We start from the raw sequence: 56,046 nt of genomic DNA, 5'->3' as shown, positions 1-56,046 counted from the left end.
TCGTCTCGAGGTCGAATCCGCGCAACTTGGCCGTCACCGCGGCGGCGCCGAAGGTCGACAGCAGCCCGTGCGGATGGAATCCGCGTTCCAGCAACTCCGGCGCAGCCAGATTCCCGATCCGGGTGTAGACCTCGTAGCCGGCGACGATGCCGGTGATCACCTCGCGCATGCTCGCGCCGAGTTCCTCGCCGACGGCGAGGGCCGCGGAAACCACACAGCTGCCGGGGTGGGACGAGCTCGCGCGGTGTGCGTCGTCGTACTCGAAACCGTGGCCGTAGGTCGCGTTGACGAAGGCGGCGTCCGCGGCGCTCATCGTGTCACCGCTCGCCGCGACATGCGCGGTGCCCGGGACGTGGGCGGCTCGGGTCACCTCGAGAATCGCCTTGCTCCACGGCAGCGCGGCGCTGCCGACCTGGAGGGCGAGCTGGTCCTGCATCAACCGGCGGGCACCGGCGAGCGCGTCCGCCGGGATCGTGTCGTAGGTGAGTTCGGTGACGAGCCGCGCCGCCGCCGTTTCGAGGTTGCCCATGGTGATCGCCTTTCAGTTGGGGAGGCCGTAGGACTTCAGCTCGACGTACGCGTCGAATCCTTCGAGGCCCGCTTCGCGACCGATGCCGCTGTTCTTGAAGCCGCCGATCGGCGCGGTGAAGCCCACCGGGTTGCCGTTGACTTCGACGGTGCCGGTGCGGATCCGCCGGGCCACCGACAGCGCGTGCTCAGGGTCGGCGGCGAAGACCGACCCGTTGAGCCCGTACTCGGAGTTGTTGGCGATGGCGACGGCCTCGGCCTCGGTGTCGAAGGTGTGCACCGTGAGCACCGGGCCGAAGATCTCCTCCTGGGCGATCTTCGCGTCCGGATCGACGTCGGCGAAGACCGTGGGGGAGACGTACCAGCCAGGGCCTTCGGGGCAGTGGCCGCTGACGAGGACGGGCGCTCCCGATGCCTTGCCGTCGGCGATGTAGCTCTCGACGCGGGTGCGCTGAGCCGCGCTCACCATCGGGCCCACTTCGGTGGCCGGGTCGAGCGGGTCACCCACCGGCATCGAGGTGATCAGCTCGACGAGCCGGTCGTGCAACTCGTCCCGCCGGGAACGGGACACCACGATGCGTGTCTTGTTGCTGCACACCTGCCCGCTGTTGCGCAGCGAGACCGCGCGGATCGCCGCGACCGCGGCATCGAGGTCCGCGTCGTCGAGCAGGACCGCGGCCGATTTCCCGCCCAGTTCGAGCGTCACGCGGCGCAGGTCCTGACCGCACAGGGCGGCGATGCGCCGTCCCGCGCCGGTGGACCCGGTGAAGGAGACCTTGTCGACGCCGCGGTGCCGCACGAGGTACTCACTGACCTCTCGCTGGGCGGGGACGATGTTGACCACGCCCTCGGGCAAGCCCGCCTTCTCCAGCAGGGAGCCGAGCAGGTAGGCGTCGAGAGGCGTTTCCGGCGAGGGTTTGACGACCATGGTGCAGCCGGCGAGCAGTGCCGGAGCGAGCTTGATCATCGTGATCAGCAGCGGCGCGTTCCACGGAACGATCCCGGCGACGACGCCGACCGGCTCCCGGGTGACGAGGGCGTGGCCGGTGGCCGATCGCCGGGTGCCGTTCCACGGGTAGGCAGGCGCGAGATCGAGGAAGGTGTCCAGCAGCAACCGGGGGCCGATCGCCTGCATCTTGGTCGACAACGTGATCGGGCAGCCCATTTCGGCACTGACGAGGCGTGCCGCGTCGGCCTCGTGCGCGGCGAGTTCCGCGCTCAGCTTGCTGAGCGTGGCGATGCGCTCCTCCAGCGGGAGACGCGGCCACGGTCCCGTGTCGAACGCCTGTCGTGCCGCGGCCACCGCCGCGTCGACATCCGCCTCGACCCCTTCCGGTACGCGCGCCAGAATCTGTTCGGTGGCGGGGGAGACCACCTCGAAAACCCGGTCGGAGGCCGGCTCCACCCACTGCCCGCCGATGAACAACTTGTCATACGGGCCCTGCCAAAGATCGATCGGCGCACTCATCGCGGTCGGCTCCTTTGTCGTCGCTCCAGCGGCCTTGACCGACGCTACCGTAGATTATATAAAATATGTAGTGTTTGCGCGGGGTCTTTGGAAGGCAGGCAGCATGCAGCACAAGCCGCTCGACGGCATCCGGATCCTCGAGATCGGCGGCTACATCGCGCTCCCCTTCGGAACGTCGATGCTGTGCGCGCTCGGTGCCGAGGTGGTCAAGGTCGAACGGCCGGTGGTGGGCGAGGACTTCCGCCGTCACCAGAACGACCGCAGCCCGTACTTCCGGCAGTACAACACCGGGAAGCGCAGCCTGGCGGTCGATCTCAAATCACCGGACGGGGTCGCCGTGGTGAAGGCCCTCGTGCCGCGCTTCGACGTGGTGCTCGAAAACCTCCGGCCTGGCAAGGTCGCGGCGATGGGCCTGGGACCCGAGGACTGCCGGGCGCTGCGCCCCGACGTCGTCTACGGCTCGGTCACCGGCTTCGGCTCCACCGGCCCACTGGCGAACCGGCCCGCCTACGACACGATAGGCCACGCTTTCGGTGGCCTGTACTCGTTGTTCAGCGACGGCGACCATCCTCAGCTCGCCGGCGGATTGAGCGCCGACCTCGTCACCGGGCTGAGCACCGCGACGGGTGTGCTGGCCGCTCTGGTGGGCAGGTTGAAGACCGGGCAGCCGCAGCGGATGGAGACCTCCATCATGGAGGCGGTGAGCGTCCTCATCACAGACGGCGTCACGCAGGCCTTCGAACTCGGCCACGACCCCAGCCGGACCAGTCGTCACCCACAGGCACAGAACTTCTGCGTGCCGACCTCCACCGGCGAGTATCTGGCTGTGCACCTGTCGTCGTCACAGAAGTTCTGGACGTCGTTGTGCCGCGCGATGGATCGCCTGGATCTCACCGAGGATCCCCGGTTCGCGGAGTACCGTCCCCGCGAGGCGAACTACTTCGACCTGGTCCCGATCATCGAGGCCGAGTTCGCCGCCAAGCCGAAGAAGCACTGGGACCAGGTGCTCACCGATCACGACGTCCCCTTCGCCCCGGTGCTGTCGATGAACGGCTACCTCGACCACGAGCAGGTACGGCACCTGGATCTGGTGGAACGCCAAGACGACGGCCTCGCGCTGCTCCGTCCACCGTGGACCTTCGACGGCGAACGCCCCGACCGCGCGGGCAGGCCGCCCAAGGTCGGTGCCGACACTCGCGAGGTGGCCGGTGAAGTGCTGGCCGCGGAAAGGATCGACGAACTGATCACGGCCGGAGTGCTGTACGCCGACGAGTCCTGAGTGTCCTACCCGAGAAGACCTAAGGAGTGAACCATGTCCTGAATCGTGGGCAGGTCGATCATCGTGACCGGCGGAGCCAGTGGGATCGGCGAGGCCGCCGTACGCCTCTTCGCCGAGAACGGTGCCAAGGTCACCATCGCCGACCGCACGACGGATGCGGGGGAGACACTGGCGAAAGAGCTGAAGGGTCTGGGGCACGAGGTTCAGTTCGTCGCGACGGATGTCACCGACGAGAACCAGGTCAAGGCGATGGTCGACGCGGCCGTGTCGGCATACGGCCGGCTTGACGGCGCGTTCAACAACGCGGGTGTCCCGAACACGGGCAAGCTGCTCGCCGACATCGACCGCGCCGAGTTCGACCGGGTCTTCGCCGTCAACGTCACCGGACCGTTCCTCTGCATGAAGCACGAGATCCCGGCGATGCTCGAAACGGGCGGCGGATCCACCGTCAACACCGCCTCCGTCGGGTCGTTCATCTACATCCCGAAGGCCGCGGAGTACGCCGCGTCGAAGCACGCGCTGATGGGCCTCACCAAAGCAGCCGCGGCCGAGTACGGCGAGCGGGGCATCCGCGTCAACGCCATCGGTCCGTCGACCACCAAGACCCCGATGTACCTGGAGTACATCAAGCTCAATCCGGACTACGTGAAAACGGTGGAGGCAACGCACGCACTGCGCCGGAGCAGCGAACCTGTCGAGCAGGCCCAGGCCGCGATGTGGCTGCTTTCGGATGCCGCTTCTTACGTGACCGGGGTGACTCTCGCAGTCGATGGCGGGTACACGCTCTACTGATCATAGGCAAGGCGCCGCAAACTTGTTCGACGACGTCGATGGGGAACAGTGGTGCGCGTACCGACGTCGTGGCGGGATGCCCGGAGTCTGTTGCTAGTCAGTTGACTGGTCTGCTGCTCGGCGACCCGCCCGTGCCAGGTTGCCGAGAGGCCGTCGGGCACGGGCGGGACGCGAGGTTCAGGTCAGTTTCCGACGACGCGATCCACCGCGCTGCCGTCGATGGACACGGTGTCCCGGGCCGGTCGGTTGGTCTTGTAGTTGCCGAGAGCCGGAACGACCGCGATCTGCTGGCCGCCGGTGAGCGGAACGGGGCAGATGCACGTGGCGAAGTTGTGGTTGTTGGCCGCCTGGATGCCGCCCTCGGTGAACTGCTGGGTGTTGTTGTCCTGGGCCAGCGCGGGCGTGGCGGAGATGAGGGCGGCGCCGGCGGCGACGAAGACTGAGGTTGCGATACGTGATGGTTTGAACACGCATGGCAACATAACAGTGCGGTCGGTTGTGTTGTCGCTGAGAAACGTGGTCGCATCCGACCGACAAAACCAACGGCGCCACCCGTGGCCACGGGCCTGACAATGGCGAGGGATTCCCGAACGAGATCGGTGCTGGGTGAAGACGCTACTGCCAGTGTCCGCGCCGGGCAGTAGCCCTGGCGTCCGTGCCTTGTCAGAGACGAGGAACACCGCGGTGCTGCGCATGTCCTCTGACGTCGTCGCGTCGCCGAGCATGCTCGCATTCGCGAGACTCGGGACGATGTCCTTGATTACCAAGTTGCTGTCAGGGCGGTACGCCCACTCTGGTGGCACCGAACATGTAGACGATCGGGTCGCTTAGCTTTGCACCGTCCGTGATGGCGAGAAAGGCGAAGGTTAACACTATGTAGACGATGGGCGACCATCCGTCATCGCTGGAGGCACTTTCATGTCCCAGAGGAACATCGCTGTACCCGACCAGGCAGCGGACCTGGACCCCGGGAAAATGGAGGCCTGCACCGTGCTGGAGGTCATCAACCGGGTCAGCGGCAAATGGGCGATCGGTATCCTGCTGGAGGCGACCCGCGGCCCGGTGCGGTTCACCGAGCTGGAGCGGTCGGTCGAGGGGATCAGCCGCCGGATGCTGACACTGACCCTGCGGAACCTCGAACGCGACGGACTGCTCAAACGCACGGTGTATCCGACGGTGCCACCGAAGGTCGAGTACGAGGCCACCCCGATGGCCAAGGAGCTCTACGGGAGCCTGACCGGGCTGGTGGGCTGGGCCGAGCGGTACCGCGAGGCGATCACCGAGGCCCGCAAGACCTACGACGGCCACACGGCCTGCTGACCCTGGCTCAGACGGCGAGCAGGGCGGGGACCAGGCGTTCCAGTTCGGCGAGCGCGGCGGCGACCGCGGCGCCGGTCCGGCCGCCGTGCCGGGTGACGGTGAGGATCTTGCGCCGCGGCTCGCCTGCGCAGGGAAGGCGGACCACGGCGTTGCCCGGGGGCAGCGGGGCCAGCCGGGGCACGAGCGCGACGCCGAGCCCGTGCGCGACCAGCGCGATGGTGGCGTTCCAGTTCATCGAGTCGTGCGCGACGTCCGGGGTGAAACCGGCGGCGCCGCAGGCGGCCAGTACCTGCGTGCGGCAGGTGCACGTCGCGCTGGGCACGATCCACGGGTCGTCGGCGGTTTCGGCGAGGTTCACCCGGTCGCGGCCGGCGAGCCGGTGCCCGGCGGCGACCACCAGGTCGAACGGGTCGTCCAGCAGCGGCCGCTGATCGAACCGGGACCGGTCCCGCGGTGGCTCGTCCGGTTTGGCCTCCACCACGGCCAGTTCGACGTCGCCGTCGAAAAGCAGGTCGAAGCAGTCCGCCGCCTCGGCCTCGCGGACCCGGGGGACGAGCCGTGGATGACGCGCGACGAGCGCGGCGGTGGCCGGGGCGAGCAGCGCGGTGACCGCGACCGGGAAACCGGCCATGCGCAGGAGCCCGGCCGGCTGGCCGCTGTCCTCGCGCAGGTCGAGCTCCGCCAGTTCCCAGCGGGCCTGGATCTCGTCGGCGTGCGCCAGGAGCCGTTGTGCGGCCGGGGTGAGCCGGACCCGGCGGCCCTGCGGTTCGAGCAGTGTCACGCCGAGTTCCCGGCCGAGCTGCCGGATCTGCTGGGACGCGGCCGACGGGGTGAAGTGCAGGGCCCGCGCCGCGGCGGTCACCGTGCCGTAGTGGTCCACGGCGCGCAGCACGTGGAGGCGGCGCAGATCGATCATGTAGTCGATTCTTCACAGTGAAGTCGGAAAAGACAACCTGGACCTGTTCGGATTCGCGCGTCAACCTGGGAACGACCACCGGGGAAGGAGACGGCGATGTGCCCCTACTGCGGATGGCCCGACGCCCGGCCCTTCCGGGTGCTGTCCCGGCACCACACCACCGACGGGCTGACGGTGTGGATCCGTTGTGCCTGCGGCTCGACGCAGGTGTGGGTGGTCGATCCCGCCGGCGCGCGCCTGCTGGTGCGCGGCCGGCCACCACGAACCCAGGAGGTGTCCCGATGACCGCGGTGTGGTTGTCGCTGCTCGCCGAAACCGTTGTCGTGACGGGGATCGCCGCCGCGCTGGCCAGGATGGCCAGGCGCTGGCGGGGTGCCCGCCGCGAGCCGCGCGGCCCGGGAAGCTGCGAAGGCGGCTGACCCCCGGGGCGCGGAAATCCTTGGCGCGCGGACAAAAGTGTGCCGTGGTGCGAGCGCAGGGGGACGCTCACACCACGGCACACCTCGCGGCCGCGCGCGGGTGACGCTAGGTCAGCGCGGCGCTCTTCTCCTGCCCGCGGTCGTCCCCGGGGGATGGGGCGGGGTCGTGCTCGTCGAGCAGGGTGGCCTCGTCGAACGGTGCCTGGCCGGAGAACACCTGCCGGGCCTGGTCGCGGTCGAACTCCTTGGTCAGCGATCCGATGAGGACGGTCGCGACGGCGTTGCCCGCGAAGTTGGTCAGCGCGCGGGCCTCGGACATGAAGCGGTCGATGCCGAGGATGAACCCGACGCCGTCGACCAGTTCCGGCCGGTGCGACTGGAGCCCGCCCGCGAGGGTGGCGATGCCCGCGCCGCTGACCCCGGCCGCGCCCTTCGACGCGATGATCATGAACAGCAGCAACGTGATCTGCTCGCCCAGCGCCAGCGGCTTGTCCTGCGCGGTGGCGATGAACAACGTCGCCATGGTCAGGTAGATCGCGGTGCCGTCGAGGTTGAACGAGTACCCGGTGGGCACCGTGATGCCGACGACCGGCTTGCTGACCCCGAGGTGCTCCATCTTCGCGATCAGCCGCGGCAGCGCCGACTCCGAGGACGAGGTCGACAGGATCAGCAGGAACTCCCGCGCCAGATATCGCAGCAGTGAGAAGACGTTGACCCGCGCGCCGATCCACAGCACGGCGCCGAGCACGCCGAAGACGAACACCAGGCAGGTCAGGTAGAAGCCGAGCATGATCACCAGCAGGCTGCGCAGCGCGCTCCAGCCGGTTTCCCCGACCACCGCCGCGATCGCGCCGAACGCGCCGATCGGCGCCGCCCACATGATCATCGACAGGATCCGGAACACCAGCCGCTGGATGTGCTCGATACCGCGCCGGATCGGCTCGCCCTTGCGGCCCAGCTTCTGCACCGCGAACCCGGTCAGCAGCGCGACCAGCAGTGTCTGCAGCACCTGGCCCGAGGTGAACGCCGCGCCGAAGCTGGTGGGGATGATGCCGAGGACGAAGTCGACGCCGCCCTCCCCGCCGGTGGCCTGCTTGTGCACGCTCTGCACCGCGGCGGGCGTCAGGTGCAGCCCGGTGCCCGGGTGCAGCATGTTGCCCACGATCAGGCCGATGGCCAGCGCGAACGTCGACATGACCACGAAGTAGACGAGGGCCATCAGGCCGACCTTGCCGACCTTCGCCGCCTTGGCGACCGAGCCGATGCCGAGCACGATGGTGCAGAAGATGATCGGCGAGATCATCATCTTGATCAGGTTGACGAACCCGGTGCCCAGCGGCTTCAGCTCCTTGGCGAAGCCGGGGAAGAGGAAGCCGACGGCGATGCCGAGCAGCACCGCGACGATGACCGCCAGGTACAGATAGTGCGTCTTGTCCCTGCCGCGTGGCTTCGCGTCGGGGGTCGGTGGTGTCGGCACCGTTGCCTCCAGCTCATGGTGTTCGAGTCGTCGGTCACTATGCGTTGATCGTATGAGCTGGGTCACGGTTGTGTTCATTGAGTTCGTACGACGATCGGGTGACGGGCTCGGGGAGTCGGTAACGCATCGGCTGGACCGCGGGTGCCCGTGGGGACGGTGTGTGCTGGTATGTGCGCGTGCCCTCGACGTCGCGGACCCGGCCGAACCGGTGGAGCATGGCCCGGCAGCTGCTCGTGCTGCAACTGGCCGTGCTGCTGGTACTGGGTGCCACCGGCATCACCTTCGCCGTCCTCGACGCGCAGCGCGCCACCCGCGAGCGGGCGCGGGACCAGACCAGCTCCGTGGCGTTCACGCTGGCGGACTCCACGAGCGTCGTCTCCGCACTGTCCACTCCGGACCCCAGCGCGGTGCTGGAACCGCTGTCGCTGCGGGTGCAGGAGGACACCAGGGTCGACTTCATCACGATCATGAACCCCGACGGCATCCGCTACACCCACCCGAATCCCGAGCTCATCGGCGGGCACTTCATCGGCTCCATCGACCAGGCCCGCCGCGGCGGTGTCGTGCAGGAGATCTACGCCGGTTCGCTCGGCCCGTCGATGCGCACGGTGGTGCCGGTGTTCGACCATGGCCACCGGGTCGTCGCGCTGGTCGCGGTGGGGATCACCATCTCGGCGATCTCGGCGGAGCTGCGCGAACGCCTGGTCCCGCTGTTCGCGGTGGCCGGTGCCGTGCTGGCGGTCGGCGCGCTCGGCGGCTGGCTCATCAGCTCCCGGCTGCGGCGCCAGACCCGGGGGATCGCGCCGGACGCGCTGAGTAACCTGTTCGAGTACCACGAGGCCGTGCTCCACGCCGTTCGTGAGGGGGTGCTGCTCATCGGCCGCGACGGGCGGGTGCGCCTGTGCAACGACGGCGCGCGCACCCTGCTGGGCCTGTCCGCCGATCCGGCCGGCCGCGGGCTCGCCGAGCTGGGCCTGTCCCCGAGCCTGGTGGCGGCGCTCACCTCGGTGGCGGCGCTCAGCGACGAACTGCACGTCACCGACACGCGGGTGCTGGTGGTCAGCACGACGCCGGTGCGGGCGAGCGGCCGGGCGCAGGGCACGGTCGTGCTGCTGCGCGACCACACCGAGCTGCAGGCGCTCACCGGCGAGCTCACCGCGGTCCGGGAACTCGCCGAGGCACTGCGCTCGCAGGCACACGAGGCGGCGAACCGGCTGCACACGGTGGTGTCGCTGGTCGAGATCGGGAAGCCCGGACAGGCGGTGGAGTTCGCGACCGCGGAGCTGGCGCTGGCGCAGGAACTCACCGACCGCGTGATGGGCGCGGTCGCCGAACCGGTGCTCGCCGCGCTGTTGCTGGGCAAGGCGGCCGAGGCGAGCGAGCGCGGTGTCGAGTTCACCATCACCCCGGACACCGTCATCGACGACGCCGACACCCAGATCGCCCCTCGCGACCTGGTCACCATCTTCGGCAACCTGATCGACAACGGGATCGAGGCGGCCGCCGCGCACGCCGAGGGGGCGCGGCCCGCGGTCGTCGTCACCGCCCGGTCCGAGCCGGACGGGATGCTGCTGCGCGTGGTCGACAACGGCCCCGGCGTGCCCGAGGACGCCGCGGAGGAGATGTTCCGGCGCGGCTGGTCGACGAAGGCGGGGGAGGGGCGCGGGCTCGGGCTGGCGCTGGTGGGACAGGCGGTCCGCCGCTACGGCGGGACGGTCGGGGTCAGCGGGGAGGGCGGTGCGGCGTTCACCGTGCGGCTGCCCCGGCAGAAGGGCGGGGAATGATCCGGGTACTCGTGGTCGAGGACGAACCGGTCGCGGCCGAGGCGCACCGCCTCTACGTCGAGCGGCTCGCCGGGTTCACCGTCGCGGGTGTCGTGCACTCCGGCGGCGACGCGCTGCGCTTCTGCGAGCGCGAACCGGTGGACCTGGTGCTGCTGGACTTCTACCTGCCCGACACGCACGGTCTCGCGGTCTGCCGCTCGCTGCGCGCGGCCGGGCTGCCGATCGACGTCATCGCGGTCACCTCCGCCCGTGACCTCGCGCTGGTCAAGGCGGCGGTGTCCGTCGGCGTGGTGCAGTACCTGCTCAAACCGTTCACTTTCGCCTCACTGCGGGAAAAACTCGAACGGTACGCCGAGTTCCACGACGCCTCGGGCGAGGTGACCGGACAGGCCGAGATCGACCGCGCGCTGTCCTCGCTGCGCGCGAGCGAACACCCCGCGCTGCCGAAGGGGATGAGCGCGCAGACGCTGGACGCGATCACCACCGCGCTCGGCGAGGCGCCCGACGGGCTGTCCGCCGGTGCCGCCGCGAGTGCCATCGGCGCTTCCCGCGTCACCGCGCGGCGTTACCTGGAATACCTGGCGGACAACGGACTCGCCTCGCGCGAACCCCGGTACGGGCAGGTCGGCAGGCCCGAGGTCTGGTACCACCGCAGGTAGGGGGTGGCCGCCGGCACCCCCAGGCCGGCGGCCACGCGCCGCTGTCAGCGTTTCGGCAGCGGCGGGTTGAGGTTCACCGTGAACTGGAGCCACTGCACCGCGACGCCGTTGGCGGGCGAGGGCACGATCTTCCATTCCTGGCAGGGATTCCGGTCGATCCGGTCCCAGATCGTCAGTACCGTGCCCTGGCGGGTGGTGCAGCCCTGGTCCAGCACCTTGCCGGGGTTGCGCACCGCGAACTTGTAGACACCGCTGCCGACCCGCTGCGGCTCGACCGTCCACTTCTGACAGTCACCGTTGACCTTGTCGTACATGGTCACCGGATTCCCGTTGTCGACATCGCAGAAGGTGTTGTCCAGCACCTGGCCGGAATGCTTGGCCTGGAACTGGTAGTAGCCGTCACCGGTGCCCCACGGGAAGAAGCGCTGGCAGTCCGCGCCGTTGGCGGGCCACTGCTGCACCCGCGTCCCGTTGCCCACGCCGCACGCCGCGACGTCGGTCATCTGCCCGCTGTAGGCCGACTGGAGGTTGACCCAGGCGTCGTCCGCGAGCTCACCGGTGTCCGAGCGGAAGGTGGTGGCCCGGAAACGATAGGTGTGCCCGTTCTGCAACGGCTTGTCCGCGGGCACCGTCCACTGTGCCACGGACCCCGACGGCACGTTCCACACCCAGTTGTCCTGGACGATGGTGTCGCCGTCGTAGAGGTAGAAGACCGCGGTGAGCGATCCGCCGCCCGGCGCGGTCGGCCGGAACGTCAGCGTCGGCGTCAGCGAGCGCGTGTAGGTCACGCCGTCGGTGTCGACGCGGTCGGAGATGTTGTGTCCCGCCGCCGGGTCCGGAATCGAGGACTCGGCGGGCGCGGCGTGGGCGGGCACCGCCCACGCCGCCGTCGCGGCGAAGATCGCGGACGCCGCGAACACCAGTCTCGTTCTTCGGCTCCACCGCGAGCCGTTTCTCTTGTCGGGTATGGAAATTGTGGGCAGCATTCAAGAACCCCCGAATACCGTTGTCGTGGAATGCGCGGCCGGGCAACGGGGTTCCGGCCGGTCACCCCACGCCCGTGCCACTCGAACACCGGAGTGACGCACGCCACTACCGCGAAGGTTGCCGCTCGAACGGGCGAACTTTCGGCACCTCGCATTCGTATAACGCCCTATACGGCTCGGCGTGAACGCCAACCCGTTCAGGTGAGGTGATCGAACTCCCCGCTCGCCCACCGGATGTGGCGCTCCGCGGCGCGGTGCACGATCTCCTTGGCGTCACGGTCGATGCCGTCGCCGCCGAGGGTGTAGAGCCGGTCGTACTCCCAGCCGTCGAGCCGGTCGACGATCCGGCGCACCACCGCGGGGGACAGCGGCACGAGCTTGGGGAAGTTCCGGGTGAACGAGACCCAGGCCGGATGCGCGGGGACGCCGCTGATCGAGTCCCCGACCAGCAGCGTCCCGTCGCTCGTGTGCGCGATCGAGCTGCCCTTCATGTGCCCGCCGACCTGGATCAGTTCGAGGCCGGGCAGGGGTTCCGCGTGTTCCTTCCAGTACTCGATCACCGGATCGGGCCGCGGTACCCACTCGGCGTCGTCGGCGTTCACCAGCACCGGCACGCGACCGAACTCGTGGCTCCAGGTGACCTGCGCGGCGAACATGTGCGGATGACTGGTCGCGATCACCGCCACCCCGCCGAGTTCGCGTACCAGGCCGGCGATCTCCTCGTCGAGATAGGCGGGCGGGTCCCAGAGCAGGTTGCCGTGCGGGGTCCGCGCGAGGAACGACCACTGCCCGATGGCGAACCGCGGCGTCCGCCGGAAGCTGTGCAGGCCGCGGCCGTGGTCGCGGTACGCGATTTCGTGCGGCTGTGCGGCCAGTTCCTCGTGTGTCACCCACCGTTGCCCGTGCGGGCCGAGGTCGCCGCGTTCCTCGATACTCACTTCGCCACGGTCGAAAACGCAGCCGTCACGCGGTGGTGGTTCGGCGGATTCCGGGTGTTCCAGGCCGCAGCCGTCACAGATCCAGGTAGTCATCCGACCATGATCAAACCTCCAGGGCGCTGGAGGTCAACCGTGTTCTCGGACCTGCCCGGCCTCGCCTTCCCCAGCGCGGTTGTGCCCGCGCTCGGCGCCCTGCGCCGCGGCCATCCTGCGCTTGACCGGGGGCAGGTGGTTGACCAGGCGCATCCCGGTGCGCATCCCCGCCAGCGCGAGCCTGCCGATACCCGGTTTGTACACCGCGGATTCGCCGTCGAAGCGTTCGAGCGACTTCCGGACCGCGTCCCACGCGTAGCCGTGCATCCGCTCTTCGTATCCCCTGATCGCGTCGAGCGCCGGTGTTCCGGAATCCCTTGCCGCGACAAGGTTTTCGCCGAGAACGCGGGCGTCGCGAAGGGCGGTGTTCGCGCCGACGCCCAGGCCGGGCGTCATGGTGTGGATCGCGTCGCCGATCAGCGTGACGTTGGTGGTTTCCCACGGCGCGACCGTTTCGGTGGTGCGGATGTTGAGCGGGAAGCAGGTCGTGGTGTCGACGAGTTCGAAGAGCCGGTGGAGGTCTCGATGCCAGCTCGCGGTGCGTTCCCGGAGGATCCGGTGCAGCGCGGGCCCGTCCAGGCTCATGAAGTTCTCCGGCAGGTAGCGCCGGTGTGAGCCGAAGCCGAGCATGATGTAGTCGCGGGTGTTGTCGAACTGCAGCCCCGGCCACCGGGTGAGCAGTTCCGCGTCGTTGCCGCCGATGCCGTGCTTGACCTGGCCTCGCTCGTTCCAGTTGAACTCCATCACGTGGATGATCGCGCTGTCGCCGCGTGGGCCGAAAACCATGGAGACACCGCGGTGGATCTTGGGGGTGAGCAGCTTCGCGGTCTGCTCGGTCAGCGGCAGCTTGCCCGTGATGCCGAAGAGGCCGGTCTCGCGCAGCCTGGCGTGCGGCAGGTACTGGCGCCGCACCGGTGAGCCCGTGCCGTCCGCGCCGACGAGGACGTCTCCGGTGGCGGAGGTCCCGTCGGCGAACCAGGCGGTCACCGTGCCGTCGTCGTGGCGTTCGTAGCGGGTGAACTTCTTGTCGAAGTGCACGACGTCCTCGATACCGGTGAGCAGGAGCTGACGCAGCGTCATCCGGCTCACCGAGTGCTCGTCCTCGATCGTGCCCATCCCGGCGTTGTCGATGCTGAGCAGCTCACGTCGGTGTTCGGAAAGCATGTTGAGATAGCGCGGCCTGATCGCCGCGGTGGCGCGGAAGGTGTCGTGCAGATCCGGCGGCAGGCAGGCGCGCAGGGCGCGCGAGCCGTCCGGGGAGATGCCGACGCGGAAGCCGAAGAGGCCGTCCGTCCGGGTGCGGTCGCGTTCGTAGACCGCGACGGAGATTCCCGCCCGCTTGAGTTTCTGGGCGAGGCACAGTCCCCCGGTGCCTGCGCCGATGACGAGTACGTGCACAGCTGTTCCCCTTGTACGTGGTGGTGATGAAGCCGGGTGGAGACCCGTCGGGTGCCGGTGGGCGCCCTCGGCAATAGTTGCTTGGCTACTAGTGTCATGTCAACTAGTATAAGTTGTACGCATGCCGACCACGTTCCGTCGCTCGCCGCTCGCGCTCGCCGTCCTCGGGCTGCTCGAAGCCACTCCGCTGCACCCGTACGGCATGCAGCAGCTCATCAAGCAGTGGGGGAAGGACGAGGTCATCAACGTCGGCCAGCGAGCGAGCCTGTACAAGATGATCACCAGGCTCCACGAGGCGGGCCTGATCGCCGTCGAGGGCACCGGCCGTGATCAGCAGTACCCCGAGCGCACCACGTATCGGACGACCGACGCGGGCAGGGCGGCCCTCGAACAGTGGATGGGGGAGATCCTTTCCACGCCGCGCAACGAGTTCCCCGAATTCCCGGCGGCGTTGTCGTTCGCCCCTGGCTTCACCCCGGGGTTCGTCCGCGAGCAGCTCACCCGGCGCCGGGAACGGCTCGTCCAGCGGCTGGCGGAACTGGACGCCGCGCTCGGGTCCGAGGTCGCGGGCATGCCGATACCCCGCGTGTCGATGTTGGAGACGGAGTACGTCCGGGCGGTCACGGAAGCCGAGCTGCGCTGGGTGGACTCGGTGGTCGCCGAGCTCGAATCCGGCTCACTGTCCTGGCGCAGGAAGGATTTCGAAGAGTTCCAGGCCGCCGTCGAACGAGCCCGGCGGCCGGGCTGAGTTCGGCGGGCCGCGAACGTGGCCGCGCACCCGAAGTGGTCGCCCCTGTCCCGTCTTGTGTGCCCTGAACGACGCGTTCGCGACGATGAACGTCCGTTACGCGTCGTTCGCGGCACGGGCGGGCTCGGAGGTCCCGAACGGACCGTCCGGGACACGACGTGGCTGGTGTGCGGCAGCGGTGCCGGATGTGCTGAAGGACGCCTTCGGTGCGCTCAAAGCACTGAAGGCGTCCTTCACAGCGCCCAACGCACTGAAGGCGTCCTTCAGCACGCGGGCTTACCACGGGATCAGCGCGGGCGGCCCGGGACGCCGGGACGGGTCTGCCACGGGTGCGGCCCGTCGAGCGGCCGGTACTCGACGCCGAGCGCGTCCAGCCGCGGCAGGTGGTGATCCCGCAGCCGGGGCAGGAACTCCGCGAAGTCCCGGCCCGCCGGGCTCCAGGCGACCTCCGCGATCGCGCACAGCCGGGGGAACGCGGCGTAGTCCGCCCGGCGCACGGTGTCCAGGTGCTCGCTCCACAGCTGAGCCTGCACCCCGAGCAGCCGCGGCCCGTCCAGCGCGGGTTCGTAGCCGTACATGTGTTCCAGCGTCTGCACGAAACCGACCGGGATCGGCTCGTCGGGATGATCCGACTGCCGGTGGTCGAGGTAGACCCGGTCCTCCGGGCACAGCACGACGTCGTGGCCGGCCTCGGCCGCCTTGATGCCCGCGGCCTCCTCCCGCCACGCCCCGATCACCATCGGCGGCAGGTCGGCGGAGTCGAGGACCTCGTCCCAGCCGTACGCGCGCCGTCCCCGGGAGGTCAGGTACCGCGCGAGGTCCGCGACGAGCCGGTAATGCGCCGGGGTGATGCCGGGGACCTCGTCGCCGCCGAGGCAGATCGCCTCGGACGGGAAGATGTCGAGCACATGGTCGAAAACCCGGCGGAAGAAATCCAATGTGGACTCGACGGGGTTGAGCAGCGAGGTGCTGACACCCCAGGAAGTCCAGACCTCCCAGGGGGTTGCCGATTCGGGCCCGAGTTCCGGGTAGGCGGTGATCGCGGCCCGCGCGTGGCCAGGGATGTCGATCTCGGGCACGACGGTGACCGCGCGCGCCGCCGCGTAGGCGACGATCTCCCGCAGGTCGTCGGTGGTGTAGAACCCGCCGTGCGGACGGCCGTCGCGTTCCGGGCCGTCGTGCCTGCCGACCATCGACTCCCGCCGCCACGAGGCGACCTCGGTCAGCCGGGGGAACTCCGGCACCTCGATCCGCCAGCCCTGGTCGTCGGTCAGGTGGAAGTGCAGCACGTTGAGCTTGTGCGCGGTGAGCAGGTCGATGAACCGCAGCACCTCCGCCTTGGTGCGGAAGTTCCGCGCGACGTCGAACAGGCAGCCGCGCCAGCCGTAGCGAGGGTGGTCCTCGATCACCCCGCAGGGCACAGTGGATGGTCCACTGTGGATCGACGCGGCGCGGAACGCGTCCGGCCCGGCGAGCTGGCGCAGGGTCTGCCGCCCGTACACCTCGCCCGCCGCGTCGGCGGTGTACAGGGTCACGCCGCCGGGGTCGATCTCCAGGCGGTAGCCCTCCGCGGGCAGGTCCGCCCCGGTCCGCACGGTGACCTCGGCGGGCCACGCGCATTCGCCGGGCAGCGGGGTCACCGAGACCGGGCGGGGGAGCAGGGTTTCGAATCCGTGCATGTCAGCCTTTCAGCCCTTCACTGCACCGCTCAGTCCGGAGACCAGGCGTCGTTGGACGAAGATGAAGAAGACCAGTACCGGGATCGTCATGAGGGTCGAGGACGCCATCACCGCGCCCCAGTCGGTGTCCTCCGGTTTGAAGAACACCAGGATCGCCTGTGGCAGCGTCTGGTTCTCGGTTTTGGAGATGATGAACGTCTTCGCGAACAGGAAGTCGTTCCAGGCGTGGATGAACGCCAGGACGCTGACCGCCACCAGGCCGGGAGCCACCAGCGGGAACAGGATCTGCCAGGTGAACCGCATCCGCGACGCGCCGTCGAGCTTCGCGGCCTCCTCCAGTTCCACCGGCACCGCGGCGACGAATCCCCGCAGCATCCAGATCGCCAGCGGCAGGCTGAACGCCAGGTGCACGAGCACCAGCGAGCCCAGCTCGTTCAGCCCGAAGGCCGGGACGACTCCGCCGATCGAGCGCATCAGGAAGAACAGCGGGATCGTCAGCGCCTCCACCGGGACCATCTGCGCCACCAGGATCATGATCAGCAGCACGGTGCGTCCCTTGAAGCGGAACCGGGTCAGCGCGACCGCGGACAGGAACGACATCAGCAGCGACAGCACCACCACGACGACCGCGACGAGCAGGCTGTTGACGAAGAACCGGCCGAAGCCCGACACCGTGAACACCCGGGTGAAACTGTCCAAAGTGGGCGCGAACGTCCACGGTTTCGGGTGCGCGGACTGGATTTCGCCCGCCGGCTTGAATGCCGAGAGCACCATCCAGTACAGCGGGAACGCGATCATCCCGGCGATCACCACGGTGACGATCTCGGCGACCAGCCTGCCGGGACGCCGGACGCGGCGCGACGCCGCCGGACGTCGTGCTGTCGAAAGCGTCGTCGGACGCGGAGAGGTCACACCCATGCCGCGCTCCGGCGCTGCGACCGGACATAGAGCCCGGTGATCGACAGGAGCAACAGCGTCATCACGACTCCGATCGCCGACCCGAGCCCGTACTCCTGCCCGGCGAAGGCCTGCTGGTAGGCGTAGACGTTGAGCACCAGGTTGCGCCCGGCCACGCCACCGCCGTTGGTCATCACGTAGATCTGGGTGAAGATCTTGAAGTCCCAGATGATCGACTGGATGGTCGCGATCATCAGCAGCGGCCGCACCATCGGCAGGATCACCGACCGGGTCGCCCGCCAGGTGGACGCGCCGTCCAGCGACGCGGCCTCCAGCACCTCTTCGGGGATGCCCTTGATGCCCGCGTACATCGTCACCATGACGAACGGGAACGAGCACCAGATCACCTCGGCCGCGACCAGCCCGAACGCGTCGAGCGTGCCGAAGGTCCAGGAATGGTGGGCCATCGAGCCGAAACCGAGGCCCGAGAGCACCTCGTTGACGATGCCGAAGTCGGTGTCGAACAGGAACAGCCACACGTACGACCCGGCCATCGCCGGGGTCGCCCACGCGCCGAGCGCGGCGAGGAACAGCAGGATCCTGGGCAGCGCGCGGACGCGACTGGCGAGCACGGCGAGCCCGGTGCCGACGACGAGGCCGCCGACCACGCACACCGCGCCGAACCCGAGCGTCTTACCGAGCACGGTCCAGAACTGGAAGTTGGCCAGTAGCTCGGTGTAGTTGCCGAATCCGAGGAACACCAGCGGGGCGGTGCCCGCGGCCTGGGGCTGGCCGTAGTCGTAGAACGAGATCACGACCAGCTGGTAGATCGGGTACACGAGGACGGCGGCGAGGAGGATCCCCGCCGGGGCGAGGTAGAGCGCGGCGGCGCGGCCGTCCCGGCGCCGCCCGCGCCGGTGCACCGGCGCGGGCGGACGGGCCGGTGCGGCGACCGGCAGTTGCTGGGTGACCATCGGTTACCCGAAGGCCTTGTTCATCGCTTCGGCGGCCCCGGCCAGCGCGGCGGTGGGATCCTTCGCGCCGGTCGCGATCTGCTGGACCGCGGTCGGCAGGACGTTCTGGCTGTCGATCTTGGACCACGCCGGGGTGCTCGGCACGAACTTGGTGCCCGCGGCGATCGAGTCGACGAACGGCTTCAGGAAGGGGTCGTTCGCGGCGAGCTTCTCCTGCACGCTCTTCAGCGTCGGCAGGTTCCCCATCGCGGCGTACATCTTCTCCTGGTACTTGGCGCCGCCCAGCAGCTTCACGAAGTCGACCGCGAGCCCGTGCCGCTTGCTCGCCCCGAACACGCCGAGCAGGTTGCCACCGGCGAACGTCGGCGCGGTCGAACCCGCCTGGGTGCCGGGCAGCGGGATCACCGTGTACTTGCCCTTGACCGCGCCCTGGTCGACGGCCTTGCGGTTGAAGTCACCGCCGATGGTCATCCCGGCCTTGCCGCCCGAGAAGGCCTGCACGCTCTGCGTACCGGTCAGGTTCGCGCACTGGGCGGGCGGGCAGATGTCGTCCTTGAGCAGGTTCGCGTAGGCCGTGACCCCCGCCTTCGCCTTTTCGGAGTCCACAGTGGACGTCCACTTCGCACCGTCCTGCTTGGCCAGTTCGCCACCGGCGGCCCACAGGAACGGGAGCATCGCGTAGGTGTACTTGCCACCGACCGAGATCCCGTACAGGTCCGGCTTGGCGGCGTGGATCCGGCGGGCGGTCTCGGTCAGCTCGGCGATCGTCTTCGGCGGCTGGAGACCGAGTTCGGTGAACACGTCGGTGCGGTAGTACAGCGCGCGGATGCCGGTGAACCAGGGCAGTCCGTAGGTCTTCCCGCCCGACTTGGCGGTGTCCAGCACGGACGGGATGACGTCCTTGCCCTCCGGCCACGACGCGAGGTCGCCGCCGAGGTCCGACAACGCGCCCGTGGTCGCGTAGCTGGCCACGTCCGTGTTGCCGAACTCGGCGACGTCGGGCGCGTTCGACGGGTCGTTGAACGCGCCGGAGAACTTGTCCGCCCGCCCCTCCACCGGGACCCACTGCACGTCGACCTCGACGCCGGAGTGCGCGGCCTTGAACTCCGCGATCGCCTCCTTGACCGCGGCCTCCTTGGGCGCGCGGTTGGCCTCGTCGAAGAGCCAGACGCGCACCGTGCCGGTCTTCTCGTCCCCGCCGGAACCGGCGGGGCCGGACTGCGCGGGCGCGCAGCCGGCGAGCAGGCCGACGGCGGCCAGCCCGGTGAGGGTACGGCGGAATCTCATCAATCCTCCAGTAAATCAGCGGCGTTGCTGGAAAGCCGGATCAGACGAAGAAAACCGAGTTCACCGACGGAACGGCGAGTGAACCGGTGACCGCGCCCGGCAGACCGGTGGCCGGGTCGCGGGGCAACCAGGTGACGGTGCCGGAACGCTGGTTGGAGACGTAGAACCACTTCTCGCCCGCGTCGAGCGCGACGTGCCGCGGCCAGTTGCCCCCACTGGCCACAGTGGACACCAGCTTCAGTGCGGCGCCGTCGTCGGCGGTGGTGAAGGTGGCGAGCGTGTTCGGCCCGCGCACGGTGGCGTAGACGAACCTCCCGTCCCGCGAGGTGATGATCTCACCGGGGTACTGGTCGCCGGTGGTGCCCGGCGGCACCGCCGGGACCACCGACAACGCGGTCAGTTTGCCCGAGCCGGCGTCCCAGCTCGCGATCGTGACCTCGGCGCGCAGTTCGCCGACGATGTAGGCGTGCCGGCCGTTCGGGTGGAACACCAGGTGCCGGGGCCCGGCACCCGAGGGCAGCTTGAGCTGCTGGTTCAGTGTGAGCTTCCCGGTCGCGAGGTTCAGCTTGTAGACGTAGACCGAATCGGCGCCGAGGTCCACCGACAGCACCCAGCGCCCGGTCGGGTCGCTGACCACCTGGTGGGCGTGGGCCTGCCGCTCCGCGCCGACGTGCTGGGCCAGGTCGGTCGCGTCGCCGAGCCTGCCCCCGGCGAGGATCGGCAGGACCACGACGGTGCCGGTGCCGTAGTTCGCGGCCAGCACGTACTTCTGGCTCGGGTGCACGGAAAGGTGCGTGGGCGAGCCACCCTTCGACGACTTGCTGCCCAGCAACCGGGGCTTGGCCGGGTTGTCGACGTTCAGCGCCGCGATCTTCCCGTTGTCGCCCTCGTCGGTCACGTAGAGCGTGCGGCGGTCCCTGCTCAGGCCGAACCACGACGCGTTCGGGACACCGGGAACGGTCTTGACCGGCTGGAGCGTCGGCACGGTTCCCGTGCGGCCCGAGACGTCGAGCCCGTGCCCGGCTGGCGTTTCGTTGGTGTAGCTGCCGAGGTACGCCGTGATGTCGGCGACGCAGGCGTCGGTGGCGGTGGTCGCCGCGTTCGCGAGCTGCGCGCCGAGGACGGTGCCGAGTCCGGCGGCGCCGACGCCGCCGAGGAAGGTGCGTCGAGAAAGCCCAGCCATCGTGTCTCCCAGTGGTAGGTGAGGCGTGGTAGGTGCGTCCGGCCGTGAGTGGTTTAGACCACAGCCATCAGCAATGCTGCCACGCCGAAACCCGAAACGGAAAGAACTGTTTCCAGCGCGGTCCACGTCTTGAGGGTGTCCGCCACGGAAAGGCCGAAGTACCGCGAAACGATCCAGAAGCCACCGTCGTTGACGTGCGAGGCGATGATGGACCCGGCCGAGATCGCGACCACGAGCAGCGCGAGCTGTGCCTGCGAGTAGTGCAGCTCGGCCACAGTCGGCGCGATGATCCCGCTGGTCGTCACGATCGCGACGGTGGCGGAGCCCTGCGCGATCCGCAGACCGCAGCTGATCACGTAGGCGGACAGGATGACCGGCAGTCCGGCGTCGCCGAGCGACCCGGCCACCGCCTTGCCGATCCCGGTGGCCTGCAGGACCGCGCCGAAGAACGCGCCGGCGCCGATCACCAGGAGGATCATCGCGACCGGGCGCAGCGACGCTGAGGAGAGGTCGGCGAGGGCCTTCCCGGTCATGCCGCGACGTGTGCCGAGCAGCCACGAGGCCAGCAGCACGGCGATCGTCAGCGCGACGGCGGGGGTACCGGCGAAGTTGGCGATCCCGGCCGCGACGGAGCCCTTCGGCAGCCAGATGCTCCCGAACGTGCCCAGCAGGATCAGTACCATCGGCACCGCGATGATGAAGGCGACGAGCCCGAGCGACGGTGGCTTCTCGGTTTCCTCACCGTCACCGGCGAGGTTCGCGAACTCCTCGGCCAGCGGGACGTTCACCTTCTTGCCGACCCAGCTCGAGTACAGCACGCCGCCGATGAACCACGCCGGGATCCCGCAGACCGCGCCCATCAGGATGACCCAGCCGAGGTCGACGTGCAGCAGCCCGGCGGCCGCGACGGGGCCGGGGTGCGGTGGCAGGAACGCGTGCGTGATCGACAGGCCGGCCAGCAGCGGCATGCAGTACAGCACGATCGAACGGCCGCCCTGCTTCGCGGCGGCGTAGACCAGCGGGGCCAGCACGAAGATGCCGATGTCGAAGAAGACCGGGATACCGAAGATCAGCCCGGCGATGCCCATCGCCAGCGGGGCGCGCTTCTGCCCGAAGGCCCGCAGCAGCGCCGAGGTCAGCACCCGCGCGCCACCGGATTTCTCCAGGATCGCGCCGAGCAGCGTGCCCAGCCCGACGATCGCGGTGATGTGCCCGAGGATGCCGGCGAAACCCTTCTCCAGCAAGGATTCCGACGATTTCTGCGCGGAACCGACCAGGGTGCCGACCGGCACGCCCGCGGCCAGCGCGGTCAGCAGGCCGACCACGATCAGCGCGATGAACGGCTCCATCTTGAACCGGATGATCAGCAGGAGCAGGACCGCGATGGACGCGGCGGCCAGCGTCAGCAGGCCGGGGGTGGTGGCTTGCAGCCAGTGGATCATCGACGTCTCCCGGGATTGCGGAGTGAACGGCCGGCGAGCGCGCCGGTGGGGCGGCCGTCGTCGATGGCGGCGACGCCGTTGACGAAGACGTGGTGGATCCCGGCGGCGGGCTGCCGCGGGTTGTCGAAGGTCGCGGTGTCCTGGACCGCGTCGGGGTCGAACAGCACGAGGTCCGCGGCGTACCCGGCGCGGACGAGCCCGCGGTCGGCCAGCCGCAGCCGCCGTGCCGCGCGCCCGGTCAGGTGCGCCACGCATTCGGCGAGGTCGAGCACCCCCAGCTCACGGACGTAGCGGGCGAGGTAACGGGGGAAGGTGCCCCAGGCACGCGGGTGCGGCCGGTCACCGACGAGCAGGCCGTCGCTGCCGCCGGTGTGCGTGCGGTGCCGCATGATCGCCTGGACGTTCTCCTCGTGCCCGACGTGCATCAGGCACGAGGTGCCGAGCCGTTCGTCGAGCAGGACGTCGAAGTACAGCTCCGCCGGGGACTTTCCCGCCGCGCGGGCCGAGGCCGCGACACTGTGGCCGACGAGGAAAGCGTTTTCCGCTCGTCGCACGCCGTTGATCTCGATGCCGTCCCATTCGATCGGCACCCCGTGCGCGCCGTCCGAACCGGTTTCCTCGATCTCCGCGCGGATGCGCTCCCTGGTGTCCACATCGGACAGCCGGGCGAGTGTCGCGTCCAGGCCGCCCTCGGTGGCCCAGCTCGGCAGCAGCGCGGAGAGGTAGGTCGCGCCTGGCAGATACGGGTAGGTGTCGAGCGTGATGTCGCAGCCCTCGTCGAGCGCTTCGTCCAAAAGGGACAGCAGCTGCGGTGCCTTGCCCTTGTTCACCGAGAAGTTCATCGTCGCGTGGGCGAGGTGCAGCGGGCAGCCGGAGCGGCGTGAGACGTCGACCATCTCCGCGAACGCTTCCAGCGCGCCGCGCCCGTAGCTGCGGTGGTGCGGGCTGTAGAACCCGCCCAGCTCACCGACGACGCGGCACAGTTCGACCAGCTCGGCGGTGTCGGCGTACATGCCCGGCGTGTAGGTGAGCCCGGACGACATGCCGGCGGCGCCCTCGGCGAGCCCGGTCGCGACGAGTTCCTTCATCCGGTTCAGCTCGGCTTCGGTGGCGGGGCGGTCCTCCCAGCCGACCGCGAGCATCCGCACCGTGCCCTGCGGGACGAGGTAGGCCGCGTTGACGGCGACGCCCTGGTCGAGCCGGTCGAGGTACTCGCCGACCGACCGCCAGTTCCAGTCGAACCCCGGCGGGTCGTCGTTCCACCCGGCGAGCTGCTGGCGCAGCGCCTCGAGCGTCGCGTCGTCGACCGGGGCGTAGGAAAGCCCGTCCTGGCCGAGTACCTCGGTGGTCACGCCCTGCGACACCTTCGCCAGATGATCCGGCTCGGCCAGCAACCGCAGGTCGGAGTGCGAGTGCATGTCGATGAAGCCGGGCGCGAGGACGAGCCCGTCGGCGTCGATGTGCCGCCGCCCGGCCAGTGACCCGGCCTCCGCGACGCTCGCGACGCGGCCGCCGGTGATGCCCACGTCGTGGCGGGTGAGCGGGTCACCGGTGCCGTCGGCGACCAGCGCCCCTCGGATGACGATGTCCATGGGGAATCCGCCTCAGAAGTGGGTGCGGACGAAGTCGACGACCGTCTCGCCGTCGGTGTCCACCACCGGGATCAGCGGCCACTTGTCGAACACCGTGCACGGGTGGGAAAGCCCGAGCCCGATCCAGTCGCCGACCTCGACCGGCGAGCCGGCGGGTAGCGCGAGGAAGGCGTGCTGGTCGTTGAGCTTGGTGACGGTGTGCCCGGTCAGCTCGGTGACCTCGCCGCCGGTACTCCGGTGCAGCCGGGGTTCGGGCATGCCTTCGTCGAAGGAGGCGTCGCGCTTGCCGATGGTCAGCAGCGCCAGCTCGGCCGAGGGCTTGGACGTCACCTGCGCCCACGCCCGCAGCGCGGAACGGAACGGCGGGACGTCGGCGATGCGCGGATGCTCGCCGAGCGGGGAGATCTCGCGGTAGAACCCGTCGTCGTGCGTCAGGTACGCGCCGCTGCGCAGCACCGGGAGGACGTCGAGCCCGTCCGGCCACGGCTTCGTCAGCTCGTCGGCGACCCGGTCGAAGTACGCGCTCCCGCCCGCGGTGACGATCACTTGTGCGGACGTGTCGAGCAAACCCTTGTCCGCGAAGGCGATCACCGCGTCGCGGAGCGTGTCCACATAGGAACTGATCTTGGTCAGCGCGGCGTCGTCGGTGCCGTGGGACAACGCGCCCTCGTAGCCGCCGGTGCCGCGCAGCCGCAGCGCCGGGCTGGCGTGTACCGCCTCGGCGACCGCGAGGGCCGTCTCCTGGTCCCGTACGCCGGTCCGGCCGCCGTCCGCGCCGAGCTCCACCAGGACGTCCACCGGGCGGGCCGTCCCGGCGAGTGCCTCGGTCATCAGCTCGACCCCGCGCACCGAGTCGACCCAGCACACGAACTCGAACGCCGGATCGGCGGCCAGTTCGGCGGCGAGCCAGCGGAGGCCCGCGGGGTCGAGCAGCTGGTTGGCCAGCAGGATGCGGGACACCCCGAACGCGCGGTAGATCCGCACGTGCCCGGCGTTCGCCGCGGTGATGCCCCAGGCGCCGTGGTCGATCTGGCGGGCGAACAGCCGCGGCGCCATGGTGGTCTTCCCGTGCGGGGCGAGGGCGACCCCGCGCGCGGCGCACCAGTCCGCCATCGTGCTCAGGTTGTGCTCCAGCGCTTCGGCGTCGAGCACCACGAACGGACCGAAGAAGCCGTCGTCGAACAGCCGCGCCCGGCGCCGCGCGGCTTCGCCGAGCGTGAGTCCGGACAGGGCCGGGGGCACCGAACGGAACCGCCAGTCGATCCGCTCCTCGTCCACCGCCGCCAGCGCGGCGGCGTCCATGGTGCAGACGGTGTTCTCGGGGGACATCAGTGACCACCTCGGTTGTCCGGTGCCGTTGCGTACCTTGCAACGGGCGTTGCGCAGAATGCGTGGGTTAGGTGTAGCATCCGTCCCGCGAGAGGTCAACGGCGGAAGAACGACAGGAGATCAGGACGTGACATGCGCGCCGGACGTGCTGTGCATTGGCGAGTCGATGGCGCTGTTCGTGCCCGCCGAGCCAGGACCCCCCGAGGACGTCCGCACCTGGCTGCGCACGATCGGCGGTGCCGAGTCCAATGTGGCCTGTCACCTGCCCGGCCTCGGGGTGACCAGCGGCTGGGTGAGCGCGGTCGGTGACGATCCGTTCGGCCGCGCGATGGTGCGGGACATCGCGGCCGCGGGCGTCGACGTCAGCGGGGTCGCCGTCGATTCGGCGCGGCCGACCGGGCTCTACCTCAAGGAGTCCGGCGCGCAGGGCAGCCCGGTGCGGTACTACCGCGCGGGCTCGGCGGCCTCGGCGATGGGGCCCGAGGTGCTCGACCGCGTGGATCTCACCGACGTCCGCGTGCTGCACCTGTCCGGGATCACGCCCGCGCTTTCGGACAGCTGCCTGGAGCTGGTGCGGGCGTTGCTCGCCGCGCCGCGCGGCGGCACCCGGGTTTCCTTCGACGTCAACTACCGGCCCGCGCTCTGGGCGGGCCGGGACGTGTCCGTGCTCGCGGAACTCGCCGACTCCGCCGACATCGTGCTGACCGGGGAGGACGAGGCGCAGAAGGTCTGGGGCACCGGCGATCCGGACCGGCTCCGCGCCCTGCTGCCGGGCCCGGACACGGTGGTGGTCAAGCACTCCGAGCGTGGCGTGACGCTGGCCGAGCGCGGCGCCGAACCGGTGTTCTCCCCGGCGCTGCGGGTCGACGTCGTCGAGCCGGTCGGGGCGGGTGACGCCTTCGCCGCAGGGTTCCTGGCCGCGACGCTCGCCGGTGCCGACCCGCTGACCCGGCTGCGGCGCGGGCATCTCCAGGCCGCGGCCACGCTGCTTACCCACGACGACGTCGGCGCGCCGCTGGCGGCGTCCGTTGTGGACAGTCTGCTCACCGCCGACGCCGAGGGCTGGGCCGCGGCGCGGCTGACCGGGTTGGGGGTGGTGGCATGAGCGTCGCTTGCGAGCGAATCGTGGTTGTCATGCGCCAAGAGGGATTGGGCACAGTCTCGCGGAGCGAGGCGATCGCATGAGCGACGCTTGCGAGCGAATCATGGTTGTCATGCGCCAAGAGGGATTGGGCACAGTCTCGCGGAGCGAGGCGATCGCATGAGTCAGAGCCTGGACCGCGCGCTGACGTTGTTGCGCGGGCTGACGAAGGAGCCGAGGACGCTCGACCAGCTCGCCGAGGAGGTCGGCGTGCACAAGTCGACGGTGCTGCGGTTGCTGCGCACCCTGGAGTCGCACCATTTCGTCCGGCGGGAGGGTGTGCGGCACTACCGGCTGGGCAGCGCGCTGTTCGATCTCGCGAACCAGGCGCTGGAGAGCAACGACGTGCGCCGCAGCGCCCAGCCCGCGCTCGCGGCGCTGAACGAGCGCACCGGGCACACCGTGCACCTCGCCAGCTACGAGGACGGCGAGGTCGTCTACATCGACAAGTACGAGGGCACGCACTCGGTCCGGATGTACTCGCGGATCGGGAAGCGCGCGCCGCTGCACTGCACGGCCGTGGGTAAGGTGTTGGTGGCGGACATGCCCGCGACGCGGCGGGAGGAGATCGCGCGCTCGATCGACTACGTCGTGCTCACGCCGAACACGATCGCCTCGCCCGAGGCGTTCCTCGCCGAGCTGACGCGTGTCGCCGAGCAGGGGTACGCGGTGGACGACGCCGAGCACGAGGACTTCATCCACTGCGTCGCGGCGCCGATCCGGGGAGCGGACGGCGACGTGCTGGCCGCGGCGTCGATGTCGGTGCCCAAGGTACTGCTGGATTTCGACGGCCTGCTCGCGCTCGTGCCCGAGCTGCTGGCCGCCACCGAGGAAGCTTCCGTCCACAGTGGATGGACGGGGAACCGAAAGGGGCACTGATGAGCAAGACGGCAGTTTCCACCGAGAACGCGCCGAAGCCGCCGGCGAAGTTCTCGCAGGCCGTCCGCAAGGGGAACATCCTCCAGGTCGCGGGCCAGGTCGGGTTCGACCCGGCCACCGGCGCGGTCGTCGGCGAGGACGTCGTCGGCCAGACCCGGCAGACGTTCAAGAACATCGAGGCCGTGCTCGAAGCGGCCGGTTCGAGCCTTGCCGACGCGGTGATGGTGCGTGTCTACCTGACCGACACCGCGCACTTCGCGCCGTTCAACGAGGTCTACAACGAGCTGATCGGCGAGGGGCCGCACCCGGCGCGGACGACCGTCTACGTCGGGCTCCCCGGCGAGCTGCTCGTCGAGATCGACGTGCTCTGCGTGCTGGACTAGCCCCGGACGAGCGCCCCAATGTGGCATTGGGTGCGCTGGACGCACCCAATGTGGCGTTCGGTGCGTTGGACGCACCGAACGCCACATTGGGGCGTTCGAATCCAGGACGTTCAGCCGAGGACGGACGTGTAGCCGCTGAGCGCGGGCTGGCCGCCGAGGTGGGCGTAGAGCACGTTCGCCTCGCGCGGGATCTCGCCCGTGCGCACCAGGTCGATCAGCCCCGCCATCGACTTGCCCTCGTACACCGGGTCGGTGAGGACGCCTTCGAGCCGGGCGAGTGTGCGGATGGCGTCCACAGTGGACTCGTCGGGAATGCCGTACACCCCGGCGTGGTACCGCGTGTCGAGCAGGACGTCGGCGTCCTCGATCGGCCGCGCGCCGATCAGCTCGGCGGTGTTCCGCGCGATCCTCGTCACCGCGTCCCGGGTTTCGTCCGGCTTCGCGGTGATGTCGATGCCGAGGATCCGCCGCGGCCGGTCGCCCAGCGCGGCGCCCGCGATCATCCCGGCCTGGGTGCTCCCGGTGCCCGCCGCGACCACGATGGTGTCGAAGAAGATCCCGAGTTCGGCCTCCTGACGCTGCAGCTCGACCGCCCAGTTCGCGAAGCCGAGCCCGCCGAGCCGGTGGTCCGAGGCACCAGCCGGGATCGGGTACGGCCGTCCGCCCGCCGCCTCCACCTCCGCGACCGCGTTCGCCCAGCTCTCCTTGAAGCCGATCCCGAACTCCGCCCGGACCAGCCGCACGTCGGCGCCGAGGATGCGCGACAGCTGGATGTTGCCGACCCTGTCGTAGAGCGGGTCGTGCCAGTCGACCCAGCTTTCCTGGACCAGCACCGCCTTCAGCCCGGCCCGCGCGGCCGCGGCGGCGACCTGCCGGGTGTGGTTGGACTGCACACCGCCGATCGAGATGAGCGTGTCGGCTCCGGTGGCCAGCGCGTCGGCGACGAGGTACTCCAGCTTCCGCGTCTTGTTGCCGCCGAACGCCAGCCCGGAGTTCACGTCCTCGCGCTTCGCCCAGACCGACGCGCCGCCGAGGTGCGCGGTGAGCCGTTCGAGCGGATGGACGGGGGAGGGGCCGAACAACAGCGGGAAGCGGTCGAACTCGGCAAGCGACATCAGTCCTCCAGTAGTGGTTCGAGGTCGGTCCAGATGGTCGAGACGACGGCGGTGGCGCGATCGACGTCGCCCGCTTCGATCGCGTCGATGAGCTCGGTGTGCCTGCGGACGGAGCGCTGCGCGGGCAGGGAGGCGAACCGCGCGTACTCCAGGCGCCGCAGCAGCGGGGTGTAGCGGTCGATCGTCGCGGCGACCGCCCGGTTCCCGCAGGCACGCACCGCGACGTCGTGTAGTTCGTCGTCGGCGGCCACGGCGGCCGCGACGTCACCCGCGGCGACGGCTTCGGCGAACCGGTCGTTGGCCGCCCGCATCGCGGCGACCTCGCGCGTGCCGAGCCGGGGGATCGCCGAGCGGACTGCCAGTTCGTGCAGGACACGGGTCAGTTCCAGCGCGTCGCGGACGTCGTTCGCCGCGATCCCGGCGACGCGGGTGTAGCTCTGCGGCTTCGACTCGACGAGGCCCTCTTCGGTGAGCCGGGTGAGTGCCTGGCGGACCGGCGCCCTGGACAGGCCGAGCTGCTCGGCGAGATCGGCGTCGCGCAGCGCGGTGCCGGGCGGCAGCCTGCCGTCGACGATCGCGTGGCGGATGCGCCCGTAGGCCTCGTCGCGCAGCAGGGAACGGGAAACCCGGCCCAGTCCAGGAGTGCTCATATCTAACATGTTAGCTGTCGGACGACCGCACCGGAAGGGAGTTCCGGTGGGACGGGGACAGCGCGGGATCAGTAGACGGGGCCGGTGTACTTTTCGCCGGGGCCCTGGCCGGGCGCGTCGGGGACCGCGGAGGCCTCGCGGAACGCCTTCTGTAGGGACTGGAGGCCGTCACGCAGCGGTCCGGCGTGCAGGCCGAGGTACTCCGCCGAGGCGGTGACCAGCCCGGCGAGCGCGGTGATCAGCCTGCGGGCCTCGTCGAGATCGCGGTGCGGCGAGTTCTCCGGATCGGCGTCGGCGAGGCCGAGGCGTTCGGCGCCGGCGGAAAGCAGCATGACGGCCGCCCTGCTGATCACCTCGACGCTCGGGATGTCCTCCAGGTCGCGGACGTCCGGGGAATACGGGGGTTGCTGAGATGGTTGTTCCGACACGTCTGGTACCCTTCCACGAGCGACCAGCCCCCGAGCGATCGGGGGCCAGCAAGTGGAGCCCCGCTCCCACCCGCGTCACCGTTCAGGTGGCCGGGTCCGGTCCCGCTCGGCAGTACTGCTGTTCGAGCGGAGTGCTCGGCTTCGGCCGGGTGCGATCGGAAAGAGTGGGCCCCGCACGTCGAAATCGGCGTCGGGGCCTTCGCTATGTGGGCACCAGGTCGGCACGAGAGAAACGTATCCCCTGACCAAGGAGGCCCCATCAGCTCCGAGACACGCATCAACGACCGTATCCGGGTGCCGGAGGTCCGACTCGTCGGGCCCGCCGGTGAACAGGTCGGCATCGTCCGGATCGAGGATGCGCTGCGCCTGGCGCAGGAGAACGATCTCGACCTCGTCGAGGTCGCGCCGCAGGCACGTCCGCCGGTGTGCAAGCTCATGGACTTCGGCAAGTTCAAGTACGAAAGTGCGCAGAAGGCCCGTGAGTCACGCCGCAACCAGCAGCTGACGGTCATCAAGGAACAGAAGCTGCGCCCGAAGATCGACCAGCACGACTACGAGACCAAGAAGGGTCACGTGTCGCGCTTCCTGGCGGCGGGTAACAAAGTCAAAGTCACGATCATGTTCCGCGGTCGCGAGCAGTCGCGCCCGGAGCTCGGGTTCCGGCTGCTGCAGAAGCTCGCCGACGACGTCACCGAGCTGGGCTTCGTCGAGTCGTCGCCCAAGCAGGACGGGCGCAACATGATCATGGTGCTGGCCCCGCACAAGAACGTGAAGCCGAAGACGGCGAAGGCCGAGCCCGCCCCCGAAGGCTGACTCCGCCCGACCTCGTCGGTCACCGGGAGGGGCTGTCCCGTCACAGCCCGCCCAGCACATGTCAGCGGCACACCGGGCACACCGGTGTGCCGCCGCACGGAAGAGGACAACAACCATGCCGAAGATGAAGACGCACAGCGGGACGTCCAAGCGGATCCGCGTCACGGGTTCGGGCAAGCTCCGTCGCCAGAAGGCCGGCCGTCGCCACCTGATGGAGAAGAAGTCCAACCGCCTCACCCGGCGCCTCGAAGGCACCACCGAGGTCGCGAAGAACGACGTGGGCCGCGTCAAGCGCCTGCTCGGCCGCTGACCTCACCGCTATTGCTCTGAACACCCCCGGGGCGTGGGTGCGCGCCCCCCGAGATTGACAGGATGGACCCGTGGCACGCGTCAAGCGGGCGGTCAACGCCCAGAAGAAGCGTCGCGCAACTCTCGAACTGGCCAGCGGTTACCGCGGCCAGCGTTCGCGGCTGTACCGCAAGGCCAAGGAGCAGACGCTCCACTCGCTCAACTACGCCTACCGGGACCGCCGCGCCCGCAAGGGTGACTTCCGGCAGCTGTGGATCACCCGCATCAACGCGGCGGCCCGTGCCAACGGCGTGACCTACAACCGGTTCATCCAGGGCCTCAAGGCCGCCGGTGTCGAGGTGGACCGCAAGATCCTCGCCGACCTGGCGGTCAACGACGCCGCCGCGTTCACCGCGCTGGCCGAGCTGGCCAAGGCGAACGTGTCGACCGGCGAAGCGAAGTCGGCCTGACCAGCCCGTTTTCCCGGCCCGGGGCGGCTCCGTTCACCGAACGGACCCCCCGGGTCGTTGCTGCGCGCAAGCTGACCCGGCGCGCGGAACGCGACAAGACCGGCCGGTTCCTCGCCGAAGGGGCCAACGCCGTCGAAGCCGCGCTCGCGCACGCCTGGGACGGCGGGGGCACCGTCCACGAACTGTTCGTCACCGAACGCGCCGCGGCGCAGCACGAGAACCTGCTCGCGGTGGCGGAGGAGGCCGGTGTCCCGGTCTCGCCGATCACCGACCGCGCCGCGGGTGGGCTGTCCGAAACCGTGACGCCGCAAGGAATCGTCGCGGTCTGCGCCCTCATCGACCGTCCACTCGAGACGGTCGTGGCGGCGGGTGCCCGGCTCGTCGTCGTGCTCGTCGACGTCGCCGATCCCGGTAACGCGGGCACGGTGATCCGGGTCGCCGACGCCGCGGGCGCCGACGCGGTGGTCCTCGCGGGCGACAGCGTCGACCCGCACAACGGCAAGTGCGTCCGCGCCGCCGCGGGCAGCCTCTTCCACCCCGCCATCGCCCGGGTCCGCGACGTCCCCGCCGCGCTCGGCGCCTGCGCGTCCGCCGGGCTGCGCACCCTCGCCGCCCACGGCTACGCGGAGACCGAGCTGGACCGGATCGACCTCACCCCGCCGACCGCGTGGGTGTTCGGCAACGAGGCGCACGGCCTGCCGGCCGAGATCCTCGGCGCGACCGATCTCGCGGTGCGTATTCCGTTGTACGGACGAGCGGAAAGCCTCAACCTGGCGACCGCGGCGGCGGTGTGCGTCTACGCCACCGCGATGGCCGCGCGTCAGCCGAACGGGTAGCGATTCACCCCCTTGGTGACCACGGTGGCGCCCGCCAAGGGCGACCGGCCCTCCGCCGACGGGATCCCATAGAATTCCCACGCTTGAAGAATCAGCGTGTGCGACGGGGTCGTCGGCACACGGACCGACCAGTCCAGCCGGACGCCGAGGAGCTATGTCCGAAGCCAACGACAAGCAGGATGCCCAGCCCGTGGCTGCGCTCGCCCCGACTGTGCTTACTCAGGAAGCCTTGCGGAACGCGGTCGAGCGGGCCGAGGCGGAGTTCGCGGCCGCGGCCGGGCTCGACGAGCTGGCCGCCGTGAAGCCTGCGCATCTCGGTGACCAGTCGCCGTTGCTGCTCGCCCGCCGGGAGATCGGCGCGCTGGCCAAGGCCGAGAAGGCCGAGGCGGGCAAGCGGGTCAACGAGGCACGCCAGGCCATCCAGACCGCCTTCGACACGCGCCGCGCCGAGTTGCAGGCCGAGCGTGACGAGCGCGTGCTGCGCGAAGAGACGGTCGACGTCACGCTGCCGTGGGACCGGATCCCGCGTGGCGCCCGGCACCCCATCAGCACCGTCTCCGAGCGGGTCGCCGACGCCTTCGTCGCGATGGGCTACGAGATCGCCGAGGGGCCCGAGCTGGAAGCCGAGTGGTTCAACTTCGACGCGCTGAACTTCGGCAAGGACCACCCGGCGCGGCAGCTGCAGGACACCTTCTACGTCGGTGAAGAGGACTCCGGGCTGGTGTTGCGCACGCACACCTCGCCGGTGCAGGCCCGCGCGCTGCTGCACCGCGACCTGCCCGTCTACGTCGTCTGCCCCGGCCGCACCTACCGCACCGACGAGCTGGACGCCACGCACACCCCGGTGTTCACCCAGGTCGAGGGGCTCGCCGTGGACAAGGGCATCACGATGGCCCATCTGAAGGGCACGCTCGACGCCTTCGCCCGCGCGATGTTCGGCGAAAGCTCGAAAACCCGGCTGCGGCCGCATTTCTTCCCGTTCACCGAGCCTTCGGCGGAAGTGGACGTCTGGTTCGAGGAGAAGAAGGGCGGGCCCGGCTGGGTCGAATGGGGTGGCTGCGGCATGGTCAACCCGAACGTCCTGCGCGCCTGCGGTGTCGACCCCGAGGTGTACTCGGGTTTCGCCTTCGGCATGGGCATCGAGCGCACCCTGCAGTTCCGCAACGGCATCCCCGACATGCGCGACATGGTCGAGGGCGACGTGCGGTTCACCCTTCCCTTCGGAACGGAGGCCTGATGCGGGTTCCGGTGAGCTGGCTGACCGAGCACCTCGACGTCAGCGAGGAAGTGACGACCCAGGACCTGGTCGACGCGTTCGTGCGGATCGGCATCGAGGTCGACGACGTCAGCGGGCTCGGCCCGGTGACCGGCCCTCTGGTCGTCGGCCGGGTGGCCGAGATCGAGGAGCTGACCGAGTTCAAGAAGCCGATCCGGTTCTGCCGCGTCGAGGTCGGCGAGTCCGATGACGTCACCGCCGCCGGCGAGGCCGAGCCGGACGACGAGGACGACGACGAGGACGGCCCCTTCGAACACGAGGGCCCGCACGGGCTGAAGACGCGCGGGATCATCTGCGGTGCCAGCAACTTCGCCGAGGGCGACCTCGTCGTGGTCGCGCTGCCGGGCGCCGTGCTGCCCGGCGGTTTCGCCATCGGCGCGCGGAAGACCTACGGCCGGACCAGCGACGGCATGATCTGCTCGGCGCGCGAACTCGGCCTCGGCGACGACCACTCCGGCATCCTCGTGCTGCCGCCGGCGACCGCCAGCCCCGGTGACGACGCGCGGGAGCTGCTCGGGCTGGACGACACCCTCATCGAGGTCACGCCGACTCCGGACCGCGGCTACGCCCTGTCCATCCGCGGGCTGGCCAGGGAACTGTCGAACGCGCTGGACGTGCCCTTCGGCGACCCCGGCCAGCGTGAGGTGCCGGAGGCCGACCGTGACGCGTGGCCGGTGCGTGTCGAGGACACCGAGGGCTGCCGCCGGTTCGTGCTGCGCCGCGTCAAGGACCTCGACGCCACCGCCCCGACCCCGTGGTGGATGCGCCGCAGGCTGATGCTGGCCGGGATCCGGTCGATCTCGCTCGCGGTCGACGTCACCAACTACGTCATGCTCGAACTCGGGCACCCGCTGCACGCGTTCGCCACGAGCGCGGTGCAGGGCGATCTGGTGGTGCGCAAGGCGAAGCCGGGCGAGAAACTGACCACTTTGGACGATGCCGAGCGCGTGCTCGACGTCGACGACGTGGTGATCGCCGACGACTCCGGGGTCATCTCGCTGGCCGGCACCATGGGCGGTGCGAGTACCGAGATCACGCCGGAGAGCACCGATGTGCTGCTGGAGGCGGCGCACTGGGATCCCGCGTCGATCAGCCGCACCGCGCGCCGGCACAAGCTCTTCTCCGAGGCGGCCAAGCGGTTCGAGCGGTTCACCGACCCGCAGCTGTGCGCCGTCGCGGTCGAACTGGCGGCGAACCTGCTGCGCCAGTACGGCGACGGGTCGATCCAACCGGGCCGTACCGACGAGGGCGGCGTCGAGCCGAACCCGCCGGTGACCATGCCGATCAACCTGCCCGACCAGGTGGCCGGGGTGCGCTACGAGCGGGGCGTGACGGTCCGCAGGCTCGCCCAGATCGGCTGCAAGGTCGCCGTCAGCACCAGCGACGACGGCATCGGGCTCGTCACCGCGATCCCGCCGAGCTGGCGTGGTGACCTCGTGCAGCCGGCGGATCTCGTCGAGGAGGTCCTGCGGCTGGAGGGGTACGAGAGCATCCCGTCCACGCTGCCCGCCGCGCCCGCCGGTCGTGGGCTCACCGACCGGCAGCGCCGCCGTCGCGGTGTCGCGCGGGCGCTGGCGGAGTCCGGGTACGTCGAGGTGCTGCCGTTCCCGTTCGTCGGCGAAGCGGTGTGGGACGCGTTCGGCCTGCCCGCCGACGACGCGCGCCGCAGGACGGTGCGGGTGCGCAACCCCCTGGAAGCCGACCGCGACCGGATGACGACCACGTTGCTGCCCGGACTGCTGGACACCTTGCAGCGCAACGTTTCCCGCGGCACGAAGGACGTCGCGCTCTTCCACATCGGACAGGTCGTCCTGCCCGCGCCGAACCCGGTCAAGGTGCCGGAGCTCGGTGTCGAGCGGCGGCCCGCCGACGAGGAACTGGCCGTGCTCGAAGCGGCGGTGCCGATGCAGCCGCTGCACGTGGGCGTGGTGCTGGCCGGCCAGCGGCAGCGGGCGGGCTGGTGGGGCAAGGGCGAGCAGGCGAACTGGGCCGACGCGGTGGAGGCCGCGCGGACGGTCGCCGAGGCCGCCGGTGTCGAGCTGACCGTGTCCGCCGCCGATCTGCCGCCGTTCCACCCCGGCCGCTGTGCCCGGCTGAAGGTGGGGGAGTGGCCGGTCGGCCACGCCGGTGAGCTGCACCCGAAGGTGGTCGAGGCGCTGGGTCTGCCGCCGCGCACCGTCGCGATGGAACTCGACCTGGACGCGATCCCGCTGCCGGACTCGCGTCCGGCGCCGAGCGTGTCGGGCTACCCGCCGGTGCTGCTCGACGTCGCGCTCGTCGCGGCCGCGGACGTACCCTCGGCCGATCTGGCCGAGGCGCTGCGCGCCGGGGCGGGCGAGCTGCTCGAGGACATCACGCTCTTCGACGCCTACAGCGGTGAGCAGGTCGGCGAGGGCAACCGGTCGCTGGCCTACAGCCTGCGGTTCCGCGCCCCGGACCGGACGCTGACCGTCGAAGAGGCCACGAAGGCCCGTGACGCCGCCGTCGCCGCGGCGGGCGAACGGTTCGGCGCCACCATCCGCGCCTGAGTGCTCCGGTCCGTGGGGGAGGCGGCGCGACCGTCTTCCCCACGGACCGGGCACCCCTGCGGCGAGGACGCCTCGGCATCCCGGTCGGAACGCACCCGTGACGTTGCTCGCCGTCCATCGCGCGAAGCCTTATGGCTGACGCGGTTGCGTGCTCAGAACACGGCGATGGGGTTGACCGCGACGCCGGTCAGGCCGTGGATGCGCGGTGGGGCAACGGTGAGCAGGAAGCTGTAGCGCTTGAGCTCGGCGCACAGCGCCGCGAGGTCGTCGAGCTGTGAGCCGTCGATGAGCGGCATCGCCATCCGACCCAGCGCGACGCCGTGCAGCGGCGACGGGTCGGCAGGGTCGAGTGGTGGATAGGCGTCGCCCCGGTCGCCGGTGTAGAGGGCGACCCCGCGACGGTGCATCCAGCGCACCGCGTCGAGGCTGATTCCCGGTGTCGGCTTGCCAGGAAGGAGCGGGTCGGCGGGCCAGCCGAACCGCACCGCCAGCGCGTCGCCCGACCGTACCTCGACGCCTTGCCGTTGCTCGGCGTCTTCGAGGTCGCGCGAGGTCACCGCGTGCCCGGACGGCAGCGGTTCCTCGGCGGCAAGGTCGAGCAGGACCCCTCGCGTGACGATGCCGGCGGCGAAGGCCGTCGTCGAGCCGAAGGTGACGCCCGCGGCCGTCACGATCTGGTCCCTCGGGCGACCGGGGTAGACCTCGTTGTCGGTCGACCAGTGCGCCAGCGCGTCGATGTGTGTCGACTTCGCGTGGTGGTTCGTGAGCAGTATCAGATCGGCTGCCACGCCGACCCCGGTGTGGGACACCATCTGCTGCACGGGCGAGACGTCCACCGTCGTGGGCGCGAACGGGCTGCTGATCATCGGGTTGGGGATGATCGGCTGCGCCAGCGAGGCCCATCGACCGGTCCGCACCTCCGCGGCCGCCTTCGCGCGCACCTCGTCGGTGATGAGGTTGAGTGTCCCGAGTTCGTCGTCGGATCCCCACCGGCCCCAGTTGTCAGGCAGGTCGTGAGCAGCCGGATCGGCCATGTGGTTGGGTCCTCTCAACGGCTCCGCGTGTCAAGATCGACGGTAGTACAGCGAACAGGACCAGGCTCGCGGTTGCGAAGGTGTCGGGCATACTCGGGACTTTTGGCCACTATCCCGCGCTAGCCGGGCATGACATCGACCGAGTGAGCCCTCCCTCGCCCAGTATCGGTCATCGACTCCGTGGGGGTTGAGGGCTGCCATGGGATTCCCGGGCCGGTTTCGCCCTCAGCGTCGTGGTCGCCGCTGTCGTACCCATGTCGCCCGGCTCGCGGATCCGGTTCACTGGGCACGGTTTTCCCCGGTGCCGAGGTGTTTGAGCGCCTCCCGGCGGGAGAGCCCGGACAGCCCGGGGTGGTCGTCCACAAAGGACATAACCCAGCCGGGTGCCGTTTTCGCGTAGTCCCGTAGCGCCCAGCCGATGCCCTTGCGCAGAAAGAACTCCTGCGCACCGATCGAGGCTTCGACGGCGTGCGTGAGCAGCGCGGTGTCGGTGTTCTCCTTCGCGCCGAGCTGGCAGAGAATGGCGGTCCGCCTGCGCCACAGGTCCGGATCGATCGCCCAGGCCCGCATCAGCGGGGCCACGGCGGCGGGTGCGCCGCGCAGGATCGGGCCGACGCGGCGTGCGGCCAGTTCGTCGACGTAGTCCCACCACGCGCCGGTGACGATCATGTCCTCGTACAGCCCGAGCAGCTCCGGATCCTGCCAGTGCCGGTAGGCGCGGTACCCGGTGAGATCGATGGCGGCGTACCGCTCCTCGCGGTACCCGGCTTCGTGCCAGAGTACGCGCGCGGTGGCCGTGAACGTCTCCCGATCGGGGAGGACATGCTCGGCGAGGACGCGTTTCAGCAGGGCGGCGCGGGGTGGCTTCGGTACCCCGCGGAACGGCATGGGCGATTTCATGTAGGCGCGCATCACGGGCGCCTTCGCCGGGTCGGCCAGCTCGGCTAGCCCCTCGCGGACGGCCGCGATCAGCCGTCGGTCCGCACTCACGCGCGCACCTCGATTCGCTCGCCGGCGTCGGTCATGGCAACTCCTTCGTCCTTTTCGGGCGGGAGCCCGGTATCAGGAACGACGGTAGGCGACGGGACCGACAGTTTCGGAACGCGGCCGGTCGTGCGCCGAGGGTGAGCGAAAATTGTCGGGGGTGCGCGCTAGCTTCCCGGCATGACGATCATCGACGAGTACCGGACCGAGGTCCGGCAGGGAAACACCACGTATCGGATCGCGGTCGCGACGCGTAGCGGCGACCGGGCCGAACCCCGGGTCACGGTCACCGTGGGCGGGGCGGGGCCGGACGGCGAGCCGGTCGCCGACGGGCGGCTCGAACTCGACGCCGGTGCCGTGCCCGCGGTGGCGGATCTCCTCGCGGCGAGTCTGCACGCCTTCGGCGGCACGGGCGGTCCGCCGCGACGGAGAGCGCGGGACAGAGCGGCTCAACAGGGCAGGCCGTGGAGCGACGAACAGGACGCGGAGCTGGAGCACCGATGGCTGGCGGGCGAAGGTGTCGAGGAGCTTGCCCAGCGCTTCGAGCGGACGCCGGGCGGGATACGCGCGCGGCTACCGCGGGTCGGCTGCGATCCGGAGCGGCCGGGGGAGTATCTCCCGGCCCCGCCCAGCCGCCGCGCCGAGCCGGTGGAGGTGTCATGAACGGGTAGCGACGAGGTGCCGCGGATCGGGCCGGTACCAGCCCGATCCGCGGCACCGGGCGGCCCCGTCAGCCGCGTGGCGAGCGCTCCGGTCCTGGTGGCGAGAGCACCGCGGCACGTTCGCCGGGGGCGTGTTCGCGTTCGTCCGTGTCCTTTCCGGAGCCGTCGTTTCGCGCCGGGCGAGACGGCAGCCGCCGGGCGAGGGAACGGCCGAAGGCGATCGCGGGGGTCTCGACCCAGCGGTGCAGCGCGCACGCGAACAGCAGCGCGACGCCCGAGGTCGCGACGGCCTTGGCGAGCCCGTTCGGCAGCACGACCCCGGTCAGCACGGCGGCGCCGGTCTGCGAGAGGTAGAGGGCGTACGAGCGGTCCCCGACGAAGGTCATCGGGCGGCTGGACAGCAACCGGGGGACCGGCCCGCGGGTGACGACCGCGATCAGCAGCACCGCCACCCCGGCGGCGTAGATCGGGGTCACGTACTGCCAGCTGCCCCCGAGCCGGTCCCGTAGCGGTTCGACGGACAGCTGGAGCACGCAGAAACCGAGGGCGAGCACGGTTCCGGCCGCGGGGCTGGTCAGCGGGCGGACCACCGCGAAGCCTCGCGGATGATGCAGCACGAGTGCCAGCAGGCAGCCGATCACGAGCGAGCAGTAGTGCACGGAAAGGTTCGCCCAGGTGGTGCCGGGCGTGTGCGGGAGGGCCAGCAGCACCACGCCGAGCACGGCTCCGGCGCCGATCATCAGGCGCAGGGCCGTCTTCCCGGTCCTGACGAAGGAGGTGAGCACGAGCAGCGCGGGCCAGACGAAGTAGAACTTCTCTTCGACGCCCAGCGACCACGACACGGCGTAGGGCGTGTTGTAGTCCACCAGTTCGTTGCCGAAGACGAGGTAGAACGGCATGGCGTCACCGAGCCTGCTGGACCAGTACGTTCCGGCGACGGCGACGGCCACCGTGGTCAGCACGAGCAGCAGGAGGTAGACCGGCATGATCCGGAAGACCCGGCGGAGGTAGAACGCGCGCAGCGAGATCCGTCCCCGGCGGTCCTCCTCGCGCAGCGCCAGTGTGGTGATCAGGAATCCGGAGAGCACGAAGAACAGCTGCACGGCGATCCAGCCCTGGAGCCGGGTCGTCGCCGGGCCGCCGTAGTGGAAGAAGACCACGGCGAGCGCGGCGAGCGCACGCAGCCCGGTGAGCCCGGGAAACCGGTTCGTGGCCAGGTATTCGGTGTGGCTGAGCGGTTTCCACCACGAGCGGAAGGGAACAGGAGCGGCCGGCGACATGATCCGGAGCGTCGCGGGACGACGCTGAACGCGGGCTGAAGCTCGCTGAAGACGTCTTCAGCGAGCGGTTCCCCGAAGCATCGACGCGGTCAGTCCGTGCCCGGTGGCCGGTCCAGTGCGGGCAGCCGGACGACCAGCCGCGCGCCGCCCTCGCCGGGCGCGACTTCGATGGTGCCGTGGTGGGTGTGCGCGATCTCGGCCGCGATGGCGAGGCCGAGCCCGCTGCCCCCGGTGTCGCGGTCGCGTGCCTCGTCGAGCCGGACGAACCGGTCGAAGACGTGCTCGCGTTCGTCCGCCGGGATGCCGGGGCCGTCGTCGGTGACCGTCAGCACCCCTTCGGCGTCCACAGTGGACACTGTGACGGCGATGTGACCGGCGGCGTGCCGCTCGGCGTTGTCGAGGAGGTTGCGGACGAGACGTACCAGCCGGGCACGGTGACCCCGGACGATCGGGGTGCCCTCGTACTCGGTGGTGATCGTGACGCCGTCGCGGATCTCGCGTCCGTCGAGGCAAGTGGTGACCACTTCGGACAGTGCCACCGGCGCGAACGGGGGCGGCGCGGCGTTGTCGAGCTTGCCGAGCAGGACGAGATCGGCGACCAGGTCCTGCAGCCGGGTGACGTCGAGAAGGGCGTTCTCGCATGACGTCCGCCAGTCGAAACTGTCCGGATGCGCCAGCAGGACCTCGAGCTGGGTGCGCAGCGAGGAGAGGGGAGTGCGCAGCTCGTGGGACGCGTCGGCGGTGAACCGGCCCTGCCGGGCCACCGCGGTGTCGAGACGCTCCAGCATGGTGTTCATGGTGACGGCCAGCCGGGCGAGCTCGTCGCCGCTCCGGGGCGCGGGCACCCGGCGGCCGAGGTCGTGCGCGCTGATCTCGGCGACCTCGGCCCGGATGGCCTCCACCGGCCGGAGCGAACGGTGCACGGCCAGCCACGCGATCAGGCCGATCAGCAGTGACACCAGCGGGACGCCGACCAGCAGGCCGGTCCGCGCGGAGTCGACCGCCCGCTGCTCGTCCTCGTCGACCCGCGCGGCGCCGAAGACGGCGTACTTGCCATCCCCGCTGAAGTGCAGGATGGCGTGCAGCGGGATACCGGTGAGGCCTTCGGGGGTGACGCCGAGCACCCGGCTGCAGCCGGTCGAGGTGACCATGTCCACCCCGTACACCGGGAGGTTCCTGGTGTAGCCCACATCGGGATGGAGGTCGGATACGGGCAGCAGCGAACCCTCGTGCGGGTAGAAGCCCGGACAGCTCGCGAGCCGGTGCCACGAACGGTCGGTGACCTCGTACAGCGAGTCCCGCACGAGCCCGGGCAGATCCTCCGGCCGGGTGCCGGTGTTCAGCAGCTGGACGATCGCGGCGGCGCGCGCGTCGGCGAGCTGGGCGGCCCCGCTTTCGAGGCGGGCCTGTGCCTGCACGACGAAGCCCACCGCCACCGCGCTCAGCGCGACCGCCGAACTCGCGAACGCGACCAGGGCGATCCGGAAACGGGTGGACCGGAGGAACCTAGGCACTCGCGGCCACCACGTGGTAGCCCGCGCCGCGGACCGTCCTGATTGTTTCGGCGCGGAACGGGGTGTCGATCTTGCGGCGCAGCGCACTGACGTGCACCTCCACCAGGTTGGCCGTCGCGGTGGACCCGAAGTCCCAGAGGTTCTCCAGCAGCTCGGCCTTGGTGACGACCTGGCCGGGTCGCTGCATGAGATAGGCGAGCAGCGCGAACTCCTTGCCGGTCAAGGGGATTTCGGTGCCCGCGCGCTGACATCGGTGGTTGGCCCTGTCCAGCTCCAGGTCGCCGAGACGCAGGGTGCTCGGCCGGGTGGCGCCGCCCCGCCGGATCAGGGCGCGCAGCCGGGAGAGCAGGACGCCGTAGGAGAACGGCTTGGGCAGGAAGTCGTCGGCGCCGGTGTCCAGCGCCTCGATCTCGTCGTGCTCCCCGTCCTTCGCGGTGAGCATGAGGATCGGGGTCGCGTCACCCCCGGCACGCAGCCGCTCGCACACGCGGTAGCCGTTGAGGCCGGGCAGCATGATGTCGAGGATCATCGCGGAGTACGGGTTTTCCGCGGCGAGCCACAGCGCGTCGCGGCCGTTGTGCGCGACGTCCACCGCGTAGCCCTCGGCGGTCAGTCCCGCCCGGAGTGATTCGGCCAGCCGTCGTTCGTCCTCGACCAGCAGTATCCGCATCCGGTCACGATCTCACACGGCCGTTTCCCCGGCCGGTGGCGCCGGGACGGCACCCGCCGCGCGGGCGGCGAGGTCGCGCAGGTGGGTGATCAGCTCGGGCGGTTCGTGCACGGTGAACGCGCAGCCGAGGTTCAGCAGCCGGAACGCGAGCCAGTCCAGGGTGTCCTCCGTACTGTGCACCCGGCAGCTCCGCTCGTCCACCGGTTCGACGTCGCCGAACTGCGGGCCGAGCCGCGCGCGTGCCTCGTCGACCGGGAGCGCCAGGGTGATCGTCGCCCGGTAGGAGGGCAGGAGGCGGTACATCCGCTCGATCACCCAGGCCGCCATGTCCTCGGCGGGGGGCTGCCGCGGCGGGACCCGGCCGCCGGTCGCGACCGCGTCGCGGATCCGGTCCGCCCGGAAGGTCCGCCAGTCCTTCCGGTCGACGTCGTAGGCGACGAGGTACCAGCGTCGTCCGGTCGCCACGAGCCGGTGGGGTTCGGTCAGCCGCCGGGATTCCGTCCGGTCGCCCGCGCGGTAGCGGAAGCGGACGGTCTCGTGGTTCGTGATCGCCGCGGCGAACACGGTCAGCTGCGCGGGATCGACGACCGGCCCGCCGCCCGGGACGGTGACCGTCGCGTTGCCCAGCGCCCCGACGCGGTAGCGCAGCCGCGAGGGAAGCACCTGTTCGAGCTTCGCGAGCGCGCGCACGGACGCTTCGCCGATGCCCTCGACGGTCTGCGCCGCCGCGGTGCGCAGCCCGACGGCGATCGCGACGGCTTCCTCGTCGTCGAGCAGCAACGGGGGCATCGCGGTCCCCGCCACGAGCCGGTAACCGCCCGCCGCGCCGCGGGTCGCCTCGACCGGGTACCCGAGCTCACGGAGCCGGTCGATGTCCCGCCGGATGGTGCGCGCGCTGACTTCGAGCCGCTCGGCGAGTTCGCTGCCCGGCCACTCCCGGGGCGTCTGGAGCAGGGACAGCAACGTGAGCAGGCGGGCGGGCGTGTCGGTCACCGGCCCAGCATCCCACCCCGGCCTGGTTGTTTGAATTTGCAGGATGGTGCATAATCATACGTATGACGGTGAAGATCGCGGTGGCCGGCGCGAGCGGCTACGCCGGAGGAGAGCTCCTTCGCCTGCTGCTCACCCATCCGCATGTCGAGATCGGCGCGCTCACGGCGGCCAGCAGTGCCGGGACGCCGCTGGGCACCCATCAGCCGCACCTGGTCCCGCTGGCGGACCGCGTGCTCACGGAAACCACCCCGGAAACCCTTGCCGGGCACGACGTCGTGTTCCTGGCACTGCCCCACGGCCACTCCGCCGAGATCGCCGCGCGGCTCGGCCCCGACGTCCTCGTCGTCGACCTCGGCGCCGATCACCGGCTCGCCGACGCCGCTGACTGGCAGCGGTGGTACGGCGGTGAGCACGCGGGCCAGTGGCCCTACGGCCTGCCCGAACTGCCCGGCGCCCGCGAAAAACTCGTCGGTACCAAGCGGATCGCCGTCCCCGGCTGCTTCCCGACCGGCGGATCGCTGGCGCTCGCCCCCGCGCTGACCGCCGGGCTGATTCTGCCCGACGTCGCGATCGTTTCGGTGACCGGGACGTCCGGCGCCGGCAAGAGCCTCAAGCCGAACCTGCTCGGCTCCGAGGTGATGGGGTCGGCCAGCCCGTACGGCGTCGGCGGGGCGCACCGGCACACGCCCGAGTTCGCCCAGAACCTCGCCGCGGTGGCGGGCACGCGGGTTTCGGTGTCGTTCACCCCGGTCCTCGCGCCGATGTCCCGCGGCATCCTGACCACGGCGAGCGCGCCGCTGGCCGGCGAGGTGGACGCCGCGGCCGCGCGCGCGGTGTACGAGAAGGCCTACGGCGCCGAGCCGTTCGTCCAGCTGCTCCCGGAGGGCGCCTGGCCGGCGACCGCGGCGACGCTCGGTTCGAACAACGTGCAGCTCCAGGTGACCGTGGACCCCGACGCGAAGCGCCTGGTCGTGATCGCCGCGATCGACAACCTGACCAAGGGCACCGCGGGCGGTGCCGTGCAGTCGATGAACCTCGCGCTCGGATTCCCCGAGCACACCGGACTTCCCACCGTAGGAGTAGCACCGTGACCATCACCGGTCCGCAGGGTTTCCGCGCCGCGGGCGTCGCCGCCGGGATCAAGGCCTCCGGCGCGCTCGACTTCACGCTGGTCGTCAACGACGGCCCGCTCGACGTCGCGGCGGGTGTGTTCACCCGCAACGTGATCAAGGCCGCGCCGGTGCTGTGGTCGCAGGAGGTCCTGAAGCAGCGCAGGCTCAAGGCCGTCGTGCTCAACTCCGGCGGCGCGAACGCGGCGACCGGGCCCGGCGGGTTCCAGGACACCCACGCCACCGCCGAGAAGGTCGCGGAGGTGCTCGGTGCCGGCGCGATCGAGGTCGCCGTCTGCTCGACCGGTCTCATCGGCGAGCGGCTGCCGATGGACGCCGTACTGTCCGGAGTGGACACCGCGGCCAAGGCCCTGGAGGCGAGCGCGGGGGCGAGCCTGAACGCGGCCACCGGCGTGATGACCACCGACAGCAAGCCGAAGCAGGCCTTCGCGAAGCACGAGGACGGCTGGAGCGTGGGCGGGTTCGCCAAGGGCGCCGGGATGCTCGCGCCGAACCTGGCCACCATGCTGTCGGTGCTCACCACCGACGCCGTGGTGGACCCGGAGGTCCTCGACCGCGCGCTGCGGGCCGCGACCGGGATCACCTACGACCGGCTCGACGTCGACGGCGGTACCTCGACCAACGACACCGTGCTCGTGCTCGCCTCGGGCGCCAGCGGGGTCGAGCCGTCGGAGGCGGCGCTGACCGAGACGCTGACCGCGGTCGCGCTCGACCTCGTCCTCCAGCTGCGCGCGGACTCCGAAGGCGCGACCAAGGACGTCGACGTCGTCGTCAAGGGTGCCGTCACCGAGGCGGACGCCGTCGCCGTCGCCCGCACCGTCGCCGAGGACAACCTGGTCAAGACCGCGCTGTTCGGCTCGGACCCGAACTGGGGCCGTATCGCCATGGCGCTCGGCCGTGCTCAGGCCACGATCGACGCGGAGCAGGTGGCGATCGCGATCAACGGCGTCACCCTCTTCGCCCATGGCACCACCGCCGAGGACCGTTCGGCGGCGGACCTGTCCGGCCGGGCCATCGAGATCGTCATCGACCTCGGTGTCGGTGACCACACCGCCACCGTCTACACCACCGACCTTTCCCATGGTTACGTCGAAGAGAACAGTGCTTATTCCTCATGAACAGGGAGGCTCTGATTTCCGCGGACGAGAGACTGGAGACGGCGGCCGAGAAGGCCGGGGTGCTCATCGAGGCGCTGCCCTGGCTGCAGCGGTTCCACGGCGCGACCGTGGTGGTGAAGTACGGCGGCAACGCGATGGTCGACGACCGGCTCAAGCAGGCCTTCGCCGACGACATGGTGTTCCTGCGGCTGGCCGGGCTGCGCCCGGTGGTCGTGCACGGCGGTGGCCCGCAGATCAGCGCGATGCTGGGCAGGCTCGGCATGACCGGGGAGTTCAAGGGCGGGCTGCGGGTGACCACGCCGGAGACGATGGACGTCGTCCGCATGGTGCTGGTCGGCCAGGTCAGCCGCGAGCTGGTCGGGCTGATCAACGCGCACGGCCCGTACGCCGTCGGCATCTCCGGCGAGGACGCCCGGCTGTTCACCGCCGAACGCAAACAGGCCACTGTGGACGGTGAGCCGGTGGACATCGGGCTGGTCGGCGAGGTCGCCGCGGTCAACCCGGACGCGGTGCTCGACATCGTCAACGCCGGGCGCATCCCGGTGGTCTCGACCGTGGCCCCGGACATCGACGGCGTGGTGCACAACGTCAACGCCGACACCGCGGCCGGCGCGCTCGCCGCGGCGCTCGGCGCGGAGAAGCTCGTCGTGCTGACCGACGTCGAGGGCCTGTACGCGAACTGGCCGGACCGGTCCTCGCTGATCGACCGCCTCGACGTCCGCCGGCTCGAACAGCTGCTGCCCGGCCTGGCCAGCGGCATGATCCCCAAGATGGAGGCGTGCGTCCGCGCGATCCGCGGCGGGGTGCGGCGCGCGCACGTGATCGACGGCCGAATCGCCCATTCGGTGCTGCTGGAGGTCTTCACCTCGCGCGGCATCGGCACCATGGTCTTCCCCGAAACGGAGCAACCGTGACCTTACAGTCCAATGTAGACGGCCAGGAACACTGGAAGTCCGCGCTGATGGACAACTACGGCACCCCGGCGCTGACCCTGGTCCGCGGCGAGGGCGCCACGGTGTGGGACGCCGACGGCCGCGAGTACGTCGACCTCGTCGGCGGGATCGCGGTCAACGCGCTCGGCCACGCCCATCCGGCGGTGGTGCGCGCGGTCGGCGAGCAGATCGCGAAGATCGGCCACACCTCGAACCTCTACGTCAACCCGGTCGCGGTCGAACTGGCCGAGGCGCTGCTGGACGTCGCGGGCCTTTCCGGCAACGGCAAGGTGCTGTTCGTCAACTCCGGCGCCGAGGCCAACGAGGCCGCGCTGAAGATCAGCAGGCTCACCGGCCGGACGAAGATCGTCGCCGCGGACGGCGCCTTCCACGGCCGCACGATGGGCGCGCTGTCGCTCACCGGCCAGCCGTCGAAGCGCGACCCGTTCGCCCCGCTGGTCCCCGGCGTCACGCACGTCCCGTACGGCGACGTCGAGGCGCTGCGCGCGGCCGTCGACGGCGAAACCGCGGCGGTGTTCCTGGAGCCGGTCCTCGGCGAGGGCGGCGTCGTCCCGGCGCCGGCCGGGTATCTGCAGGCGGCGCGCGAGCTCACCAAGTCGGCGGGCGCGCTGCTCGTCCTCGACGAGGTGCAGACCGGGATCGGCAGGCTCGGCACCTGGTTCGCCTTCCAGCAGGCCGGGATCGTGCCGGACGTGATCACGCTGGCCAAGGGCCTCGGCGGCGGGCTGCCGCTCGGCGCGGTGATCGGCGTCGGCGCCGCGGGCGACCTGCTCAAGCCGGGCCAGCACGGCACCACGTTCGGCGGGAACCCGGTGTGCTGCGCGGCCGGGCTCGCGGTGCTGCGCACCCTCGCCGAGAACGAACTGCTCGACCACGTCGCCGCGCTGGGCAAGGACATCGCGGCCGGGGTCGAGGCGCTGCACCACCCGCTGGTCGCCGGCGTGCGGGGCAGTGGCCTGCTGCTCGGGATCGCACTGAACAAACCGGTCGCCGCCGCCGCGCAGAAGTCCGCGCAGGACGCCGGATACCTGGTCAACGCCGTCGCGCCGGACACCGTCCGGCTGGCGCCGCCGCTGGTGCTCACCGACGAACAGGCCGAAGGCTTCGTCGCCGCGCTCCCGGCGGTACTCGATTCGATCACCCCGAAGGACGACTGATGCTCCGCCATTTCCTCCGCGACGACGACGTCAGCCCGGCCGAACAGGCCGAGCTGCTGGACCTCGCCGACGCGCTCAAGGCCGACCCGCTCGGCAACAGCGCGCTGGCAGGTAAGTCCGTCGCGGCGATCTTCGAGAAGAACTCCACCCGGACTCGGCTGTCCTTCGACGTCGGCATCTCGCAGCTCGGCGGGCATTCGGTGATAGTGGACGGACGCTCGATGCAGCTCGGCCGTGAGGAGACCATCGAGGACACCTCGCGGGTGCTGTCCCGCTACGTCGACGCCGTGGTGTGGCGGACGTTCGCGCAGAAGCGCATCGACGCGATGGCGTCGGTGTCGCGGATCCCGGTGATCAACGCGCTGACCGACGAGTTCCACCCGTGCCAGGTGCTCACCGACCTGATGACGATCCGGGAACGCAAGGGCAGGCTCGCCGGGCTGACCATGGTGTACCTGGGCGACGGCGCGAACAACATGGCCCATTCGCTGCTGCTCGGCGGCACCACCGCCGGGATGCACGTGCGGGTGGTGTCCCCGGAGGGTTTCCAGCCCGACCAGCAGGTCATGCTCGACTCCAAGCACCGGGGGAGCGAGACCGGTGGCAGTGCCGCGGTGTTCGTCGACCCGCACGCCGCGGTCGACGGCGCCGACGTGCTGGTCACCGACACCTGGACCTCGATGGGGCAGGAGAACGACGGGCTCGACCGGGTCGGCCCGTTCCGCGCGCTGCAGGTCAACGCCGAGCTGCTGAAGCGGGCCGCGGACGAGGCGATCGTGCTGCACTGCCTGCCCGCGCACCGCGGCTGGGAGATCACCGACGAGGTGCTCGACGGCCCCGCCAGCGCGGTGTGGGACGAGGCCGAAAACCGCCTGCACGCACAGAAGGCTCTTCTCGTCTGGCTGCTCGATCAGGAGCGACGTAAGTGACCAGCAGCAGGGCCGGGCGCCAGGCGCGGATCACCGAACTGGTGTCCACGATGGCCATCCGCAGCCAGACCGAACTCGCGAAGCTCCTCGCGGCCGAAGGCATCGAGGTCACCCAGGCCACCCTGTCCCGGGATCTCGACGAGCTGGGCGCGGTCAAGCTGCGGGGTGCCGACTCGGGGGCGCCGGTGTACGTCATCCCCGAGGACGGCAGCCCGGTGCGCGGGGTGCAGGGCGGCACCTCGCGGTTGTCCCGGCTGCTCGCCGAGCTGCTGGTCTCGGTGGACTCGTCGGGGAACCTCACGGTGCTGCGCACGCCCCCGGGCGCGGCGCAGTTCCTGGCCAGCGCGATCGACCGATCCGCGCTGGAGGAGGTCGTCGGCTCCATCGCCGGCGACGACACGGTGGCGGTGATCGCCAGGGAGCCGCTGTCGGGAAAGGATCTCGCCGAACGGTTCGCCGCGCTCGCGCGGCGATCGTCTACTTTGGACGCGGAGGACGAAGGAGGAGGGTTGTGACCGAGCGGATCGTGCTCGCCTACTCGGGCGGGCTGGACACGTCGGTCGGCATCGGCTGGATCGCCGAGGAGACCGGCGCCGAGGTCGTGGCGGTGGCCGTGGACCTCGGCCAGGGTGGTGAAGACCTGGAGACGATCCGGCAGCGCGCGCTCGACTGCGGTGCCGTCGAGGCCGTCGTGGCCGACGCCCGCGCCGAGTTCGCGGACGACTACTGCCTGCCGGCGTTGCAGGCGAACGCGCTCTACATGGACCGGTACCCACTGGTCTCGGCACTGTCCCGGCCCGTCATCGTCAAGCACCTCGCGAAGGCGGCGAAATACCACGGTGCGGACACCGTCGCGCACGGCTGCACCGGCAAGGGCAACGACCAGGTCCGTTTCGAGGTCGGCATCGGCGCGCTCGCGCCGGACCTCAAGGTGCTCGCTCCCGTCCGCGACTTCGCGTGGACGAGGGAGAAGGCGATCACCTACGCCGAGGAACACGACCTCCCGATCGACGTCACCAAGTCCTCGCCGTTCTCGATCGACCAGAACGTGTGGGGCCGCGCGGTGGAGACCGGGTTCCTCGAAGACCTGTGGAACGCTCCGACCGAAGAGGTCTACTCCTACACCGAGCACCCCACGGCCAACTTCGCGGCACCCGACGAACTGGTCATCACCTTCGACCGGGGCGTGCCGGTCGCGATCGACGGCGAGACCGTCACCATGCTGGAGGCCATCCAGCAGCTCAACCGGCGGGCCGGCGCCCACGGGGTCGGGCGGCTCGACATGGTCGAGGACCGGCTCGTCGGCATCAAGAGCCGGGAGATCTACGAGGCACCCGGCGCGATCGCGCTGATCACCGCGCACCAGGAGCTGGAGAACGTCACCGTCGAGCGTGATCTCGCCCGGTTCAAGCGGCAGGTCGAGCAGCGCTGGGGTGAGCTGGTGTACGACGGCCTCTGGTTCTCGCCGCTGAAGGAGGCGCTGGACACCTTCATCGGGAAGTCGCAGGAGCGGGTCTCCGGCGAAATCCGGATGGTGCTGCACGGCGGCGGCGCCGTCGTCACCGGCAGGCGCAGCGAGGAGTCGCTGTACGACTTCAACCTCGCCACCTACGACGAGGGCGACACCTTCGACCAGTCGCTGGCCAAGGGCTTCGTACGGTTGTGGGGTCTCCCCAGCAAGATCGCCGCCAAGCGGGATCTCGCCAAGTAACTCGAGAAAGGCACAAAGTGAGCAGTAACGAGCAGCCGGTCGCACTGTGGGGCGGCCGGTTCGCCAGTGGACCGGCCGAGGCGATGGCGGCGCTGAGCGCGTCGACCCATTTCGACTGGCGCCTCGCGCCGTACGACATCGCCGGGTCACGGGCGCACGCCCGCGTGCTGCGCACGGCCGGGCTGCTCACCGAGGACGAGCTCACCGGGATGCTCGCCGCCCTCGACACCCTCGCCGAGGACGTCGCGTCCGGCGCGTTCACCCCGGCCGTCGCCGACGAGGACGTGCACACCGCGCTCGAACGCGGCCTGCTGGAGCGGGCGGGCGCGGAACTCGGCGGCAAGCTGCGGGCGGGCCGCTCGCGCAACGACCAGGTCGCGACGCTGTTCCGCATGTGGCTGCGGGACGCCGGGCGCCGGGTCGTCGCGGGCACGCTCGACGTCGTCGAGGCGCTGGTGTCGCAGGCGCGGCGGCATCCGGACGCGATCCTGCCGGGCCGCACGCACCTGCAGCACGCCCAGCCGGTGCTGCTGGCCCATCACCTGCTCGCCCACGGGCAGTCGTTGCTGCGGGACGTCTCGCGCCTGCGTGACTGGGACGCCCGCACCGCCGAATCGCCCTACGGTTCGGGCGCGCTGGCGGGTTCGTCGCTCGGCCTCGACCCCGAGGCGGTCGCGGCCGAACTCGGCTTCGCTTCCAGCGTCGAGAACTCCATCGACGGCACGGCCTCGCGGGACTTCGTCGCCGAGTTCGCGTTCGCCGTCGCGATGCTCGCGGTGAACCTGTCCCGGATCGCCGAAGAGGTGATCATCTGGAACACCGCCGAGTTCGGCTACGTCACGCTCGACGACGCCTGGGCCACCGGCAGCTCGATCATGCCGCAGAAGAAGAACCCCGACGTCGCCGAGCTGACCAGGGGCAAGGCGGGGCGGCTGATCGGCAACCTGACCGGCCTGCTGGCGACGCTCAAGGCACAGCCGCTGGCGTACAACCGGGACCTGCAGGAGGACAAGGAACCGGTGTTCGACTCGGTCGAGCAGCTGGAACTGCTGTTCCCGGCGATCGCGGGCATGCTCGGCACGCTCACCTTCCACACCGGGCGTCTCGCCGAACTCGCGCCGGCGGGCTTCACCCTCGCCACCGACATCGCGGAATGGCTGGTGCGCCAAGGCGTTCCGTTCCGCGTCGCGCACGAGGCGGCGGGGGAGAGCGTCCGGGTCGCGGAGGCGAGGGGTGCCGGGCTCGACGAGCTCACCGACGCCGAGTTCGCGAAGATCAACCCCGCGCTGACCCCGGCCGTGCGCGAGGTCCTGACCGTCGAGGGCTCGGTGCGCTCCCGCGACGCGCGCGGCGGTACCGCGCCGGAGCGGGTCGCCGAGCAGCGGGAGCGGCTGGTCGAGCGGGTCGCCGAGCACCGGAAGTGGCTCGCCTGACACCGCCGAAGCGCTGAGCGCCGGGGAATCCGGTGCTCAGCGCTTCGTTTTGCGCAGCTTCGCCCTGACCGCGCGGGTGGCCACCGGGCCGAGGCCCTCGACGACGTCGACGAGCGCGGCGAGCCGGGCCAGCGCCTCCAGCGCCTGCTCGCCACCGTCCGGATCCACCGACTCGAACAGCGTCAGGCCGAGGAACCCCGCGGACACCGCGCGGGCGAGGCCCGCGGGGTCGGCGAACTCGGTCAGCGGCGAACCGGCCAGCACGCGTTCCAGCGTCGCCTGGACCTCGACGACCCACTTGTCCAGCGCCTCCCGCGTCGCCTCGGCGAGCCTGCCGCCCGTCTGCGCGCCGGCGAGCGTCTGGGCCAGCACGGCCAGGTTGCCCTCGGCCCGCTCCTCGACGTGGATCCGCCGCCCGAGATCGAGCAGCTCGCCGACGGTCCGGACCTCGGCGAACCGCGGCCGGTACGTCGCCACCCGCGCTTCCGTCGCCGAGACACAGGCCTGCGCGACGAGCTCGTCGACACTGCCGAAGTGATAGAAGATCAGCGCCTGGTTGGTGCCCGCCGCCGCGGCGACGGTGCGCGCGGAAACCGCGGTGATGCCCTGGCCGCGGATCGTCGCGAGCACGCCGTCGATCAGCCGTTGCTTGGTGCTCGGCTTCTCGGATCGGCTGCTGTCCATCAGTCCAGGACCTTCTCACGGAGCGGTTTGACCGCGCCGCTCACCCCCGTTCCCGTCTCGACGAACCGGGCCTCGAACGCGCCCCGGTAGCCGAACAGCGGGCCGAACCGGTGGTTGACGACCGCGACCTCGACGCGGAAGCGGCCGCTCGCCTCGTCGAACCACTCGTTGACCTCGGCCACGCCCGTCAACGCCCGCGGCACGACCGCGCGCAGCGGGCCTTCGGCCAGCCGGAACTCACCGCTGCGGATGCGGAACCCGCCGTCGGGCCGCACGGTGATGTCCAGGTCCACCGCGAGGTGCTGGTGGGTGCCCAGATAGTCCACAATCCGCCCCCTCGCCGGGTTGTAGACCATCTGGGCGTCGAACCGGCGCCGACGGCCGGGGAGTTCGAAGGTGCGCACGAAGGACACCGTCTCCCGGCCGTGTGCGTCGAGATAGGGGTAGTTCTCGATGGTGAAGGGGACGTCGCGGCCCTGCTCGGGGAAGAGGATGTGCCGCGTGGCCCCGAGCCGGAGAAAGGGCGCGGTGAACGCCGGGCCGCGCCAGATGCGCTCCATCACGCCGTGGCCGATCATGCCGACGCCCCCGGCCGTGGACAACGCGAGGCGTTGCGCCATCCGCGGGTGCAGCGCGGCGATCCCGTCCCCGAGCGCGCTGGCGAAGATCCCGGTCATGGCCGCTCCACGGTGGTCAGCAGGCGTGGCGCCGTGGCGTCCTTCGCGCGGGCCGGACGGCGTCGGCAGCGTGCCGCCGACGGGCCGAGCAGCGGCTGGCTCTCCGGCGCCGCCCCGGTTTCCAGCCAGATCCGCAGCCGGTCGAATGACCACGCCGTCATCCAGCCGAACAGCGGCCGGAAGGCCAGGTCCGCGAGCCGGCCGAACGGACCCCAGCGGGTGGTGTAGTCGAAGCCGGTGACGAACCGGACGCCGTCGGGCGTGGGGGTGTAGCGCCAATATCCGGCACCCGCCTTGATCAGCGACAGCGGATCGGCCGAGGAGAACCGCAGCGCGGAGACGCGGGTGCCGTCGGGGCGGCTCCGTTCGCCCGCGTTGACACCGATCCCGCCGACCGCCACACCGAAGATCCGGGTGGTGTATCGGAACCGGCGGCCCGGGGCCCCGTCGAGGTAGTCGATCCGGCTGAACCGCAGGTCCCAGCGCTGGTGCAGCGCGGGGTTCTGGGTGTGTTCCCACAGCGTTTCCGGATCGGTCCGGATCACCGTTTCCACGTAGAGCGACCGGCGGCGCATCGCGTTCCCTCCCTGTTTGAGCGAGTGCTCAAATCGACTATAACCCCGATTTGAGCATCCGCTCAAGACCCTCCCCGGGCGGGCGGCCGGGGGAGGGGACCCGGCTACGATGGCGCCGGGCGAAGGCTGGCGAAGGGGACACGACATCACTGCCGAAACGACGACGCACGGCCGGATCTTCACGCGCGCCGAGCTGGCACTCGATCCGGTCGACCTCGCCGAACTGCTCCTGGGCGCGGTGATCGAGTCCACCGGCCCGGACGGCACGGTCGCCGTCCGGCTGGTCGAGGTCGAGGCGTACCGGGGCCTCGACGACCCGGCGTCGCACTGCTACCGGGGCCGCACCCCTCGCAACGCGGTCATGTGGGGCCCGGCCGGTCACCTGTACGTGTACTTCGTCTACGGCATGCACTTCTGCGCCAACGTCGTCGGCACCGAGGACGGCCAGCCGGGCGCGGTGCTGCTGCGCGCGGGGGAGATCGTCTCCGGCGCGGACCTCGCCCGCGCGCGCAAACCGGCGGCACGGGGCAGCGGCGAGTTCGCCAAGGGGCCCGCGATCCTGACCTCGGTGCTCGGGATCGACCGCGAGCAGAACGGCGTCGACCTGACCGACCCGGCCTCACCGGTACGGCTGCTGACCGGGGAGCGGGTCCCGGCGGACGACGTCCGCACCGGCCCGAGGGTGGGTGTCGCGATGGCGATGGAGACTCCGTGGCGGTTCTGGATCGACGGCTCGCCCGCCGTGTCCACCTACCGCAGGGGCGGCCGCAAACGCCCGCGCTGACCGCGCCGGTGCCCCCGTACCAATCCGCTTGACCTGGTACGGGAGGATCTACAGGTGTGAGTGAGCACATCCTTGACGAGTTGTCCTGGCGCGGCCTGATCGCGCAGTCCACCGACGCCGACGCACTGCGGCGAGAACTCGACCAAGGGCCTGTCACGCTGTATTGCGGGTTCGACCCGACCGCGCCCAGCCTGCACGCCGGAAACCTCGTCCCGTTGCTCATGCTGTCGCGGTTCCAGCGCGCCGGGCACCGGCCGATCGTGCTGGCCGGTGGCGCGACCGGGATGATCGGCGACCCGCGTGACACCGGGGAGCGCGCGATGACCTCGCTCGACGTCGTCGCCGAGTGGGCCGGCCGGATCCGCGGTCAGCTGGAGCGGTTCGTCGACTTCGACGACTCGCCGACCGGCGCGATCATCGTGAACAACCTCGACTGGACCAGCAAGCAGAACGTCCTGGAGTTCCTGCGCGACGTCGGCAAGCACTTCCCGGTCAACACCCTGCTCAACCGGGAGACCGTGAAGCGCAGGCTCGAGACCGACGGCATGTCCTACACCGAGTTCAGCTACCTGCTGCTCCAGTCGCAGGACTACCTGCACCTCTACCGCGGCCACGACTGCCGGTTGCAGCTCGGCGGCTCGGACCAGTGGGTCAACCTCGTCGGCGGTGTCGACCTCATCCGGCGGACCGAGGCGGCGACCGTGCACGCGCTGACCGCGCCGCTGGTGGTCGACTCGGAGGGACGCAAGTTCGGGAAGTCCACCGGCGGCGGCAACGTCTGGCTCGATCCGGAGATGACCTCGCCGTACGCCTGGTACCAGTACTTCGTCAACGTCGCGGACGCCGACGTGGTCGGGTACCTGCGGATGTTCACCTTCCTGGAGCAGGAGGAGATCGCCGCGCTGGCCGAGGACACCGAGCAGCGCCCGCACCTGCGCGCGGCGCAGCGGAGGCTGGCCGAGGTGTTCACGACCCTGGTCCACGGCGAGGAGCAGACGCGCCAGGTGATCGCCGCCAGCCAGGCCCTGTTCGGGCGTGGCGAGCTGCGTGAGCTCGACGCGCGCACACTTGACGCCGCCATGGCGGAGGTGCCGACCGGCAAGATCGAGCCTGCCGGGGACGCCACCATCGTCGATCTGCTGATCGCCGGCGGCCTGGTGGACAGCAAGGGAGCCGCGCGCCGTGCCGTGAAGGAGGGCGGGGCGTACGTCAACAACGTGAAGGTCACCGACGACGAGTGGAAGCCGTCCGCCGCGGACGCGCTGCACGGCCGCTGGCTCGTCGTCCGCAAGGGCAAGCGGAACGTCGCGGGCGTCAGCTACGGCGGCTGACCGGCCCATCGGCCCGGAACAGGGGCTTGAGCTGCGGAAACGCGCTTAAGGTACCCCCCTGTTTCGGGCTGTTTGGGGGCGTGTAATGTTCTCTTCGTCGCCAGGGAGACCAGGCGGCCGCCGGGACACGAACCAAGCTCTCGCCTCAGCGCGATTGAGTGGGTGTCCCACCAAAAACTGCTAGGAATGACTGCCTCGGTCGAGGCCGCGCGAGTGTGTGTGGCTTGGGTTGTGGGTGTGTTGCTTGAGAACTCAACAGTGTGCTAGTGAACTAAGCCAGTAGAGCTTATTTGTTTGAAACCCTGCCTCGTTGGGGTTTCCTTTGAGAGCATTACATGCCTCGATCGAATTTGAAGACATTGTTGGAGAGTTTGATCCTGGCTCAGGACGAACGCTGGCGGCGTGCTTAACACATGCAAGTCGAACGCTGAA

56 protein-coding genes and 1 rRNA gene (1 of these 57 only partly in view) are annotated in these 56,046 nt (G+C 70.4%); 29 read left to right on the top strand and 28 right to left on the bottom strand.

Translation table 11 applies throughout. The features are described from left to right. On the bottom strand, window positions 1–529 hold the start of the coding sequence (locus tag ABD987_RS41455; protein ID WP_345407904.1) for an MmgE/PrpD family protein. Its footprint begins 857 nt before the window's first position; the window shows 529 of its 1,386 coding nt (coding positions 1–529); its start codon is at window positions 527–529; its stop codon lies off the left edge, out of view. Window positions 530–541: 12 nt separating this feature from the next. Further along, entirely contained in the window at window positions 542–1,996 is a 1,455-nt protein-coding gene (locus ABD987_RS41450) for an aldehyde dehydrogenase (protein WP_345407902.1), read from the bottom strand. 103 nt (window positions 1,997–2,099) lie between these two features. On the opposite strand from ABD987_RS41450, the gene ABD987_RS41445 reads away from it, so the two are divergent. After that, on the top strand, window positions 2,100–3,275 hold the full coding sequence (locus tag ABD987_RS41445; RefSeq protein WP_345407900.1) for a CaiB/BaiF CoA transferase family protein: 1,176 nt from the start codon (window positions 2,100–2,102) through the stop codon (window positions 3,273–3,275). 45 nt (window positions 3,276–3,320) lie between these two features. Beyond that, complete coding sequence (locus tag ABD987_RS41440) at window positions 3,321–4,067, top strand: SDR family NAD(P)-dependent oxidoreductase (protein WP_345407898.1); 747 nt, start codon at window positions 3,321–3,323, stop codon at window positions 4,065–4,067. Between the two features lie 182 nt (window positions 4,068–4,249). Here the strand turns inward: ABD987_RS41440 and ABD987_RS41435 are convergent, their stop codons facing one another. Then, the gene (locus ABD987_RS41435; protein WP_345407896.1) at window positions 4,250–4,792 is read right to left on the bottom strand and encodes a hypothetical protein; all 543 of its coding nucleotides are present in this window, start codon (window positions 4,790–4,792) and stop codon (window positions 4,250–4,252) included. Between the two features lie 193 nt (window positions 4,793–4,985). Between ABD987_RS41435 and ABD987_RS41430 the strand changes: the two genes are divergently transcribed. After that, complete coding sequence (locus ABD987_RS41430) at window positions 4,986–5,387, top strand: winged helix-turn-helix transcriptional regulator (RefSeq protein ID WP_345407894.1); 402 nt, start codon at window positions 4,986–4,988, stop codon at window positions 5,385–5,387. 7 nt (window positions 5,388–5,394) lie between these two features. Here the strand turns inward: ABD987_RS41430 and ABD987_RS41425 are convergent, their stop codons facing one another. Further along, complete coding sequence (locus tag ABD987_RS41425) at window positions 5,395–6,303, bottom strand: LysR family transcriptional regulator (RefSeq protein WP_345407892.1); 909 nt, start codon at window positions 6,301–6,303, stop codon at window positions 5,395–5,397. A gap of 96 nt (window positions 6,304–6,399) precedes the next feature. On the opposite strand from ABD987_RS41425, the gene ABD987_RS41420 reads away from it, so the two are divergent. Both ABD987_RS41420 and ABD987_RS41415 read left to right on the top strand, forming a co-directional pair. Continuing rightward, window positions 6,400–6,588, top strand: a complete 189-nt coding sequence (locus ABD987_RS41420) for a hypothetical protein (protein ID WP_345407890.1) — start codon at window positions 6,400–6,402, stop codon at window positions 6,586–6,588. After that, entirely contained in the window at window positions 6,585–6,722 is a 138-nt protein-coding gene (locus tag ABD987_RS41415; protein ID WP_345407888.1) for a hypothetical protein, read from the top strand. Before ABD987_RS41420 ends, ABD987_RS41415 begins: the two co-directional genes overlap by 4 nt. Window positions 6,723–6,828: 106 nt before the next feature. On the opposite strand, the gene ABD987_RS41410 is transcribed toward ABD987_RS41415, so the two are convergent. After that, window positions 6,829–8,199, bottom strand: coding sequence for a cation:dicarboxylate symporter family transporter (locus ABD987_RS41410; protein ID WP_345407886.1), 1,371 nt, complete (start codon window positions 8,197–8,199; stop codon window positions 6,829–6,831). Window positions 8,200–8,414: 215 nt separating this feature from the next. Between ABD987_RS41410 and ABD987_RS41405 the strand changes: the two genes are divergently transcribed. Next, complete coding sequence (locus tag ABD987_RS41405) at window positions 8,415–9,983, top strand: sensor histidine kinase (RefSeq protein WP_345408035.1); 1,569 nt, start codon at window positions 8,415–8,417, stop codon at window positions 9,981–9,983. Continuing rightward, entirely contained in the window at window positions 9,980–10,642 is a 663-nt protein-coding gene (locus tag ABD987_RS41400; RefSeq protein ID WP_345407884.1) for a response regulator, read from the top strand. The genes ABD987_RS41405 and ABD987_RS41400 overlap by 4 nt, the downstream gene beginning before the upstream one ends. A 44-nt stretch (window positions 10,643–10,686) precedes the next feature. Here ABD987_RS41400 and ABD987_RS41395 read toward each other — a convergent pair whose 3' ends face one another. The 3 genes from ABD987_RS41395 to ABD987_RS41385 form a co-directional block, all read right to left on the bottom strand. Then, window positions 10,687–11,562, bottom strand: coding sequence for an RICIN domain-containing protein (locus ABD987_RS41395; RefSeq protein WP_345407882.1), 876 nt, complete (start codon window positions 11,560–11,562; stop codon window positions 10,687–10,689). Between the two features lie 263 nt (window positions 11,563–11,825). Further along, a complete protein-coding gene (locus tag ABD987_RS41390) occupies window positions 11,826–12,659 on the bottom strand; it encodes an MBL fold metallo-hydrolase (RefSeq protein WP_345407880.1) in 834 nt (277 codons plus the stop codon). Between the two features lie 33 nt (window positions 12,660–12,692). Next, entirely contained in the window at window positions 12,693–14,057 is a 1,365-nt protein-coding gene (locus tag ABD987_RS41385) for an FAD-dependent oxidoreductase (RefSeq protein ID WP_345407878.1), read from the bottom strand. Between the two features lie 121 nt (window positions 14,058–14,178). Here ABD987_RS41385 and ABD987_RS41380 point away from each other — a divergent pair, with 121 nt between their 5' ends. Continuing rightward, window positions 14,179–14,805 (top strand): PadR family transcriptional regulator, encoded by a 627-nt coding sequence (locus ABD987_RS41380; RefSeq protein WP_345407876.1) that lies wholly within the window; start codon window positions 14,179–14,181, stop codon window positions 14,803–14,805. Between the two features lie 287 nt (window positions 14,806–15,092). Here ABD987_RS41380 and ABD987_RS41375 read toward each other — a convergent pair whose 3' ends face one another. The 8 genes from ABD987_RS41375 to ABD987_RS41340 form a co-directional block, all read right to left on the bottom strand. Next, a complete protein-coding gene (locus ABD987_RS41375; RefSeq protein WP_345407874.1) occupies window positions 15,093–16,484 on the bottom strand; it encodes a beta-N-acetylhexosaminidase in 1,392 nt (463 codons plus the stop codon). 9 nt (window positions 16,485–16,493) lie between these two features. Beyond that, a complete protein-coding gene (locus ABD987_RS41370; RefSeq protein WP_345408033.1) occupies window positions 16,494–17,282 on the bottom strand; it encodes a carbohydrate ABC transporter permease in 789 nt (262 codons plus the stop codon). Between the two features lie 110 nt (window positions 17,283–17,392). Further along, on the bottom strand, window positions 17,393–18,355 hold the full coding sequence (locus ABD987_RS41365) for a carbohydrate ABC transporter permease (protein ID WP_345407872.1): 963 nt from the start codon (window positions 18,353–18,355) through the stop codon (window positions 17,393–17,395). Between the two features lie 3 nt (window positions 18,356–18,358). Further along, complete coding sequence (locus tag ABD987_RS41360; protein ID WP_345407870.1) at window positions 18,359–19,642, bottom strand: extracellular solute-binding protein; 1,284 nt, start codon at window positions 19,640–19,642, stop codon at window positions 18,359–18,361. 40 nt (window positions 19,643–19,682) lie between these two features. Next, entirely contained in the window at window positions 19,683–20,825 is a 1,143-nt protein-coding gene (locus tag ABD987_RS41355) for a lactonase family protein (protein ID WP_345407868.1), read from the bottom strand. A gap of 53 nt (window positions 20,826–20,878) precedes the next feature. Then, a complete protein-coding gene (locus ABD987_RS41350) occupies window positions 20,879–22,267 on the bottom strand; it encodes a GntP family permease (RefSeq protein ID WP_345407867.1) in 1,389 nt (462 codons plus the stop codon). Further along, window positions 22,264–23,859, bottom strand: a complete 1,596-nt coding sequence (locus ABD987_RS41345) for an N-acyl-D-amino-acid deacylase family protein (protein WP_345407865.1) — start codon at window positions 23,857–23,859, stop codon at window positions 22,264–22,266. The genes ABD987_RS41350 and ABD987_RS41345 overlap by 4 nt, the downstream gene beginning before the upstream one ends. A gap of 12 nt (window positions 23,860–23,871) precedes the next feature. Further along, window positions 23,872–25,188: an amino acid deaminase gene (locus tag ABD987_RS41340; RefSeq protein WP_345407863.1), complete on the bottom strand. Its 1,317-nt coding sequence runs from the start codon at window positions 25,186–25,188 to the stop codon at window positions 23,872–23,874. Between the two features lie 166 nt (window positions 25,189–25,354). On the opposite strand from ABD987_RS41340, the gene ABD987_RS41335 reads away from it, so the two are divergent. From ABD987_RS41335 to ABD987_RS41325, 3 genes are all read left to right on the top strand, one after another. Next, window positions 25,355–26,293 (top strand): sugar kinase, encoded by a 939-nt coding sequence (locus ABD987_RS41335; protein WP_345408031.1) that lies wholly within the window; start codon window positions 25,355–25,357, stop codon window positions 26,291–26,293. Between the two features lie 156 nt (window positions 26,294–26,449). Next, the gene (locus tag ABD987_RS41330) at window positions 26,450–27,208 is read left to right on the top strand and encodes an IclR family transcriptional regulator (RefSeq protein ID WP_345407861.1); all 759 of its coding nucleotides are present in this window, start codon (window positions 26,450–26,452) and stop codon (window positions 27,206–27,208) included. Beyond that, window positions 27,208–27,591, top strand: coding sequence for a RidA family protein (locus ABD987_RS41325; RefSeq protein ID WP_345407859.1), 384 nt, complete (start codon window positions 27,208–27,210; stop codon window positions 27,589–27,591). Before ABD987_RS41330 ends, ABD987_RS41325 begins: the two co-directional genes overlap by 1 nt. Before the next feature lie 110 nt (window positions 27,592–27,701). On the opposite strand, the gene ABD987_RS41320 is transcribed toward ABD987_RS41325, so the two are convergent. The 3 genes from ABD987_RS41320 to ABD987_RS41310 form a co-directional block, all read right to left on the bottom strand. Then, the gene (locus ABD987_RS41320) at window positions 27,702–28,706 is read right to left on the bottom strand and encodes a 1-aminocyclopropane-1-carboxylate deaminase (RefSeq protein WP_345407857.1); all 1,005 of its coding nucleotides are present in this window, start codon (window positions 28,704–28,706) and stop codon (window positions 27,702–27,704) included. Then, complete coding sequence (locus ABD987_RS41315; protein ID WP_378214169.1) at window positions 28,706–29,356, bottom strand: GntR family transcriptional regulator; 651 nt, start codon at window positions 29,354–29,356, stop codon at window positions 28,706–28,708. Before ABD987_RS41315 ends, ABD987_RS41320 begins: the two co-directional genes overlap by 1 nt. A gap of 68 nt (window positions 29,357–29,424) precedes the next feature. Beyond that, entirely contained in the window at window positions 29,425–29,784 is a 360-nt protein-coding gene (locus tag ABD987_RS41310) for a DUF1844 domain-containing protein (protein WP_345407853.1), read from the bottom strand. 204 nt (window positions 29,785–29,988) lie between these two features. Between ABD987_RS41310 and infC the strand changes: the two genes are divergently transcribed. The 6 genes from infC (at window position 29,989) to pheT (ending at window position 35,995) form a co-directional block, all read left to right on the top strand. After that, window positions 29,989–30,597 (top strand): translation initiation factor IF-3, encoded by a 609-nt coding sequence (gene infC / locus ABD987_RS41305; protein WP_345407851.1) that lies wholly within the window; start codon window positions 29,989–29,991, stop codon window positions 30,595–30,597. A 115-nt stretch (window positions 30,598–30,712) separates the two neighbouring features. After that, window positions 30,713–30,907 carry a 50S ribosomal protein L35 gene (gene rpmI / locus ABD987_RS41300; protein ID WP_345407849.1) on the top strand — a complete coding sequence of 65 codons (195 nt, stop codon included), beginning with the start codon at window positions 30,713–30,715 and terminating at the stop codon, window positions 30,905–30,907. 70 nt (window positions 30,908–30,977) lie between these two features. Continuing rightward, the gene (gene rplT, locus ABD987_RS41295) at window positions 30,978–31,355 is read left to right on the top strand and encodes a 50S ribosomal protein L20 (RefSeq protein ID WP_345407847.1); all 378 of its coding nucleotides are present in this window, start codon (window positions 30,978–30,980) and stop codon (window positions 31,353–31,355) included. After that, entirely contained in the window at window positions 31,352–32,191 is an 840-nt protein-coding gene (locus tag ABD987_RS41290) for a TrmH family RNA methyltransferase (RefSeq protein ID WP_378214170.1), read from the top strand. Before rplT ends, ABD987_RS41290 begins: the two co-directional genes overlap by 4 nt. A 154-nt stretch (window positions 32,192–32,345) precedes the next feature. Beyond that, window positions 32,346–33,428 (top strand): phenylalanine--tRNA ligase subunit alpha, encoded by a 1,083-nt coding sequence (gene pheS / locus ABD987_RS41285; protein WP_345407845.1) that lies wholly within the window; start codon window positions 32,346–32,348, stop codon window positions 33,426–33,428. Continuing rightward, window positions 33,428–35,995 (top strand): phenylalanine--tRNA ligase subunit beta, encoded by a 2,568-nt coding sequence (pheT, locus tag ABD987_RS41280; RefSeq protein WP_345407843.1) that lies wholly within the window; start codon window positions 33,428–33,430, stop codon window positions 35,993–35,995. Before pheS ends, pheT begins: the two co-directional genes overlap by 1 nt. A 152-nt stretch (window positions 35,996–36,147) precedes the next feature. Here pheT and ABD987_RS41275 read toward each other — a convergent pair whose 3' ends face one another. Next, complete coding sequence (locus ABD987_RS41275) at window positions 36,148–37,029, bottom strand: cyclase family protein (protein WP_345407841.1); 882 nt, start codon at window positions 37,027–37,029, stop codon at window positions 36,148–36,150. 279 nt (window positions 37,030–37,308) lie between these two features. Next, the gene (locus ABD987_RS41270; protein WP_345407839.1) at window positions 37,309–38,019 is read right to left on the bottom strand and encodes a DNA alkylation repair protein; all 711 of its coding nucleotides are present in this window, start codon (window positions 38,017–38,019) and stop codon (window positions 37,309–37,311) included. Between the two features lie 174 nt (window positions 38,020–38,193). Here ABD987_RS41270 and ABD987_RS41265 point away from each other — a divergent pair, with 174 nt between their 5' ends. After that, window positions 38,194–38,676: a helix-turn-helix domain containing protein gene (locus ABD987_RS41265; RefSeq protein WP_345407837.1), complete on the top strand. Its 483-nt coding sequence runs from the start codon at window positions 38,194–38,196 to the stop codon at window positions 38,674–38,676. Window positions 38,677–38,743: 67 nt separating this feature from the next. On the opposite strand, the gene ABD987_RS41260 is transcribed toward ABD987_RS41265, so the two are convergent. From ABD987_RS41260 to ABD987_RS41245, 4 genes are all read right to left on the bottom strand, one after another. Then, complete coding sequence (locus ABD987_RS41260; RefSeq protein ID WP_345407835.1) at window positions 38,744–39,955, bottom strand: acyltransferase family protein; 1,212 nt, start codon at window positions 39,953–39,955, stop codon at window positions 38,744–38,746. A gap of 89 nt (window positions 39,956–40,044) precedes the next feature. Next, on the bottom strand, window positions 40,045–41,469 hold the full coding sequence (locus ABD987_RS41255; RefSeq protein WP_345407833.1) for a sensor histidine kinase: 1,425 nt from the start codon (window positions 41,467–41,469) through the stop codon (window positions 40,045–40,047). Then, window positions 41,462–42,139 (bottom strand): response regulator transcription factor, encoded by a 678-nt coding sequence (locus ABD987_RS41250; protein ID WP_345407831.1) that lies wholly within the window; start codon window positions 42,137–42,139, stop codon window positions 41,462–41,464. Before ABD987_RS41250 ends, ABD987_RS41255 begins: the two co-directional genes overlap by 8 nt. Before the next feature lie 12 nt (window positions 42,140–42,151). Beyond that, window positions 42,152–43,132, bottom strand: a complete 981-nt coding sequence (locus ABD987_RS41245) for a helix-turn-helix transcriptional regulator (RefSeq protein ID WP_345407829.1) — start codon at window positions 43,130–43,132, stop codon at window positions 42,152–42,154. A gap of 62 nt (window positions 43,133–43,194) precedes the next feature. On the opposite strand from ABD987_RS41245, the gene argC reads away from it, so the two are divergent. Genes argC through argH form a run of 8 tightly spaced genes read left to right on the top strand, consistent with a single transcriptional unit; the run spans window position 43,195 to window position 51,563 of the window. Beyond that, a complete protein-coding gene (gene argC, locus ABD987_RS41240; RefSeq protein WP_345407827.1) occupies window positions 43,195–44,223 on the top strand; it encodes an N-acetyl-gamma-glutamyl-phosphate reductase in 1,029 nt (342 codons plus the stop codon). Next, window positions 44,220–45,380 carry a bifunctional glutamate N-acetyltransferase/amino-acid acetyltransferase ArgJ gene (argJ, locus tag ABD987_RS41235; RefSeq protein WP_345407825.1) on the top strand — a complete coding sequence of 387 codons (1,161 nt, stop codon included), beginning with the start codon at window positions 44,220–44,222 and terminating at the stop codon, window positions 45,378–45,380. The genes argC and argJ overlap by 4 nt, the downstream gene beginning before the upstream one ends. After that, window positions 45,377–46,294 (top strand): acetylglutamate kinase, encoded by a 918-nt coding sequence (argB, locus tag ABD987_RS41230; protein WP_345407823.1) that lies wholly within the window; start codon window positions 45,377–45,379, stop codon window positions 46,292–46,294. Before argJ ends, argB begins: the two co-directional genes overlap by 4 nt. After that, complete coding sequence (locus ABD987_RS41225; RefSeq protein ID WP_345407821.1) at window positions 46,291–47,490, top strand: acetylornithine transaminase; 1,200 nt, start codon at window positions 46,291–46,293, stop codon at window positions 47,488–47,490. Before argB ends, ABD987_RS41225 begins: the two co-directional genes overlap by 4 nt. After that, complete coding sequence (argF, locus tag ABD987_RS41220) at window positions 47,490–48,419, top strand: ornithine carbamoyltransferase (RefSeq protein WP_345407819.1); 930 nt, start codon at window positions 47,490–47,492, stop codon at window positions 48,417–48,419. Before ABD987_RS41225 ends, argF begins: the two co-directional genes overlap by 1 nt. After that, window positions 48,416–48,934, top strand: a complete 519-nt coding sequence (locus ABD987_RS41215; RefSeq protein ID WP_345407817.1) for an arginine repressor — start codon at window positions 48,416–48,418, stop codon at window positions 48,932–48,934. The genes argF and ABD987_RS41215 overlap by 4 nt, the downstream gene beginning before the upstream one ends. Continuing rightward, window positions 48,931–50,130 (top strand): argininosuccinate synthase, encoded by a 1,200-nt coding sequence (locus ABD987_RS41210; protein WP_345407815.1) that lies wholly within the window; start codon window positions 48,931–48,933, stop codon window positions 50,128–50,130. The genes ABD987_RS41215 and ABD987_RS41210 overlap by 4 nt, the downstream gene beginning before the upstream one ends. Window positions 50,131–50,147: 17 nt before the next feature. Beyond that, the gene (argH, locus tag ABD987_RS41205) at window positions 50,148–51,563 is read left to right on the top strand and encodes an argininosuccinate lyase (protein WP_345407813.1); all 1,416 of its coding nucleotides are present in this window, start codon (window positions 50,148–50,150) and stop codon (window positions 51,561–51,563) included. A 36-nt stretch (window positions 51,564–51,599) separates the two neighbouring features. Here the strand turns inward: argH and ABD987_RS41200 are convergent, their stop codons facing one another. Genes ABD987_RS41200 through ABD987_RS41190 form a run of 3 tightly spaced genes read right to left on the bottom strand, consistent with a single transcriptional unit; the run spans window position 51,600 to window position 53,499 of the window. Beyond that, window positions 51,600–52,247, bottom strand: coding sequence for a TetR/AcrR family transcriptional regulator (locus ABD987_RS41200; protein WP_345407811.1), 648 nt, complete (start codon window positions 52,245–52,247; stop codon window positions 51,600–51,602). After that, window positions 52,247–52,924, bottom strand: a complete 678-nt coding sequence (locus ABD987_RS41195; protein WP_345407809.1) for a DUF4166 domain-containing protein — start codon at window positions 52,922–52,924, stop codon at window positions 52,247–52,249. The genes ABD987_RS41200 and ABD987_RS41195 overlap by 1 nt, the downstream gene beginning before the upstream one ends. Continuing rightward, entirely contained in the window at window positions 52,921–53,499 is a 579-nt protein-coding gene (locus tag ABD987_RS41190) for an SRPBCC family protein (RefSeq protein WP_345407807.1), read from the bottom strand. Before ABD987_RS41190 ends, ABD987_RS41195 begins: the two co-directional genes overlap by 4 nt. A gap of 109 nt (window positions 53,500–53,608) precedes the next feature. Between ABD987_RS41190 and ABD987_RS41185 the strand changes: the two genes are divergently transcribed. The 3 genes from ABD987_RS41185 to ABD987_RS41175 all read left to right on the top strand — a co-directional run. Then, a complete protein-coding gene (locus tag ABD987_RS41185) occupies window positions 53,609–54,283 on the top strand; it encodes a DNA-3-methyladenine glycosylase (RefSeq protein WP_345407805.1) in 675 nt (224 codons plus the stop codon). A gap of 56 nt (window positions 54,284–54,339) precedes the next feature. Beyond that, window positions 54,340–55,614, top strand: a complete 1,275-nt coding sequence (gene tyrS / locus ABD987_RS41180; protein WP_345407803.1) for a tyrosine--tRNA ligase — start codon at window positions 54,340–54,342, stop codon at window positions 55,612–55,614. A gap of 359 nt (window positions 55,615–55,973) precedes the next feature. Then, window positions 55,974–56,046: ribosomal RNA gene (locus ABD987_RS41175) — 16S ribosomal RNA — on the top strand; the annotation flags it as partial.

The sequence above is a fragment of the Amycolatopsis samaneae genome (genome assembly GCF_039541975.1).
Lineage (GTDB): Bacteria > Actinomycetota > Actinomycetes > Mycobacteriales > Pseudonocardiaceae > Amycolatopsis > Amycolatopsis samaneae.
Note: the sequence above shows the minus strand (reverse complement) of the source record. Positions and strands in the feature narration are given on the sequence as shown.

Bases quoted from the DNA above. Each gene is read 5' to 3' on its own strand.
- ABD987_RS41430 (WP_345407894.1), top strand. From the start codon at position 4,986: ATGTCCCAGAGGAACATCGCTGTACCCGACCAGGCAGCGGACCTGGAC.
- ABD987_RS41370 (WP_345408033.1), bottom strand. From the start codon at position 17,282: ATGATCGCGTTCCCGCTGTACTGGATGGTGCTCTCGGCATTCAAGCCG.
- ABD987_RS41400 (WP_345407884.1), top strand. From the start codon at position 9,980: ATGATCCGGGTACTCGTGGTCGAGGACGAACCGGTCGCGGCCGAGGCG.
- ABD987_RS41420 (WP_345407890.1), top strand. From the start codon at position 6,400: ATGTGCCCCTACTGCGGATGGCCCGACGCCCGGCCCTTCCGGGTGCTG.
- ABD987_RS41350 (WP_345407867.1), bottom strand. From the start codon at position 22,267: ATGATCCACTGGCTGCAAGCCACCACCCCCGGCCTGCTGACGCTGGCC.
- ABD987_RS41195 (WP_345407809.1), bottom strand. From the start codon at position 52,924: ATGACCGGGATCTTCGCCAGCGCGCTCGGGGACGGGATCGCCGCGCTG.
- ABD987_RS41380 (WP_345407876.1), top strand. From the start codon at position 14,179: ATGCCGACCACGTTCCGTCGCTCGCCGCTCGCGCTCGCCGTCCTCGGG.
- ABD987_RS41260 (WP_345407835.1), bottom strand. From the start codon at position 39,955: ATGTCGCCGGCCGCTCCTGTTCCCTTCCGCTCGTGGTGGAAACCGCTC.
- ABD987_RS41425 (WP_345407892.1), bottom strand. From the start codon at position 6,303: ATGATCGATCTGCGCCGCCTCCACGTGCTGCGCGCCGTGGACCACTAC.
- ABD987_RS41375 (WP_345407874.1), bottom strand. From the start codon at position 16,484: ATGCACGGATTCGAAACCCTGCTCCCCCGCCCGGTCTCGGTGACCCCG.
- ABD987_RS41365 (WP_345407872.1), bottom strand. From the start codon at position 18,355: ATGGTCACCCAGCAACTGCCGGTCGCCGCACCGGCCCGTCCGCCCGCG.
- ABD987_RS41405 (WP_345408035.1), top strand. From the start codon at position 8,415: ATGGCCCGGCAGCTGCTCGTGCTGCAACTGGCCGTGCTGCTGGTACTG.
- ABD987_RS41450 (WP_345407902.1), bottom strand. From the start codon at position 1,996: ATGAGTGCGCCGATCGATCTTTGGCAGGGCCCGTATGACAAGTTGTTC.
- ABD987_RS41185 (WP_345407805.1), top strand. From the start codon at position 53,609: ATGGCGCCGGGCGAAGGCTGGCGAAGGGGACACGACATCACTGCCGAA.
- ABD987_RS41320 (WP_345407857.1), bottom strand. From the start codon at position 28,706: ATGTCGCTTGCCGAGTTCGACCGCTTCCCGCTGTTGTTCGGCCCCTCC.
- ABD987_RS41435 (WP_345407896.1), bottom strand. From the start codon at position 4,792: ATGCTCGGCGACGCGACGACGTCAGAGGACATGCGCAGCACCGCGGTG.
- pheT (WP_345407843.1), top strand. From the start codon at position 33,428: ATGCGGGTTCCGGTGAGCTGGCTGACCGAGCACCTCGACGTCAGCGAG.
- ABD987_RS41360 (WP_345407870.1), bottom strand. From the start codon at position 19,642: ATGAGATTCCGCCGTACCCTCACCGGGCTGGCCGCCGTCGGCCTGCTC.
- ABD987_RS41345 (WP_345407865.1), bottom strand. From the start codon at position 23,859: ATGGACATCGTCATCCGAGGGGCGCTGGTCGCCGACGGCACCGGTGAC.
- infC (WP_345407851.1), top strand. From the start codon at position 29,989: ATGTGGGCACCAGGTCGGCACGAGAGAAACGTATCCCCTGACCAAGGA.
- ABD987_RS41275 (WP_345407841.1), bottom strand. From the start codon at position 37,029: ATGGCCGATCCGGCTGCTCACGACCTGCCTGACAACTGGGGCCGGTGG.
- ABD987_RS41415 (WP_345407888.1), top strand. From the start codon at position 6,585: ATGACCGCGGTGTGGTTGTCGCTGCTCGCCGAAACCGTTGTCGTGACG.
- ABD987_RS41265 (WP_345407837.1), top strand. From the start codon at position 38,194: ATGACGATCATCGACGAGTACCGGACCGAGGTCCGGCAGGGAAACACC.
- ABD987_RS41250 (WP_345407831.1), bottom strand. From the start codon at position 42,139: ATGCGGATACTGCTGGTCGAGGACGAACGACGGCTGGCCGAATCACTC.
- ABD987_RS41325 (WP_345407859.1), top strand. From the start codon at position 27,208: ATGAGCAAGACGGCAGTTTCCACCGAGAACGCGCCGAAGCCGCCGGCG.
- ABD987_RS41355 (WP_345407868.1), bottom strand. From the start codon at position 20,825: ATGGCTGGGCTTTCTCGACGCACCTTCCTCGGCGGCGTCGGCGCCGCC.
- ABD987_RS41330 (WP_345407861.1), top strand. From the start codon at position 26,450: ATGAGTCAGAGCCTGGACCGCGCGCTGACGTTGTTGCGCGGGCTGACG.
- ABD987_RS41335 (WP_345408031.1), top strand. From the start codon at position 25,355: ATGGCGCTGTTCGTGCCCGCCGAGCCAGGACCCCCCGAGGACGTCCGC.
- ABD987_RS41340 (WP_345407863.1), bottom strand. From the start codon at position 25,188: ATGTCCCCCGAGAACACCGTCTGCACCATGGACGCCGCCGCGCTGGCG.
- argF (WP_345407819.1), top strand. From the start codon at position 47,490: ATGCTCCGCCATTTCCTCCGCGACGACGACGTCAGCCCGGCCGAACAG.
- pheS (WP_345407845.1), top strand. From the start codon at position 32,346: ATGTCCGAAGCCAACGACAAGCAGGATGCCCAGCCCGTGGCTGCGCTC.
- ABD987_RS41390 (WP_345407880.1), bottom strand. From the start codon at position 12,659: ATGACTACCTGGATCTGTGACGGCTGCGGCCTGGAACACCCGGAATCC.
- ABD987_RS41200 (WP_345407811.1), bottom strand. From the start codon at position 52,247: ATGGACAGCAGCCGATCCGAGAAGCCGAGCACCAAGCAACGGCTGATC.
- argC (WP_345407827.1), top strand. From the start codon at position 43,195: ATGACGGTGAAGATCGCGGTGGCCGGCGCGAGCGGCTACGCCGGAGGA.
- ABD987_RS41190 (WP_345407807.1), bottom strand. From the start codon at position 53,499: ATGCGCCGCCGGTCGCTCTACGTGGAAACGGTGATCCGGACCGATCCG.
- rpmI (WP_345407849.1), top strand. From the start codon at position 30,713: ATGCCGAAGATGAAGACGCACAGCGGGACGTCCAAGCGGATCCGCGTC.
- ABD987_RS41315 (WP_378214169.1), bottom strand. From the start codon at position 29,356: ATGAGCACTCCTGGACTGGGCCGGGTTTCCCGTTCCCTGCTGCGCGAC.
- ABD987_RS41445 (WP_345407900.1), top strand. From the start codon at position 2,100: ATGCAGCACAAGCCGCTCGACGGCATCCGGATCCTCGAGATCGGCGGC.
- argB (WP_345407823.1), top strand. From the start codon at position 45,377: ATGAACAGGGAGGCTCTGATTTCCGCGGACGAGAGACTGGAGACGGCG.